55 protein-coding genes and 1 tRNA gene (1 of these 56 only partly in view) are annotated in these 57279 nt (G+C 60.5%); 40 read left to right on the plus strand and 16 right to left on the minus strand.

Annotated elements, in window-relative coordinates:
* Nucleotides 1-223: 223 nt before the first annotated feature.
* A tRNA-Ala gene (locus AR689_RS09070) sits at nucleotides 224-296 on the plus strand.
* A 64-nt stretch (nucleotides 297-360) separates the two neighbouring features.
* Here AR689_RS09070 and AR689_RS09075 read toward each other — a convergent pair.
* Nucleotides 361-738: a cupin domain-containing protein gene (locus AR689_RS09075; protein ID WP_062069311.1), complete on the minus strand. Its 378-nt coding sequence runs from the start codon at nucleotides 736-738 to the stop codon at nucleotides 361-363.
* A 208-nt stretch (nucleotides 739-946) separates the two neighbouring features.
* On the opposite strand from AR689_RS09075, the gene AR689_RS09080 reads away from it, so the two are divergent.
* From AR689_RS09080 to AR689_RS09100, 5 genes are all read left to right on the plus strand, one after another.
* Nucleotides 947-2068: a class I SAM-dependent methyltransferase gene (locus tag AR689_RS09080; protein ID WP_197412851.1), complete on the plus strand. Its 1122-nt coding sequence runs from the start codon at nucleotides 947-949 to the stop codon at nucleotides 2066-2068.
* Nucleotides 2069-2237: 169 nt separating this feature from the next.
* Complete coding sequence (locus AR689_RS09085; RefSeq protein WP_082697862.1) at nucleotides 2238-3488, plus strand: ROK family transcriptional regulator; 1251 nt, start codon at nucleotides 2238-2240, stop codon at nucleotides 3486-3488.
* Nucleotides 3489-3589: 101 nt separating this feature from the next.
* Nucleotides 3590-4978 (plus strand): extracellular solute-binding protein, encoded by a 1389-nt coding sequence (locus AR689_RS09090; RefSeq protein WP_062069314.1) that lies wholly within the window; start codon nucleotides 3590-3592, stop codon nucleotides 4976-4978.
* The gene (locus AR689_RS09095; RefSeq protein ID WP_062069317.1) at nucleotides 4975-5844 is read left to right on the plus strand and encodes a carbohydrate ABC transporter permease; all 870 of its coding nucleotides are present in this window, start codon (nucleotides 4975-4977) and stop codon (nucleotides 5842-5844) included. Before AR689_RS09090 ends, AR689_RS09095 begins: the two co-directional genes overlap by 4 nt.
* Nucleotides 5841-6659, plus strand: a complete 819-nt coding sequence (locus tag AR689_RS09100; protein ID WP_062069320.1) for a carbohydrate ABC transporter permease — start codon at nucleotides 5841-5843, stop codon at nucleotides 6657-6659. Before AR689_RS09095 ends, AR689_RS09100 begins: the two co-directional genes overlap by 4 nt.
* Before the next feature lie 7 nt (nucleotides 6660-6666).
* Here AR689_RS09100 and AR689_RS09105 read toward each other — a convergent pair whose 3' ends face one another.
* The gene (locus AR689_RS09105; protein WP_062069323.1) at nucleotides 6667-6900 is read right to left on the minus strand and encodes a hypothetical protein; all 234 of its coding nucleotides are present in this window, start codon (nucleotides 6898-6900) and stop codon (nucleotides 6667-6669) included.
* Nucleotides 6901-6986: 86 nt separating this feature from the next.
* Between AR689_RS09105 and AR689_RS09110 the strand changes: the two genes are divergently transcribed.
* The 6 genes from AR689_RS09110 to AR689_RS09135 are packed head-to-tail and all read left to right on the plus strand — an operon-like array spanning nucleotide 6987 to nucleotide 12063.
* Nucleotides 6987-7994, plus strand: a complete 1008-nt coding sequence (locus tag AR689_RS09110; RefSeq protein ID WP_062069326.1) for an AAA family ATPase — start codon at nucleotides 6987-6989, stop codon at nucleotides 7992-7994.
* Between the two features lie 12 nt (nucleotides 7995-8006).
* On the plus strand, nucleotides 8007-8936 hold the full coding sequence (locus AR689_RS09115) for a DUF58 domain-containing protein (RefSeq protein WP_062069329.1): 930 nt from the start codon (nucleotides 8007-8009) through the stop codon (nucleotides 8934-8936).
* On the plus strand, nucleotides 8926-9396 hold the full coding sequence (locus AR689_RS09120) for a hypothetical protein (protein WP_062069332.1): 471 nt from the start codon (nucleotides 8926-8928) through the stop codon (nucleotides 9394-9396). The genes AR689_RS09115 and AR689_RS09120 overlap by 11 nt, the downstream gene beginning before the upstream one ends.
* On the plus strand, nucleotides 9387-10358 hold the full coding sequence (locus AR689_RS09125) for a vWA domain-containing protein (protein WP_062069335.1): 972 nt from the start codon (nucleotides 9387-9389) through the stop codon (nucleotides 10356-10358). Before AR689_RS09120 ends, AR689_RS09125 begins: the two co-directional genes overlap by 10 nt.
* On the plus strand, nucleotides 10340-11356 hold the full coding sequence (locus tag AR689_RS09130) for a vWA domain-containing protein (RefSeq protein WP_062069337.1): 1017 nt from the start codon (nucleotides 10340-10342) through the stop codon (nucleotides 11354-11356). The genes AR689_RS09125 and AR689_RS09130 overlap by 19 nt, the downstream gene beginning before the upstream one ends.
* The gene (locus tag AR689_RS09135; protein WP_062069340.1) at nucleotides 11353-12063 is read left to right on the plus strand and encodes a hypothetical protein; all 711 of its coding nucleotides are present in this window, start codon (nucleotides 11353-11355) and stop codon (nucleotides 12061-12063) included. The genes AR689_RS09130 and AR689_RS09135 overlap by 4 nt, the downstream gene beginning before the upstream one ends.
* Before the next feature lie 17 nt (nucleotides 12064-12080).
* Here AR689_RS09135 and AR689_RS09140 read toward each other — a convergent pair whose 3' ends face one another.
* Complete coding sequence (locus AR689_RS09140; RefSeq protein ID WP_062069343.1) at nucleotides 12081-12587, minus strand: DUF2004 domain-containing protein; 507 nt, start codon at nucleotides 12585-12587, stop codon at nucleotides 12081-12083.
* A 50-nt stretch (nucleotides 12588-12637) separates the two neighbouring features.
* Nucleotides 12638-13603, minus strand: a complete 966-nt coding sequence (locus AR689_RS09145; RefSeq protein ID WP_062069345.1) for a LysR family transcriptional regulator — start codon at nucleotides 13601-13603, stop codon at nucleotides 12638-12640.
* Nucleotides 13604-13999: 396 nt separating this feature from the next.
* Here AR689_RS09145 and nrdH point away from each other — a divergent pair, with 396 nt between their 5' ends.
* The 4 genes from nrdH (at nucleotide 14000) to nrdF (ending at nucleotide 18520) form a co-directional block, all read left to right on the plus strand.
* Entirely contained in the window at nucleotides 14000-14242 is a 243-nt protein-coding gene (gene nrdH / locus AR689_RS09150) for a glutaredoxin-like protein NrdH (RefSeq protein WP_011775022.1), read from the plus strand.
* Between the two features lie 62 nt (nucleotides 14243-14304).
* On the plus strand, nucleotides 14305-14775 hold the full coding sequence (gene nrdI / locus AR689_RS09155; protein ID WP_062069348.1) for a class Ib ribonucleoside-diphosphate reductase assembly flavoprotein NrdI: 471 nt from the start codon (nucleotides 14305-14307) through the stop codon (nucleotides 14773-14775).
* A gap of 11 nt (nucleotides 14776-14786) precedes the next feature.
* Nucleotides 14787-16928, plus strand: coding sequence for a class 1b ribonucleoside-diphosphate reductase subunit alpha (gene nrdE / locus AR689_RS09160; protein WP_286158877.1), 2142 nt, complete (start codon nucleotides 14787-14789; stop codon nucleotides 16926-16928).
* 617 nt (nucleotides 16929-17545) lie between these two features.
* Entirely contained in the window at nucleotides 17546-18520 is a 975-nt protein-coding gene (gene nrdF / locus AR689_RS09165) for a class 1b ribonucleoside-diphosphate reductase subunit beta (RefSeq protein WP_062069351.1), read from the plus strand.
* 160 nt (nucleotides 18521-18680) lie between these two features.
* Here the strand turns inward: nrdF and AR689_RS09170 are convergent, their stop codons facing one another.
* Nucleotides 18681-20465 (minus strand): AIPR family protein, encoded by a 1785-nt coding sequence (locus tag AR689_RS09170; protein WP_062069354.1) that lies wholly within the window; start codon nucleotides 20463-20465, stop codon nucleotides 18681-18683.
* A gap of 587 nt (nucleotides 20466-21052) precedes the next feature.
* A complete protein-coding gene (locus tag AR689_RS09175) occupies nucleotides 21053-22585 on the minus strand; it encodes an HNH endonuclease (RefSeq protein ID WP_082697864.1) in 1533 nt (510 codons plus the stop codon).
* A 145-nt stretch (nucleotides 22586-22730) separates the two neighbouring features.
* Here AR689_RS09175 and AR689_RS09180 point away from each other — a divergent pair, with 145 nt between their 5' ends.
* A complete protein-coding gene (locus tag AR689_RS09180; protein WP_062069357.1) occupies nucleotides 22731-23723 on the plus strand; it encodes a dienelactone hydrolase family protein in 993 nt (330 codons plus the stop codon).
* Between the two features lies 1 nt (nucleotide 23724).
* On the opposite strand, the gene AR689_RS09185 is transcribed toward AR689_RS09180, so the two are convergent.
* On the minus strand, nucleotides 23725-24813 hold the full coding sequence (locus AR689_RS09185) for a PDDEXK nuclease domain-containing protein (protein WP_062069360.1): 1089 nt from the start codon (nucleotides 24811-24813) through the stop codon (nucleotides 23725-23727).
* Nucleotides 24814-24887: 74 nt separating this feature from the next.
* On the opposite strand from AR689_RS09185, the gene AR689_RS09190 reads away from it, so the two are divergent.
* Both AR689_RS09190 and AR689_RS09195 read left to right on the plus strand, forming a co-directional pair.
* On the plus strand, nucleotides 24888-25370 hold the full coding sequence (locus tag AR689_RS09190; protein ID WP_062069363.1) for a DNA alkylation repair protein: 483 nt from the start codon (nucleotides 24888-24890) through the stop codon (nucleotides 25368-25370).
* A 75-nt stretch (nucleotides 25371-25445) separates the two neighbouring features.
* Entirely contained in the window at nucleotides 25446-26951 is a 1506-nt protein-coding gene (locus tag AR689_RS09195; protein ID WP_062069366.1) for an FAD-dependent oxidoreductase, read from the plus strand.
* On the opposite strand, the gene AR689_RS09200 is transcribed toward AR689_RS09195, so the two are convergent.
* Entirely contained in the window at nucleotides 26948-27910 is a 963-nt protein-coding gene (locus AR689_RS09200) for a hypothetical protein (RefSeq protein WP_062069368.1), read from the minus strand. The genes AR689_RS09195 and AR689_RS09200 overlap by 4 nt on opposite strands.
* An 80-nt stretch (nucleotides 27911-27990) precedes the next feature.
* On the opposite strand from AR689_RS09200, the gene AR689_RS09205 reads away from it, so the two are divergent.
* Genes AR689_RS09205 through AR689_RS09215 form a run of 3 tightly spaced genes read left to right on the plus strand, consistent with a single transcriptional unit; the run spans nucleotide 27991 to nucleotide 30063 of the window.
* Nucleotides 27991-28479: a DedA family protein gene (locus AR689_RS09205; protein WP_062069371.1), complete on the plus strand. Its 489-nt coding sequence runs from the start codon at nucleotides 27991-27993 to the stop codon at nucleotides 28477-28479.
* Nucleotides 28480-28510: 31 nt separating this feature from the next.
* On the plus strand, nucleotides 28511-29314 hold the full coding sequence (locus AR689_RS09210; RefSeq protein ID WP_062069374.1) for a thioesterase family protein: 804 nt from the start codon (nucleotides 28511-28513) through the stop codon (nucleotides 29312-29314).
* A complete protein-coding gene (locus AR689_RS09215; protein WP_062069377.1) occupies nucleotides 29314-30063 on the plus strand; it encodes a lipoate--protein ligase family protein in 750 nt (249 codons plus the stop codon). Before AR689_RS09210 ends, AR689_RS09215 begins: the two co-directional genes overlap by 1 nt.
* A gap of 40 nt (nucleotides 30064-30103) precedes the next feature.
* On the opposite strand, the gene AR689_RS09220 is transcribed toward AR689_RS09215, so the two are convergent.
* The 3 genes from AR689_RS09220 to AR689_RS09230 form a co-directional block, all read right to left on the minus strand.
* Nucleotides 30104-30742: an MBL fold metallo-hydrolase gene (locus AR689_RS09220; RefSeq protein WP_062069380.1), complete on the minus strand. Its 639-nt coding sequence runs from the start codon at nucleotides 30740-30742 to the stop codon at nucleotides 30104-30106.
* Nucleotides 30739-31824: an S-(hydroxymethyl)mycothiol dehydrogenase gene (locus AR689_RS09225; RefSeq protein ID WP_062069383.1), complete on the minus strand. Its 1086-nt coding sequence runs from the start codon at nucleotides 31822-31824 to the stop codon at nucleotides 30739-30741. The genes AR689_RS09220 and AR689_RS09225 overlap by 4 nt, the downstream gene beginning before the upstream one ends.
* A gap of 143 nt (nucleotides 31825-31967) precedes the next feature.
* Complete coding sequence (locus AR689_RS09230) at nucleotides 31968-32225, minus strand: mycoredoxin (RefSeq protein WP_018777778.1); 258 nt, start codon at nucleotides 32223-32225, stop codon at nucleotides 31968-31970.
* A 170-nt stretch (nucleotides 32226-32395) separates the two neighbouring features.
* Between AR689_RS09230 and AR689_RS09235 the strand changes: the two genes are divergently transcribed.
* Nucleotides 32396-33142: an SOS response-associated peptidase gene (locus AR689_RS09235; protein WP_062069386.1), complete on the plus strand. Its 747-nt coding sequence runs from the start codon at nucleotides 32396-32398 to the stop codon at nucleotides 33140-33142.
* A gap of 17 nt (nucleotides 33143-33159) precedes the next feature.
* Here AR689_RS09235 and AR689_RS09240 read toward each other — a convergent pair whose 3' ends face one another.
* Together AR689_RS09240 and AR689_RS09245 are read right to left on the minus strand one after the other, a co-directional pair.
* A complete protein-coding gene (locus AR689_RS09240; RefSeq protein ID WP_024816866.1) occupies nucleotides 33160-33549 on the minus strand; it encodes a hypothetical protein in 390 nt (129 codons plus the stop codon).
* A 46-nt stretch (nucleotides 33550-33595) separates the two neighbouring features.
* Entirely contained in the window at nucleotides 33596-34132 is a 537-nt protein-coding gene (locus AR689_RS09245; protein ID WP_062069389.1) for a TetR/AcrR family transcriptional regulator, read from the minus strand.
* A 52-nt stretch (nucleotides 34133-34184) separates the two neighbouring features.
* On the opposite strand from AR689_RS09245, the gene AR689_RS09250 reads away from it, so the two are divergent.
* From AR689_RS09250 to pdxS, 7 genes are all read left to right on the plus strand, one after another.
* Nucleotides 34185-35240: an FAD-dependent monooxygenase gene (locus AR689_RS09250; protein WP_062069392.1), complete on the plus strand. Its 1056-nt coding sequence runs from the start codon at nucleotides 34185-34187 to the stop codon at nucleotides 35238-35240.
* Between the two features lie 116 nt (nucleotides 35241-35356).
* A complete protein-coding gene (locus AR689_RS09255; RefSeq protein ID WP_062069394.1) occupies nucleotides 35357-35701 on the plus strand; it encodes a DUF6504 family protein in 345 nt (114 codons plus the stop codon).
* Nucleotides 35702-35705: 4 nt separating this feature from the next.
* Nucleotides 35706-39206, plus strand: coding sequence for a DNA polymerase III subunit alpha (locus tag AR689_RS09260; protein WP_062069396.1), 3501 nt, complete (start codon nucleotides 35706-35708; stop codon nucleotides 39204-39206).
* Nucleotides 39207-39326: 120 nt separating this feature from the next.
* On the plus strand, nucleotides 39327-41336 hold the full coding sequence (gene thrS, locus AR689_RS09265) for a threonine--tRNA ligase (RefSeq protein ID WP_062069399.1): 2010 nt from the start codon (nucleotides 39327-39329) through the stop codon (nucleotides 41334-41336).
* Between the two features lie 19 nt (nucleotides 41337-41355).
* A complete protein-coding gene (locus AR689_RS09270) occupies nucleotides 41356-41949 on the plus strand; it encodes an HIT family protein (protein ID WP_062069668.1) in 594 nt (197 codons plus the stop codon).
* A complete protein-coding gene (pgsA, locus tag AR689_RS09275; RefSeq protein ID WP_062069402.1) occupies nucleotides 41939-42568 on the plus strand; it encodes a phosphatidylinositol phosphate synthase in 630 nt (209 codons plus the stop codon). Before AR689_RS09270 ends, pgsA begins: the two co-directional genes overlap by 11 nt.
* Before the next feature lie 254 nt (nucleotides 42569-42822).
* A complete protein-coding gene (gene pdxS, locus AR689_RS09280) occupies nucleotides 42823-43749 on the plus strand; it encodes a pyridoxal 5'-phosphate synthase lyase subunit PdxS (protein WP_017197521.1) in 927 nt (308 codons plus the stop codon).
* A gap of 61 nt (nucleotides 43750-43810) precedes the next feature.
* Here pdxS and AR689_RS09285 read toward each other — a convergent pair whose 3' ends face one another.
* Complete coding sequence (locus tag AR689_RS09285; RefSeq protein WP_062069405.1) at nucleotides 43811-45820, minus strand: M3 family metallopeptidase; 2010 nt, start codon at nucleotides 45818-45820, stop codon at nucleotides 43811-43813.
* Nucleotides 45821-45893: 73 nt separating this feature from the next.
* Here AR689_RS09285 and AR689_RS09290 point away from each other — a divergent pair, with 73 nt between their 5' ends.
* Nucleotides 45894-47159 (plus strand): CapA family protein, encoded by a 1266-nt coding sequence (locus tag AR689_RS09290; protein WP_062069408.1) that lies wholly within the window; start codon nucleotides 45894-45896, stop codon nucleotides 47157-47159.
* Nucleotides 47160-47162: 3 nt separating this feature from the next.
* Here AR689_RS09290 and AR689_RS09295 read toward each other — a convergent pair whose 3' ends face one another.
* Both AR689_RS09295 and AR689_RS09300 read right to left on the minus strand, forming a co-directional pair.
* Nucleotides 47163-47939: a type 1 glutamine amidotransferase gene (locus AR689_RS09295; RefSeq protein WP_062069411.1), complete on the minus strand. Its 777-nt coding sequence runs from the start codon at nucleotides 47937-47939 to the stop codon at nucleotides 47163-47165.
* The gene (locus tag AR689_RS09300; RefSeq protein ID WP_062069414.1) at nucleotides 47936-49264 is read right to left on the minus strand and encodes a Mur ligase family protein; all 1329 of its coding nucleotides are present in this window, start codon (nucleotides 49262-49264) and stop codon (nucleotides 47936-47938) included. Before AR689_RS09300 ends, AR689_RS09295 begins: the two co-directional genes overlap by 4 nt.
* Nucleotides 49265-49366: 102 nt before the next feature.
* Here AR689_RS09300 and pdxT point away from each other — a divergent pair, with 102 nt between their 5' ends.
* The 9 genes from pdxT to AR689_RS09345 all read left to right on the plus strand — a co-directional run.
* The gene (pdxT, locus tag AR689_RS09305) at nucleotides 49367-50068 is read left to right on the plus strand and encodes a pyridoxal 5'-phosphate synthase glutaminase subunit PdxT (protein ID WP_062069417.1); all 702 of its coding nucleotides are present in this window, start codon (nucleotides 49367-49369) and stop codon (nucleotides 50066-50068) included.
* A 3-nt stretch (nucleotides 50069-50071) separates the two neighbouring features.
* Complete coding sequence (locus AR689_RS09310; protein WP_062069420.1) at nucleotides 50072-50827, plus strand: YebC/PmpR family DNA-binding transcriptional regulator; 756 nt, start codon at nucleotides 50072-50074, stop codon at nucleotides 50825-50827.
* Between the two features lie 65 nt (nucleotides 50828-50892).
* Nucleotides 50893-51471: a crossover junction endodeoxyribonuclease RuvC gene (gene ruvC / locus AR689_RS09315; RefSeq protein ID WP_062069423.1), complete on the plus strand. Its 579-nt coding sequence runs from the start codon at nucleotides 50893-50895 to the stop codon at nucleotides 51469-51471.
* Between the two features lie 114 nt (nucleotides 51472-51585).
* Nucleotides 51586-52230 carry a Holliday junction branch migration protein RuvA gene (gene ruvA / locus AR689_RS09320; RefSeq protein WP_062069427.1) on the plus strand — a complete coding sequence of 215 codons (645 nt, stop codon included), beginning with the start codon at nucleotides 51586-51588 and terminating at the stop codon, nucleotides 52228-52230.
* Nucleotides 52223-53299: a Holliday junction branch migration DNA helicase RuvB gene (gene ruvB, locus AR689_RS09325; protein WP_024816851.1), complete on the plus strand. Its 1077-nt coding sequence runs from the start codon at nucleotides 52223-52225 to the stop codon at nucleotides 53297-53299. Before ruvA ends, ruvB begins: the two co-directional genes overlap by 8 nt.
* 143 nt (nucleotides 53300-53442) lie before the next feature.
* A complete protein-coding gene (gene yajC, locus AR689_RS09330) occupies nucleotides 53443-53826 on the plus strand; it encodes a preprotein translocase subunit YajC (RefSeq protein WP_197412852.1) in 384 nt (127 codons plus the stop codon).
* A gap of 114 nt (nucleotides 53827-53940) precedes the next feature.
* Nucleotides 53941-55692: a protein translocase subunit SecD gene (gene secD, locus AR689_RS09335; protein WP_062069432.1), complete on the plus strand. Its 1752-nt coding sequence runs from the start codon at nucleotides 53941-53943 to the stop codon at nucleotides 55690-55692.
* The gene (gene secF / locus AR689_RS09340) at nucleotides 55692-56687 is read left to right on the plus strand and encodes a protein translocase subunit SecF (RefSeq protein ID WP_062069436.1); all 996 of its coding nucleotides are present in this window, start codon (nucleotides 55692-55694) and stop codon (nucleotides 56685-56687) included. Before secD ends, secF begins: the two co-directional genes overlap by 1 nt.
* A 165-nt stretch (nucleotides 56688-56852) precedes the next feature.
* A protein-coding gene (locus tag AR689_RS09345) for a RelA/SpoT family protein (protein WP_062069439.1) crosses the window boundary here: on the plus strand, nucleotides 56853-57279 show its start. It continues 1967 nt past the right edge of the window; 427 of the gene's 2394 nt are visible here — the first part of the coding sequence; it begins with the start codon at nucleotides 56853-56855; the stop codon falls past the right edge of the window.

The following is a 57279-nucleotide window of genomic DNA, read 5'->3' on the forward strand; positions in this document are numbered from 1 at the left end:
GTCCGATATTGGCGGCTCTGGCGCAGCTGGTTTGGGGGGAGGTGCGGTGGAGTAATCCGTCGCACCCCGGCTGCGGCCGTTGTCGCCAGGGCGGCCGCGTGGAGTGATGCAGCTCACGTTCCGACGATTTCGCTTCTCACATGATTGTGGTTAGTATTGACGAGTTGCTTCGACGGGAAGAGAAATCGAACCGCGTGAAGGCAATGGATTTCCAGTAACATTCGGGGCTGTGGCGCAGCTGGTAGCGCACCTGCATGGCATGCAGGGGGTCAGGGGTTCGAGTCCCCTCAGCTCCACTTCAGTTGAAAGACCCCGCTCATTGAGCGGGGTCTTTTTCATGTCGTTCTTGAGGAACCGGGGCTACTCGGTGGGCCGCGCGAATTCGGCGCCGCTGACAAACTCGACGCCTTGGAACGGTTGGTCGCCCACCACGCGGGCGTTGTGACCCGGCGGAATGCTGTAAGAATCACCGGCTGAAATGTTGATCTTGCCGCCGTCGTTGGTTTCTACTTCCAGGTTTCCGGAAACGCAGAATCCGACGTGGCTCAACTCGCAGGAGTCGGTGCCAACTACAGGTTTGATGCAGCCGGCCCAGGTCCAGCCTGGTTCGAAGGTCATTCGGCCGATTGTGTATTCTCCCACCGTCACGAGGTCCAGCACCGTTTTATCGGGGCGTCTCGTTTCATCGGGAGAGTTGTGGGACTTTACTTCAAGGTTCGTGACAACATTGACACTCATGGCTTCTCACAGGGGGAGGGGAGCCTAAAACAGGTGGATCCCGGTGCCTGGCTCCAAGGGTCGCCGTGAAATATGCCTGCCCCCCGTGGGGGCAGTCGTCCACCAAGGGCATGACAGGTGTTTGTGTCTTGCAAGCACTAGGTTCCTCCCAAGCCAGCCTAAAGTCGAGACAGTTAAGCATGAAAGCGAGAACCGCACCGTGAAGGCAATGGATGGTGAAGCGCTGTTGAAGGGGTTGAGCAGGCTTCCTGACATCGAGGCTGACAATCTGCAGGCCTTTGATGCCACAGACAGTCTTCTGCTGGAGACCGCTGCTGATTTCTTGGGCCCTGATTCCAAGGTGGTAGTCCTTGGAGACCGGTACGGCGCCCTGACCTTGGGCGCCTTGGCTGGGCTCGGCGTCGGGCATGTACGCGTCAACCAGGACCTTTTCACGGGAAGGCTTGCGCTGAACCGCAATGCTGTAGCAGCCGGTTTGGAAGGCCGCTTCACCGAGCACGAACTGGACCGGGACTTGCTGCACGATGCCAGCGTGGTGCTTTTGCAGTTGCCTAAGTCGCTGGCTGAGCTGGAGGAAATCGCCGACGCCGTTGCCAGCTTTGCGGCCCCGCATACGGTCCTGCTCGCCGGTGGCCGCGTCAAGCACATGTCCTTGGGCATGAATGCGGTCTTGGAACGGTACTTCTCATCTGTTCAACCGCAACTTGCCCGGCGTAAGTCCCGGGTCCTGGTGGCACGGGATCCCAAAGCAACCGCGGGTGTGCGCCCCTTTCCGGTGGCGGAGGCCCTGCCGGAACTGGGGATTACAGTGTGTGCGCATGGCGCTGCTTTTTCCGGCGCCCGCCTGGACATCGGTACCCGGTATTTACTGACGTTCATGGACCGCATGCCTGCCGCCCGGAAAGCTGTGGATCTGGGGTGCGGAACCGGCATTCTCGCCACGATGTACGCACTCCGCCACCCGGACGCCCGAGTGCTCGCCACCGACCAATCCGCGGCGGCAGTTGCTTCTGCCAAGGCCACGGCAGTGGCAAACGGGCTGGGTGAGCGATTGGTAGTGGTCCACGATGACGCCATGTCCACCCTGGAATCCGGCAGCGTCGACCTCATCCTGCTGAACCCGCCGTTCCACCTGGGCGCCAGCGTTCACGCCGGCGCTGCCCTGAAGATGTTTCAGGCTGCCGCCCGGGTTTTGGCCCCCGGTGGAGAGCTGTGGACTGTCTACAACAGCCACTTGCAGTACCGGGCCGCCCTGGAACGGGACATCGGGCCGACGGTGGAGGAAGGCCGCAATCCGAAATTTACAGTAACCCGCAGCCGGAAGTCCTGATTCCCGCCAACAGGAGCCCGCACATGGCCGTCCCCTGCAATTCAGTGGCATCGTTACCAACCCCTGATGCCGGTGTCAGCGTGTGCTCATATCCGTAACGGCAGCGGTATCGTACGATTCAAACAACGACCAACTTCGACGAACTTCATCCCAATGACGAGGGGCATCAGTGACTGAGATCCGGCAGCCGACACCGAGGCGCGGAACCAACCTTCCCCGCATGGGGGACTTCAATTTGACTGTCATTCTGGAGGCGATCCGCCGCTCATCCGGTGGACTCAGTCGCGTGGAGTTGGCTCAGATCGTGGGACTTTCCCCGCAGACGATTTCCAATATTTCCAGGCGTCTCCTGGACCAGGAGTTGATCGTGGAGGCCGGCAAGGAGGGTTCAGGGCCCGGCAAGCCCAGGACTATCCTGCGGCTGAACCCGGCAGGCATGTACGCTGTGGGCGTTCATCTGGACCCCGCTGTTATCACTTTTGTGGTTCTGGACTTGCTGGGTGACGTCGTCAAACATTCCCGAATGGCTACGCCCGGCGGTGACCCGGCCGGCGTCATCACCAGCATCGCTCAACAGATCAATGTCCTCATCGAGGAATCAGGCATCGATGCCTCCAAGATCTCCGGACTGGGCGTTGCCGTCCCTGGCCCGATTGACCTCGACGAAGGCTCTGTGGTGGAGCCGCCGCTCCTGACACGCTGGAACCGTGTGCGCATCCGCGAGGCTTTGGCCGAGGCCACTGGTATGGAAACGCTGGTGGACAAGGACGTCACGAGCGCCGCAGTGGCGGAAACGTGGGCTGGCGGTGCCAGCGGTGCCGGCAGCTTCGTGTTCATGTACATGGGAACCGGCATCGGTTGTGGCATTGTCCTCAATGACGAAGTAGTGCGCGGGACGTCGGGTAACGCCGGCGAAATCGGCCACATTGTGGTGGACCCTAACGGTCCGCAGTGTGATTGTGGATTGCGTGGCTGCGTGAAGTCTTCCTGTATCCCGCAGGTACTGGTGGCCGAGGCCGAGGCCGCCGGGGTGCTCGAAGGGCACCGGGCCGGGGCGGACGGCCCCGAAGTCCAGGAAAGGTATGCCCAGCTGTGTGACGCAGCAGATGCTGGTGACGCCAAGGCCATTGCCATCCTGGACAAGTCCGCCACCTTGGTGGCGCGTGCTGTTTCCATAGTGACCAACACCCTGGACGTGGAGCGCGTCGTCTTTGGGGGGCCGTTCTGGGGTCGCATGTCACCGTACTTCATGGATCGCGTTCCTCAACTGTTGGACAAAAACAACGCCGCCCGGATGATCCACGATCTTGAAGTTGTGGGTTCCGGTGTAGGTGAAGACGTTGGAGCCATTGGGGCCGCGTGCTTGGTTTTGGAGCACATGCTGGCACCTAGGGCGCAAAGGCTGCTGCTGGAAGGCTAGATCGAAGCAGGACAACTAAATATCCAGAAGGCTCGGCCACGTTTCAGGCGTGTCGCGGTGAATCATGGGGGCTGAAGCCACGTTCGACTGAATGGAGCACCATGCGCCGCCCTGTGATTAAAGTGCCAGTGATGCACATGCCGGTGAAGTTTGCCGTCACGCTCGTTTCGGTCGCTGCCGTCCTTGCGGCAGCGACCTCCTGTTCGCCGACGCCTGAGGCCGCGGAGAGCAAGAGCCTTAAAATCGTGTATCAGAAGACCGATTCGTTCACGGCTTTGGACGCGGTCATGCAGGACGCCAAGAAGGAGTTCGAGGCGTCCAACACCGGCGTGACAGTGGACCTTCAACCCATCCAGGCCAACGACGACGACTACGGGACCAAGCTGGCGCTGGCTCAGAGGTCAGGTGACACGGCACCGGACGTCTTCTATGAGGACAGCTTCAAGGTTCGTTCCGACGTCGACGCCGGTTATCTGCTCAAATTGGACGGTTACCTCGAGAAATGGGATGACTGGGCGGCGTTCAACGAAGCGGCCAAGGAAGCCGGCCGGGCGGACGACGGCGGAATTTACGCGGTACCGCTGGGCACCGATACCCGGGCCATCTGGTACAACAAGACCGTCCTGCAGAAAGCTGGAATTCCTGTCCCGTGGCAGCCGAAATCCTGGGACGAGATCCTCACGGCTGCCCGCGCCATGAAGGCCTCGAATCCCGACGTCATCCCCTTCACCATGTATGCCGGTAAGGGGACCGGCGAGGGCACAGCCATGCAGAGCTTTTATGAATTGCTTTACGGCACCGACAGCAGCTTGTATGACGTGGACGCAAAGAAGTGGGTGGTGGGTTCCCAGGGGTTCACCGACTCTTTGTCGTTCCTGAAAACCCTTTATGACGAGAAGCTGGCCGTGAGCCCGGCCGAAGCCTTGGACGCCAACGTCTGGAAGAAGGTTTTTGGCGAGTGGTTCCCGCAAGGCAAACTTGGGGCAACCGTGGAGGGTTCCTACACGCCGTCGTTCTGGCAGAAAGGCGGCGCTTACGAGTGGGCCGGCTATGAGCAGGAGATGGGCGTTGCGATGTTCCCCACGCAGAGGGGACAGGATCCCGGCGGTGTGAGCATGTCCGGCGGTTGGACCTTGGCTGTGGGGGCGAAGAGCAAGAACCCTGAGCTGGCTTTCCAGTTCCTCACTACTGCACTGAACAAAAAGAATGCGTTGGCCTACGACATCAACAATTCCCAGATCGCCGTACGGACGGATGTGGCCTCGGAGCCTGAGTACTTGGCGGCCAACCCGTTCGTGAAGGACGTTTCAGACTTGGTGAAGGTGACGCACTACCGCCCCGCGACGGCCGATTACCCCAGAATTTCCACGGCCGTGCAGGTAGCTACGGAGTCTGTCATCACCGGTAAGCAAAGTCCCGAGGACGCAGCGGCTGAATACGATGCCACCGTTCGGAAGCTGGTAGGTGAGGACAAGGTCCTGGAGAAATGAGAATTCGCCGCTTCCTGCGGCTGCTCCCGGTAGTTCCATCCGTCCTATTGCTGCTGGTGTTCCTCCTGGCTCCTGTGGCGTGGTCCTTTTACGCGTCGTTCACGGACGCCGCGTTGTCGGGGAAGGCGGCCAGGGATCCGCAGTGGGTGGGCGCGGACAATTATGTCCGGATGTTCAGCGATGATTCCTTTCCTTTGGCCGCGTGGCTCACGGTGGTGTTCGTCGCTGCGTCCGCCGTCCTGGGCCAGAATGTGCTGGGCTTGCTCATTGCCCTGCTGATGACGCGTTCGCGCCGGGTGGTGGCATCGTGGGTAGGGACCGCGGTGGTGGCGGCCTGGGTGCTGCCGGAGATCGTGGCGGCATTTGCCGCCTACGCCTATTTCAACCGGGACGGGACGCTCAATCAGGTACTGGGATCAATGGGTAGCGAGGGGCCGGATTGGTTGTACTCCTTCCCTTTGGTGGCAATCATCCTGGCGAACACGTGGCGCGGAACCGCGTTCTCCATGTTGGTCTACAGGGCGGCGCTGGCTGATGTTCCCCGGGATGTTACAGAGGCGGCACTCATGGATGGGGCGCGCGGTTGGCAAAGGCTGGCCTTCATCACGATTCCGCTGATCCGAAGCAGCATAGCCACCAACCTGATGCTGATTACTCTTCAGACGCTGGCAGTGTTCACCCTGATCTGGGTGATGACGGCGGGCGGTCCCGCTAACGCCAGCACCACGTTGCCCGTGCTGGCGTATCAGGAGGCCTTCAAGTTCGGTGACATTGGCTATGGCACCGCGGTGGCGTCGGTACTGATCCTGCTGGGAATGATTTTCGGTGCTGTGTACGTCCGGCTGTTACGGGAGCAAAAGACATGACTGCCAGGGCGAAGCTGGGTGCGGACATTGCCTTGGCCGTGATCGGGGTGTGTTTTGTTGCGCCGCTGCTGTGGTTGCTGTTGGCCTCCGTCGATCCCCAGGCCGGTTACCAGACCAAAGTTCCGGTGGCGCCGTCCATTGAGAACTTCAGTGCAGTGATGACGCCTGAGTTGTTGTTCCAGCCCGTGGCCAACAGTTTCCTCTTATCGGCGGGCACTGCCGTGGTCAATGTGCTTGCTGCCGTGCTCGCCGCGTACCCGTTGTCCAGGTATCAGTCCCGGTTCAACAAGCCCTTCATGTATACGGTCCTTTTTGGGACATCGTTGCCCGTGACGGCCATCATGGTGCCTGTCTATGGCTTGTTTGTTCAGCTGCAGTTTTTGGATTCCATGGTGGCAACAATCTTCTTCATGGCCACAACCACTTTGCCGATGGCGATTTGGATGACCAAGAATTTCATGGATTCAGTCCCTCTGGAGTTGGAGGAAGCGGCCTGGGTGGACGGGGCATCGACGGTGGCGACGCTCCGGAGCATCGTCTTACCGCTGATGAGGCAGGGGCTGGGAGTGGTGTTCATCTTCGTCTTCATCCAGGCATGGGGGAACTTCTTCGTCCCTTTCATCCTGTTGCTGTCCACCGGCAAGCAGCCGGCCGCGGTGTCCATCTTCAGCTTCTTCGGCCAGCACGGCGCGATTGCCTACGGTCAACTGGCCGCGTTCTCCATTCTGTATTCGGTCCCCGTCTTGGTCCTTTATGCACTGGTATCCCGCGGCATGGGAAATTCATTCGCCCTCTCCGGCGCCATGAAGGGCTAGCTGTGCGTCAGTCGATGTCCTCGATGATCTCGCCGTAGGGTACGGTCTCGTCCAGGTGGGCCTGGTGTCCGGTAGGGCCCCTGTTGAAAGTGATGCGTACGCCGTGCCGTTGGTCTGCTGCAGACTGGAGCAGGACCGGCCGTACGGCGTCGATGACGTGCTGGTCTTGGGAGGCTAGGTACTTCTGATAGGCGGCTGGTAGCTCATGCATGGCAAAAGGATAGACCTCTGAAGTCCACATGGGGAGGGGTACCCATTGCGGTGCCTCATCAAGCAAGGCTTGGATAGAGTGGCCGTTTCACATCAATGCCATCGAGGGGACCACGAGTGCAACAGATCACAGCCATGGCGGGAATTGATGCACCGGACATGGCCCGTGCCCAGCAACTCGTCGGCAGCATCGTCCGCAGCTTCGAAAACAAAGTGGTGGGTCAGGCCCGGCTGCGTGAGACGTTGGTCATCGGTCTGCTGACCGGCGGGCATGTCCTGCTGGAAAGTGTTCCCGGCCTGGCCAAGACCACAGCGGCCCAAGCGATCGCGGAGTCGGTGAGCGCAGAATTCCGCCGGATACAGTGCACACCGGACCTGCTGCCCAGCGACATCGCCGGAACACAGATTTTCGACGCCGCCAAGGGCACGTTCGTCACGCAGCTGGGACCCGTTCACGCCAACATTGTGCTGTTGGATGAGATCAACCGATCCAGTGCCAAGACGCAGAGTGCCATGCTCGAAGCGATGCAGGAGCGGCAGACGTCCATAGGGGGCGAGTCCTATCCTTTGCCGCAGCCCTTCTTGGTGCTTGCTACCCAAAACCCCATCGAGCAGGAAGGGACGTATCGTCTCCCCGAAGCCCAGATGGACCGGTTCATGCTCAAGGACGTCCTGGACTATCCGAGCCCTGCGGAGGAAGCGGAGGTTATCCGGCGGATTGACGCCGGCGTTTTCAGTACAGAGCCGAAGCCTCCGGCCGCGGCGTCCCTTGACGCTGTGGTTCAAGTCCAGGAATTGGTGCGGCGGGTCTATATTGATCCGGCAATCGTGCGGTACATCGTGGGGCTCGCCTACGTGACCCGTAACGCTTCACAGTATTTGGAGCCACGGCTGGCCAACGTTGTGGAGTTTGGGGCCAGCCCGCGGGCCAGCATCGCCTTCAGCCAGGCGGCCCGCGCCATGGCAGTGCTCAAGGGACGTGACCACGTCATTCCTGAGGACGTCAAGAACCTTGCACAGAGGATCCTGCGTCACCGGATCATTCTTGGATTCGATGCCGTAGTTGAGGGGATTTCCGTGGAGACCGTCATCGATGCCGTGTTGGCATCCGTGCAGACGCCGTAGCGGGGCAGGCGCGTGCCCAGCCTCCTCCGACGCGTCAAGTCGAAGATGTTCATCTTCGCCCACCGCAGGACACTGACCCTTCTCGACGGCGAGTATGGTTCGGTGTTCAAAGGCCGCAGCTTGGACTTCGATGAACTCCGGGCGTACGTCCCTGGCGACGAGGTCCGTGATATCGATTGGAAAGCCACCGCACGGCACGGATCGCCCCTGGTTAAGCGTTATGTGGCGGTTCGTCGACACACAGTCCTTCTCCTCGTGGACACCGGCAGGAACATGGCCGCACAAGCATTGTCCGGGGAACCCAAGAGAGACATCGCCGTGCAAGCTGCCGGCGTACTGGGTTATCTGGCGTCCCGGCATGGTGACGACGTAGGTCTCCTCCACGGGAACGCCACTGAGTCCACCTATGTCCCGCCCCGCAGTGGCGAAGAGCATCTGGAACGGCTGCTCCGAGCAGTGGATGCGAGCGCTTCCTTGGACGGTCCAGCCAGTGGCATTGCCGAGCAGCTGGACTATGTGTTGCGGTATCTGAAAGGGCGTCTACTCATCGTTGCCGTGGCGGATGAATTCCTGCCGGACGCCCGGACCGAGACACTCATGCGAAAGCTGCGCGGCCGGCACGAGGTGTTGTGGCTGACAGTCCGCGACGCGGAACTGGCTGCCGTGGCAGGGAACCGGATGCAGGAAAGCACTGATGTGGGCACAGGGCAAGGAATTCCCCTGTCCCTGGCTGTGGACGCCAAGGTGCGTTCCGCCTACGCTGCGGCAACCCTGGAACGCGAACAGCAGCGGCGGGACGTGTTCCACCGCCTGGGAATTGCCGAGGAGCAAACAACCGGCAGCGAAGAGGTCCTGACTTCAGTGTTCGCTCTGCTGGAAAAACACCGCTCCCGGGCCTTCACTGCCAGGACCTCTCCCAAGGGCGGCAACCGTGCAGGATGAAGCGGGCTTCTATTCGCCCCTGCACTATCAACCGCAATGGTTATGGCTCGGAATCTTGCTCGTGCTCCTCATCGGGTCCTGGTACGCCTGGATCCTCCTGTCCACCCGCAAGAAGGCTCCCGTCCGCCAAGACGCGCCGGTCCGCCACGTACCTAACCTGGACACGCTACGAGCCGCATGCCTGACGGCAATCGACGCCACAGCAGCCGACGCCGACGCCGGCCGCTTGCCACAGCGCGACGCCCACCAGAGACTCAGTTTCCTCGTGCGGGAGTTCGCCGGAGCGGCCACGGGCCTGCCCTTGACTTCCATGACCCTGGAAGACCTCCACCGCCACGACCTTAAACAACTGGCCACGGGAATAGCCGGCATCTACCCCAACGAATTCGCGCCCCAACCGGTCGATTCCGTCAGGCAGTCCGCAGAAGCCGCACGTCAGGTGGTGCGGGCATGGAACTGAGCTACTGGTGGATCCTTCCCTTGGCCGCAGCAGCGGTGACAGTCACCGCCTGGCTGTACCGCCGTCGTCGTACCCCAGAGACCCGACCCATTGCCCACGGTGAGCGGCTCACCAACCTCCCTGAATACCAGCACGCCCTCCGCCGGCACCGCACACGCTTGGCGCTCGCCGTGATGCTGGGCGCCGTGTTCCTCGCCGCCACCGCCACGGCAGCTGCAAGACCCATCCACCGGTCAACGGAGCAACCGGAAATCAGGAACAGGGACATTGTGCTCTGCCTGGACGTGTCCGGGTCCATGACCAGCACAGACGCCGCCATCGCAGCAGTATTCGAAGACCTGGCCAAGGAATTCGATGGCGAGAGAATCGGCATGGTCATCTTTGACAGCAGCAGCGTTCAACTCTTCCCGCTCACCGACGACTACCAGTACGCCGCCGAGCAACTCACCCAAGCCAAAGAAGCCTTGGACAGCGGCGCAGGGTCCTTCTTTGACGGCACGTGGTACGGGGAAGGGTCCTCTCTCATTGGCGACGGGCTGGCGACGTGCGTACAGAGCTTCCCCGGCACTGACGCAGGGGAGCGCTCGCGATCCGTGGTGCTGGCCACGGACAACTTCCTTTCCGGGGAACCCATCTTCACCCTCGAAGAAGCCTCGGCCCTGGCCGCCGAGAAGAAGGTGAAAGTGCACGCGCTCAACCCCGGCGACATGGACTACGGCGGGCAACCCAATCAGCCAGGGGCCCAGCTCAAGGCAGCAGCCCAACGAACCGGCGGCACCTACTTCACGCTTGATAGCCCGGACGCCGTTCAGGGCATCGTCCAGAAAGTGCAGGAGACCGAAGCCACCAGTTACCTTGCAGCGCCCCGGGTAGTGCTCGACGATGCTCCTGCATGGCCCCTGGGAATTGCTGTGCTGGCCGGTACGGGGATGATCCTGCTCGGATGGCGGTTGGAACCATGACCTTCGCACCCCTTGTTCCATGGCCTTTCCTGGCCATGGCCTGCGTGGCTTTGTTGGGCTTCACGACCTGGACCCTGGTGCGTCGCAAACGAAGCCGGCGGCAACAACCCTGGAAACCTGCAGCCCTGCGCAGTGCCGCCGTGCTCGTTCTGCTCCTTGCAGCACTGCGTCCCGGTTGGACCGGAGGCCAAGCCCAAACCGGCACCGCAGACCTGGACGTTTTCTTCGTGGTGGACACCAGCACCAGCATGGCCGCAGAAGACTACAAGGGCAGCAGCACCCGGCTTTCAGGAGTTCAACAGGACGTCATGGCCATCGCCAAGGAACTCGCCGGAGCCAAGTTCTCGCTCATCACCTTCGACAACAAAGCCACCGTACGCGTACCCCTCACACAGGACGCAACAGCGCTGCAAACAGCCATGGCCACCCTGCAACCCCAAAACAGCAGGTACGCCAAAGGAAGCAGCGTGACCGGCGCGGCGCAACTCCTGAAAGAAAGGCTCCAGACAGCCAAGCAGCAACACCCAGGACGCCCCGCACTGGTCTTTTACGCCGGCGACGGTGAGAACACCAGCACAGAAGCACCGTCGCCCATGGACGCCGGCAACGTGGCCGGGGGAGCGGTGCTCGGGTACGGAACCGGGCAGGGCGGCCGGATGAAGGAAACCTCCAACGCCGACGCCGGATACGTCAGGGACAGAACCTCCGACACCCCGCAGGACGCCCTCTCACGGATCGATGAAGATCAGTTGCGGACCATCGCAGACCAGCTCCACGTCCCCTACACCCACAGGTCAGGAACCGAGCCAACCTCGGACATGTTGAGCCAAGCCCGCCCCGGAGCCATCACCGCGATCACCCACAACGGCCCGGGCCGAGTGGAACTCTACTGGCTGCTCGCCATGGCCGCTTTCCTTCTGGCGATCAACGAACCTTTACGGCACTTGACCGCCCTCCAATCGCTTCGGCCTGCAGTGCGGAAGGAGCCCACCCCATGAACGACGACAACGCACGACGACGACGCCGACGACGGCTGGCGCTCTACTCAGCACCACCTGCGCTGCTGGCGCTCGCAGTTGCCGCGAAGCTCCTGAGCGTTGGTGTGCTGGGCGCCTCCGCCGCAGAGTCCTTTGACGCTGGAGAGCAGGAAGCAGTGGCCACTGCGGCGTCGTGGTTGCAGGTGGCGAACATGCTGGAGCCCCACAAGGGACTTCTCGCCTCCGGGGATGCCCATGTCCTGGCGGGCGACTTTGCCGCTGCGCGAAAACACTTTGAGTCTGCGTTGGAGGTGGGGGCCGGCATTGACGAGTGCAAAGTGCGTGTCAATCTTGTGTTGAGCATCGAGAAGCTGGGGGATGCGGCCGGGGATCCGGACGCTGCGGCCCGCTTGTTCACGGAAGCCAAAGCCGCAGCTGAGAAAGCACCGCCGCAATGCCATGCGGAGGGACCGGCAAATGCAGCGGGAGAGGGAGAGAGTCTCGACGCGGCCCAGGAACGTCTCAACGGCAAAATTTCCGCGGGTGAATCGCCAAGCAAGGATCCCTCCACGTCCGGGCAGGCCACGCAGCCGCCCCCGAACCAGGAGCAACTCCAGCAGCTTGAAGAAAGCGGGCGGCAAGCACAGCTTGAGCGTTCTGAGGGTCAGGAGCGGGGCGAGTACCTGCGGGGGCCGGACAAAGCCCCGGGGGTGGACCGTCCGTGGTGAGCTGTTAAACGAAGTAGTTAGGACTCCCAGAGAATCTCGTCGTCCACCACGCCGTCCTCGTCAGCTGCAGCCACCAACAGTTCGTCCGTGAAGTGTGAGCCGAGGGTGAAGTCCAGTACGAAGTACCGTTCCGGCTGGCCGGGATAGATGGCCACGTGGCCGAGTTTGAGTGCTTTGAGGAAGACGTCGTTGGTGAGCTGGCCTTTGTCGGTGACACCGAAGACGGATTCGAGCTGCTCTTCCTTGAGCTGCGAACAGTGAAAATGGAGGAATTGTTGGGGGTTGGTGCCGTCCTGATCCAGTTCGTCGGCGATCATTTCCCTGACTTGGTCCACGAGTTCAGGCAGGAAGCGCAACCTGTAGTCCACCTTGCGCATGGCCGCCTCATCGAAGTGGTCGTGCGCAGTGACATTGAGGTCCAACTCAAGCTGGTTGCCGCCAAGTTCGTGTCTCGCGACGAAGCAATGTTCACGCCCGTGGTTGAGCTCGATCTCCCCAAAATGTTTGCTCGCTACCTTGCCCATGTGATCAATCTAACCCCATCAACGGGCGGGTTCCAGCACTTCGCGCCAATTCACCTCGGGAGGTTGCGGCCCTTGACAGGAGCGGATTTCAGGGGGTGAAGGCCGCTCTTTCCCGACGTATCCCTGAGGGTGTCTGCAAGCAGCTGTGTGAACAACTGCACTTGGGCCGTCCGTTTTTCGTTGATCAGCAGGGCGAACACGTTCCGCGCCAGCCGGATGTCCGGGACGTCGAGAACCACGACGCCGGGTGGCCGGTTCCGCAGCGCCAATTCCGGTACCAGCGAGGCACCGAGACCGGCGGCGGTCATCTCCAAACTCGCATGGAAGTCGTCGCTGTAAGCCACAACTCGGGGGTGAAGGTTGCAGCTGGCGAAGAGGCGTTCTATCACCAGGGCATCGCTGGTGCCGGGGTGGTGGATGATCCACGGCATGTCGGACAGATGGGCGGCCTCGATCTCGGCGTCCTCCCGGATTTTCCAGGACGCAGGCAGCACCACCCGGAAGTCGTCGTCGCCAATCCACTGGCGTTCCAACGAATGCGGCCACGCCAGGCCGGACTGGCCAACCTGATAGACCAGCGCCACATCCAGTTCGCCGCCGCTTCGCAGGCCCTGAATGGTTTGGGCGGGTTCGGCTACGGACACTTTCAGCTCAATACCCAGGCCATTCCATCGTTCATTCCGGATAATGTCCGGCAGCACGTAGGTGGCCAGGCTGGGGAAAATACCCAGCCTCAGCTCCTGGGCGGGGGAGTCGTTGGTCCTTGAGGCTGCTGCCATGAGAGCCTCGACGTCGGTCAGCACCTTGGACGCGTGCCGGGTCATGGTCACCGCGGCCTCCGTTGGCACAACGCTGCGGGCTGACCGCTGGAAGAGCTCGACGCCGGTATCGCGTTCCAGCGCGGCCATCTGTTGGGAGACTGCCGAAGCTGTGTAGCCGAGTTGGGCGGCAGCGGCTGCGAAGGAACCCAGCCGGGTGACCTCCATCAAGGTGCGGAGATGGAGAAGGTTGACCATCAGCCGATTTTAGCTGTTCGCCACGCCACATTTTCAAAGTGTCACGACACGCCGTATCCCGGCGACACGCTGAAGATTAAATGTGGCTAAGTAGTCCACAGGGTGTGGATGACATCTCTCAATTTGCCGGAATCACGGACATTTTGAGGACCCTTGCCTGTGGACGAGCAGTGGATTGAATGACATACTTGTAATACATCATCTTGGGGTTCCAGTTCGGCGCTTGCACTACATGTAGTATCGATTTACGGATTGAGCGGGAAACCAGCGCAAGACAAAATCAGAGCGTGTTGGCTGTCACGGCAGCCCGCGGGCCGGTATCGGATTCAGTAATTAGTTCCGGTTGAGCCCGCCAGATACGAAGAGAATCAGACTTCAACTTAGGGGACAGGGATCATGACCGTAACGGTTTACACGAAGCCGGCCTGTGTTCAGTGCAACGCAACCTACCGCGCACTCGACAAGAAGGGCATTGCCTACCAGAGTGTGGACATCTCCCAGGACGCCGAGGCCCTTGAGCGCCTCAAGGCACTGGGCTACATGCAGGCACCGGTTGTCGTCACCGAGCAGGACCACTGGTCTGGTTTCCGCCCGGACAAAATCGAGGAACTGGCCCAGGCCGTTTCCTCCGTGGCCTAAGTTTCATTCAGACTTCGCCACCACAGCACTCTAAGAATTCCTATGTAGTAGAGGTGACTCCCATGGCACCGCTGGCAGCGGCACCCGTACGCGATGCTGCGGAAGCTGTGACCACGAGGAGTCACCTCATCTACTTTTCCTCGACCTCCGAGAACACCAAACGATTCGTCCAGAAGTTGGGCACGGATGCAGCACGCATCCCGCTCTATGCCCAGGATGCCCCGCTTCGAGCACTCGAACCCTTCGTCCTTGTACTGCCCACTTATGGCGGAACGAACGGCGAAGGTTCCGTGCCGAAGCAGGTCATCAGATTTCTCAACGATCCCAGGAACAGGGAACTGATCCGCGGTGTTATTGGAGCAGGAAACACTAATTTCGCGGACAACTACTGCGCGGCAGGGGACATCATCTCCGTCAAGTGCAACGTGCCGCATCTTTACAAATTTGAACTCATGGGAACGCCGGAAGACGTTCAGCGGGTCAACGAAGGGCTGGAAAAGTTTTGGACACAACTGTCGCAGAAACAGAAGTAACCGGGGGCGCTGTGGACACGGTTAAGAAGCCGCTGCCTGAGGCTTTCAAGGGGTTGGGTTATCACGAGCTCAACGCCATGCTGAACCTGTATGGCCCTAACGGCGAGATCCAGTTCGAAGCTGACCGTGAAGCTGCGCACCAGTACTTCCTGCAGCACGTGAACAACAACACGGTGTTCTTCCACGACCTGGAAGAGAAGCTCGATTACCTGGTGAAGAACCAGTACTACGAGCGCGAAACCCTTGACCAGTACACGATGAACTTCATCCGTGACCTCTTCAACCGCGCGTACAAGAAGAAATTCCGCTTCGAGACCTTCCTCGGCGCCTTCAAGTTCTATACGTCCTACACGCTGAAGACTTTTGACGGCAAGCGTTTCCTGGAGCGCTACGAAGACCGCGTCTGCATGGTTGCATTGCACCTGGCACGCGGCGACGAAGACCTGGCCAACCGCCTCGTTGACGAGATCATTGACGGCCGTTTCCAGCCGGCTACTCCCACGTTCCTCAACGCCGGCAAGGCACAGCGCGGCGAGCTCGTCTCCTGCTTCCTGCTCCGCATCGAAGACAACATGGAGTCGATCGCCCGCGCCATCAACTCCGCGCTCCAGCTCTCCAAGCGTGGCGGCGGTGTAGCGCTTTCACTCACCAACATCCGCGAGCACGGCGCACCGATCAAGCAGATCGAAAACCAGTCCTCCGGCGTCATCCCCGTGATGAAGCTCCTCGAAGACAGCTTCTCCTACGCCAACCAGCTCGGTGCCCGCCAGGGTGCAGGTGCGGTGTACCTGCACGCCCACCACCCGGACATCCACCGCTTCCTGGACACCAAGCGCGAGAACGCCGACGAGAAGATCCGCATCAAGACGCTCTCCTTGGGCGTTGTGGTTCCGGACATCACGTTCGAGCTCGCCAAGAAGAACGAGGACATGTACCTCTTCTCCCCGTATGACGTGGAGAAGGTCTACGGTGTTCCGTTCTCCGATATTTCGGTGACCGAGAAGTACTACGAGATGGTTGACGATTCCCGGATCAAGAAGACCAAGATCAGCGCCCGCGAGTTCTTCCAGACCCTCGCGGAGATCCAGTTCGAGTCCGGCTACCCGTACATCATGTTCGAGGACACCGTGAACCGGGCCAACCCGATTGACGGCAAGATCACCATGAGCAACCTGTGCTCGGAGATCCTGCAGGTTTCCTCACCGTCCATTTACGCCGAGGACCTCAGCTACGAGACCGTGGGTAAGGACATTTCCTGCAACCTCGGTTCCATGAACATCGCCAAGACCATGGACTCGCCGGACTTTGGCCGCTCCATCGAGACGTCCATCCGCGCCCTCAGCGCTGTGTCCGATATGTCGTACATCAACTCGGTGCCGTCCATCGCCCAGGGCAACGCCCAGAGCCACGCAATCGGCCTTGGCCAGATGAACCTCCACGGCTACCTTGCCCGCGAGCACGTCCACTACGGTTCCGAAGAGGGCCTGGACTTCACCAACATTTACTTCTACACGGTGCTGTTCCACGCTCTGCGCGCTTCCAACCGTCTTGCCATTGAGACCGGCCAGAAGTTCGGCGGCTTCGAGAAGTCCACCTACGCGTCCGGTGAATTCTTCGACAAGTACACCGAGCAGGAATGGGTTCCGGCTACGGAGCGCGTCAGCGAGCTCTTCGCCGGCCACCACATCCCTACCCAGGATGACTGGCGTGAGCTGAAGGCTTCCGTCATGGAGCACGGTATCTACAACCAGAACCTCCAGGCTGTACCGCCTACGGGTTCCATCAGCTACATCAACAACTCCACGTCCTCCATCCACCCGGTGGCCGCCAAAATCGAAATCCGCAAGGAAGGCAAGATCGGCCGCGTCTACTACCCGGCGCCGTACCTGACCAACGACAACCTGGAGTATTACCAGGATGCCTACGAAATCGGCTACGAGAAGATCATCGACACCTACGCCGCTGCCACGCAGCACGTGGACCAGGGCCTGTCCCTGACGCTGTTCTTCAAGGACACCGCCACCACGCGCGATATCAACAAGGCGCAGATCTACGCATGGCGCAAGGGCATCAAGACCCTCTACTACATCCGTCTCCGCCAGATGGCCCTTGAAGGGACCGAGGTTGAGGGCTGTGTTTCATGTGCGCTATGACGGTGGTGTTCCACTGCTGCGGAAGCTGCGTTAAGTAGGAGTTAAAAGTTTGAGGGGCTGTGCTCGAACACAGCCCCTCAAGAAAGTCCCGGATTCGAGACCGTTCCAATACCTAACTTGGACTGTCGAGTCTACAGGAGTTGTAGGTCGTCTGTCGACGGCCCTCCTTCCGGGCATAGCTTCGGAAGGAGGAGATGGTAATGGCTACAGTGCGACGCACGATTCGCCGGACCATCCGCATCACGGTTCGCCCGCTCTAGGGTCAACCATTCAATTCACGACTCGACAGGGAGGAGGTAATACAAATGGCTAAAGGTTCATACCGCAGCGCCAAAACTGGTCGCTATGTGACGCCGAAGTACGGCAAGTCACACCCGTCAACCACCGTCAAGGAATCAAAGTAGTCCACGCGGTTCCGTGGCGCCAAAAGCTATGAGTGGGTCCGCCTATGCGGCCCACTCATAGTTGTGTTTGTGCAGGTTTCTCCGTGAAACCCAGCCGTGTGAACACGCACACTTCTAAGAACTTTAAAACTACATACGAGGTCTGATGCGACTAGGATTGAGAGCTAGAAGCCGCTCTGCTCTGGCGCGCAAACCATCGGTGAAGGGAATCACATGACCGAGAAGGTCAAGCTGCTGACACATGTCGAGGCCATCAACTGGAACAAAATCCAGGACGATAAGGACGTGGAAGTCTGGAACCGACTGGTCAATAACTTCTGGCTTCCTGAGAAGGTGCCGCTATCCAACGACGTCCAGTCCTGGCACACCCTGACGCCGGCCGAGCAGCAACTCACGATGCGCGTGTTCACTGGACTCACACTCTTGGACACGATCCAGGGCACGGTCGGCGCCGTCTCGCTGATTCCCGATGCGATCACCCCGCACGAAGAAGCCGTGTACACCAACATCGCCTTCATGGAGTCTGTGCACGCCAAGTCCTACTCGTCCATCTTCTCTACCTTGTGCTCCACCAAAGAGATTGACGACGCCTTCCGCTGGTCGCTCGAAAACGAGAACCTGCAGAAGAAGGCGCAGATCGTCATGGATTACTACCAGGGCGACGATCCCCTGAAGCGCAAGGTTGCCTCCACCCTGCTGGAGAGCTTCCTGTTCTACTCGGGCTTCTACCTGCCGATGTACTGGTCCTCACGTGCCAAGCTCACGAACACGGCAGACCTCATCCGCCTCATTATCCGCGACGAGGCCGTCCACGGTTACTACATCGGCTACAAGTTCCAGAAGGGCTTGGAGAAGGTTTCCGAGGCCCGCAAGCAGGAAATCAAGGACTACACCTTCGAGCTACTCTTCGAGTTGTACGAAAACGAAGTCCAGTACACGCACGACCTCTATGACGGAGTAGGCCTGGCCGAGGACGTCAAGAAGTTCCTGCACTACAACGCCAACAAGGCCCTCATGAACCTGGGCTACGAGGCCATGTTCCCGGCATCCGTCACCGACGTGAACCCGGCCATCTTGTCGGCTCTGTCCCCGAACGCTGACGAGAACCACGACTTCTTCTCCGGCTCGGGCTCCTCCTACGTGATTGGCAAAGCTGTCAACACGGAGGATGAGGACTGGGAGTTCTAGACAACACGCGACATTCTCGGCGAAATGACAACGCTTATTGTTCCTTGGCCGAACGACCTGTCAGATATTCGGCCCCGCACCGTTGCGCGCGGGGCCGAATTAGATCGCGTCTTGTTCTTCTGAGTTCCCTATCTTTATGCGGACTTGAGTGAGTTATGCTCTATAAGCCGGTGATTGCGACGGCAGCAGTTGATGGCACTGCAGCCAGGCTTGATGCGTTCAGATGAGCAATGAAATCTCGCCCTTTAGCCACGGCTTCTCCTCGAAGACCGCTAGTGCCAATGTAATCAGTGAAGGCATCCAGAGCAGTCACCACTGCCAATTTCACATCCTCGTCTGTGGGCAGGTTGTCACGTTTGGCGATGGACTTTAGGGAGCTCACAGAACTGACGGTCCTCCCGGCCATCAAGATCGTCAGCGCAGTTAGTGTGTGGAAGCGAAGGTTGTTGCGGGTCGCTCTGTCTTGAATCTTAGACGCCAGTTCGCGGTCTACGGCGGCTTGGCTCTCAACTACCCAGAGATAAACTTCAAGAGGAACCCCAGGATCAAAAATGCTTCGGTAGACGTCGTCTTTTTTGATTACACTTCCGGGCCGAGCCCTTGCGTCATCAGGTCGGTTGAGGCCAGCGGCCATAAGCGATTGTGCTAGCGAGAGAATGCCAACGATACGACTGACTTTCTTACCAGCATTTTTATAAAAATTCTTGCGTCGATCGTAGTACCACTCAGCGCTTAGAAGGAACTGTTCGATATCTCGCTGGATAGTTTCCGTGGCATACAATGAGGCGTCTGTGACAGCCGTCTGGCGATTTGTTGCCCGAATTACCTGGTCTCTGCGGTCCTCGTCGTCTGTCATCAGAATCCGGATCAAGATCTTATGGTCAAAGGCAGGATGACCTTTAGGCAAATCCTTCAGAGTCTCAAAAATAGTGTTGGATGTCTGGAGGCCATTAACAACTTGGGGGTCTACTACTGAGACTGTTTTATCTACTAAATTCACTCTAGTTGCGACTATGGTGACCCCATTATTCTTCCACCAAAAGGGCGCGCTCTCCTGGTCCACTAGTGACTCACGTATTTCCTTATTAACGGCAACTTCCCCCTGGTAGTCCCGGACATTCCACTCGAAAATCCGGCTGAGGAGTTTCGGTTCTGCATCCGTTCCGTCACTTCCAGTTGGCTCTTCAGATTCTGTGAGGAAGTCGAAGTAGTCCCGCAATGATGCCAAAACGACGAGGCCATTGCCGCTCTTCGAAGCCTCATCTACCTTCAATTCGAACGCAGTTTTTGGTCGCTCCCGGTATAGTTCCAGCACTTCGGTCGCTCCTAAGAGGGACACTTTTCCTGTGGCCCCAGATACGACTGAGGCAAAGTCATTTTCGAGGATCCTCGCCTTATTTGAAATTTGGGCGTAAACGTTGTCCGTAGAACCAAGGGTTGTAAACTTGAACTCAATGCCTACGCTTGGAATCTGAGCGGCAAGGTTACGGAGCAAGCGGCGGAAAATGTCGATTTGTTCAACGACGTCATCATTGAAGTGCTGCGCCAAGTCATCTGCTGACTTTGAAAGGTCTAGAAACGCTCTACATGACGAGACAACCTTATCAATAGCAACTTCTTCAAATCCCTTTTTTTGTTTGGCTTGGATGAGCACCAGTGTGATTTTTGGTTGATCAAAGCTCCGCGCATTCTTCCTGTCCAGCGCGCGATGGTCGATTCCAACAAGTTCCTTATCTAAGAACGTGTAAACAGCATCAAGTCCTCCGTCATTTCCACCACCTATTATTCCCTGAATAACATCATGGATACTTAGGTCCCAATGCTTCATAACAAGTTCGGAGCAGAAGATTTCAAATGCCTCACCCTTGCCCTCGTCTGGGTAATTATCCTCGTGCCAAGCAGCAAAAATATCTCCAACTAAGACTAAATCGTTCGCGTATGCCAAGAATTTCCCCTTTTGATTATTTGAACTGCAAGATCGAAGTGAGTTGATTGCAATGAATGCATCCACCACGGACGATTGTGAACAATTTGACGGCATTGCCACAATTGGAGTCAACGCATGCCTGCTGCGCTGTTCTGTCCACAGCAAGTTCATTCGCCGCGGTTGTAAAGTGCTTTACGCAGGAAGTCCTCCTCCGTGATCGCCTATGAACAGACTACTGGCACTAACTGTTCATGCTTCGCAAGACACCTAAATCTGCGGTTTGCTGACTACTTTGAGTTCGTAAATTGGGGACTTAAAGCAAGTTGTTCGTGTAACCGAGTACGCCAATCTCGAAGCGAATGCAACGCTGATCAGGCGAAGGCAATGAGGGAACGCTCTCTAGGGGATTGCCATGGGGGCTCCGCGTTGGCGTGGTCAGAGCAAGCACGAAACGAAAAAAGGGGCTGTGTACGCGGCGGCATAGCTTGTACCTCATCCAAGCGGATTTATTCAAGGAATTGCGCTGCTAGAGTCCCGGTTCCGTGTGGCAGAAGCTGAGTAGGCAGCCGCCATCCCAGTTTTTGACCGAGTGAGCAGGAGCGCAGTTACAGCGACGCATCCGATAGTGACGGGTCCGATGTTAGGGCCGACTCCGATAAATGTGGTTGTTCGTGTCCGGGTAGGGGTGGGGCTTTGGCTTGGTAGGTGTGGCCTGTGGGGGTGGTGATTTCCAGGGTGTGCACGCCATGCGTACCCCCATGCAGGGATGCCGTGGTCCAGCCGGGGTGTTCTTTGGTGTGGTTGCAGGCTTCGCATAGTCCTGCGCCGTTGGTGAGGTTCGTTTTTCCGCCGGACTGCCAGGAAACCACATGGTCGATGTGCCGGATGGGCGCGTCGCAGTACGGGGTGCGACAGGTGTCGTCACGGGTTTCGATCAATCGCCTGAGCCGGCCGGTAAAGAGCCGGGCCTTGGAGTCCGTGGCAAGGAGTTCACCAGTGCCCGGCGCTGTATAGAGCCGACGAAGCCACACGGCGAGCCCCGGATCCGGGGCTTCCTGCACTTCCTGTCCTGCCTTGCTCGGCTCCTGTGCTGTCTGTACGTGACTGGGCTTAGCTGGCCCTGAGCGGGAAGTTGCCCGTCCGGTGTTTGCCTGTTCGGAGTTCGCTGGCGGCCTTGAGTTTGCGGCTTGCCCCAACCCCAGGAGCTTCCTTCCCCATTCGGCCGGGACGATTCCGTAGCCCTTCAGCCGTGCCGGTTCGCTGTCTCCCTGAAACAGGGTCCGGTCGGTCATCACAAGGTCCAGGTTGATCCCCGAAAACCCGCCTGGGGTCCCGGTGATGCGTTCGACGAGGGTGTCGGCCATGACCTGACCGCGCGTCGGGACAGCACCCGGACCGGAAACATCACCTGAACCGGAAGCACCACCCGAACCGGTGCCGCCGATGGAACGGGCCACATCAGCGGCCCGGGTCAACGCCGCATAAACAGCCACACCCTGAGCCACCGGCAACAACGCCGTCAAATACGTCATGGTGTCCGGCGCCGGACGCAGACTCACCGTCCGCTCAGAAGCCGCACGGGCCGCACGACCGGCCACCGAGCGCGGATCCCGACGATACGCAGCAGCCTTCACCGCAGCAACAATCGCCCTATCGCCCTTCCCCTCAAACGTCCCGGCATCAGCAGCCAACTCCTCATCCACCGCAGCTCGATCCTCCACGGACAAGCAGGCGGTTTCCTTCACCAACAACGTGGCACGACATTCATTCAAGAGCCCGGACTGCAACGCAGCCAACGTGTGAGGCATCTCCACAACAAGCGCCTTCGCCAAGCCAAGCAACCTGGACCCACGATTCGGGGACTCCCGCCGAGCCAACGCCACCTGAGCCCCCACCCCCTGACCACGCTCGGACACAGGAACACCAGCCTCAGCCTGCTCAGCGCGCTGGGCAAGATCAAAAGCCACAGCAACCCGCGCCTGCAAAGCCGTGATAGCCGACTTCATCTCCTCCAACACCCGCAACTGCTCCATCAGATCCGCGCTAACGCTGCCGGACTGAGACAAGCCTCGGGAGATGGCAGGAAGATGCGCAGCGGACACCGCTGCCTTCGCTTGCCTTTCCCGGATCTGCTTCATGTCATAACTCTGGCAGGGGGCACTGACATTATTAGAGACTTCGCTCTCTCCCGGGGAGGTACGGCAGATCTCCTTCTGAACCATCCCGCCCTTGTCCGCGTCTTTGCATCAGGGGAGGATATTCCACATCGTCGGGAGGTTCGCCATGGTGCAGCTTGAGAAGTTTGAAAAGTACTTGATCGAGGAGTTCTATGATGACTACCGGTCGGGGGAGATGTCGCACAAGACCTTCACCAGGCGGGTGGCGTTCATGATGGGCAGCATGACGGCGGCTGCGGCGGCCATGACGTTGGTGGGCTGTACGCCGCAAGAGGTTCCCCGAACCACGGACCCGATGCCCACGCCGTCGCCCACGTCGTCCGCGGCCACGCAGGGAACTGCGGCGTCACCTGGGAACGCCACAACTGCAGTTCCCAATGCGAAGAGCCCGTTGTCTGTTCCGGAGGGTGCTGCCGGACTGGTAACTGCTACGGCGACGTTCACATCGGGCGGGACTGAGATCAGCGGCTACCTTGCCCGGCCGGAGGGAACTCAGAAGGGACCCGCGGTCCTGATCTGCCATGAGAACAGAGGCCTCACACCACACATCCAGGACGTTGCCCGGCGCTTCGCCAAGGAAGGCTACGCGGCGTTGGCACTGGACCTCCTCAGCAGGGAGGGCGGCACGTCGAACATGGACCCTGATTCCGTCCCAGGTGCACTTACTCAGGCAGGCGCACAGCGACACGTCAACGACTTCAAAGCTGCTTTCGAGTTCCTCAACGGTCAGGACTTCGTCGAAGAGGGCCGCATCGCCATGGTTGGCTTCTGCTTCGGAGGCGGCATCACGTGGCAGGCATCCACTGACATCCCCGCCCTCAAAGCGACGTCGGCTTTCTATGGTCCCGCGCCGGATCTGGCCAAGGTGCCCACCATCAAGCCGGCCGTGTTCGGTGTCTATGCCGAGAAGGACGCGCGCATCACCGGAGTGATGCCCCAACTCCAGCAGGCCTTGGACGGGACACCGGTCAAGCATGAGCTCAAGGTCTACCCGGGCGTGGACCACGCCTTCCACAATGACACCGGCGAACGCTACGTCGAGGCGCAGGCCACAGCAGCATGGAATGACACCCTGGCATGGTTCAAGGACAACGTCTGACTTACCCCTGCAGCCGCGCAGCTTCGGATGCCAACTCCGCTTCCAAAGTCTGGATACTCGGAAGGCTGGCCACCAGTTCATCCGGCAGGGAATCCGCGAGGGAGGTTCGCCACTCAGCGATGCCCACGGGAGCGTTGAATCCACGCAGGGCATATTCGGCCACCACGCTGTTCTTCTCTTTGCACAGCAGCAAACCGATGGTTGGCTTGTCCTCCGGATGCGCCATGAGGTCATCCACGGCCGCCATGTACATACCCAGCTGACCAAGGAATCCAGGTTCGAACTTCACGGCCTTGAGTTCGATCACCATGTAGCAGCGCAGTTTCAGGTGGTAGAACAGCAGGTCTGCGAAGAACTCGTCGCCAGCAATCTCCAACCGGACCTGCTCGCCAACAAACGCAAAACCCTGCCCCAACTCCAGTAAGAACTTCTCCACATGTTTCACCAATTGCAGCTCCAGGTCCCGTTCGGTGTGGCGCTCACTCATGGCCAGGAAATCAAAGACGTAGGGATCTTTGGTGGCTTGCTGAGCCATGTCCGAGTCCGCAAGCATCATGGTGGACTTGAAGTTGGTGATCGCCTGTCCTGAGCGCTCGTGCAAGCGGGTTGCGATTTGGTGTGTGAGCACGTTGCGGGACCATCCGTGCTGGCCGGCCGCCGCCGCGTACCAAAGCCGCGTGGCGGCGTCGTCGAGCTTCTCCAGCAAGGCGATCTGGTGGTACCAGGGCAATGTTGCAAGCGGTGCTTGCAACATTGGAAAGTCCGGCCATGCCTGCGCGAAGCTCTTCATATACCGCAGGTTTCTGGGGGAGAAGCCCTTCGCTTCGGGGAAACGGGACCGGATGTCCGCAGACAACCGTGTGACCACTTTGGCGCCCCAGCCTTGTTCGGATTCGCGCTCGGCAAGTTGCCGACCAATGCTCCAGTACGAATTCAAAAGCTCAGCGTTGGCGGCTGCCTGCGCTCGTGTCCTGCCTCCACGGATTTCCTGCGCAACAGTATGGAGCAGGGCGGGGTACCAGTCGGGCATGGATGAAGCAGCCGGGACCCCCGGAAACGAGGCGTCGGTCGCGAGCTCTTGGGACGGCATGTGTCTCCTGTCGATTGCTGTTGGCATCAAACTGTTGGCAACAAACTATGGGGAGGCACTGACAAAATAGTGGGGTGAGTGATGCCGGTGAATTCGTGGACTACACGCTGCAGATGGAGTCCACGTGGGAGAGAGCTGAAGAGCTCAGTGAGCGTCTGGGTGGCCGCCTGAAGGTCTACGGCGCGTCCGTGGGTGCCATAAGGGGAACCGTGAGGGATACGCTCAAGCGGTATAAGAACCTCAGCCACGACGACATCACGGCACTGAGTTCGGAACTGTGGGAAGAGCCGGTCTTTGAGCGTCGCCTCGCAGCTGTGGTTCTGTTGCAGACCAAGGTGCGCATCCTGGTCAACACGGACCTGACCCGCATCGAGGGGTTCATCAGGAGCGCCGGCACCAGGGAATTGGTGGACCCGCTGGCCAAGGATGTGGTGGGACCCCTGCTGGCCCGGCTTGAGGGTTTGGCGAGGGAAAGGGCCGAGCGGGTTTTGGAGCGTTGGGCGAGTGATCCGGACCCTGAACTGCAACACGCCGCGGCCCTCGCCGTGGCACCCTAAGCCCTTGATAAGCACCAGCGAGGCGCCTAGCGTTTCCCTCAACACATGCCAGTGGATTGGGAGGCGGGTTGTTTGATGAAATCGCTGTGGTTGGACCGCGAATCCCCGTTCACCTCTGATGCGCTTCCCGACGAAAAGCACTATGACACGATTGTGGTTGGCGCGGGCATCACAGGAATGGTGACAGCGCTGCTGTTGTCCCGGTCCGGCCAGCGTGTGGTGGTTTTCGAAGCCCGCACGGTGGGGGCTGTGAGTACCGGTAACACCACAGGCAAGCTCAGCCTCCTGCAGGGAGGTGTGCTCTCCGCGCTGCGCAGCCAGTACTCCTTGAAGGTGGTCAAGGCGTATGTTGAGGCGAACAAGAGCGGGCAGGCGTGGCTCATGCAATATCTGGAGCAGCAAGGCGTTCCGTTCCAGCGCCGGACTGCGGTCACCTTCGCAACCTCCGACGACGGCGGGCAGCGGCTCCGCAAAGAAGCTGCGGTTTCGCGGGACGCCGGTCTCGACGTCCATTTCAGCCGTGACGCGGGGTTGCCGTTCCGCGTGGTGGAGGCGTTGGAATTGGAGGGCCAAGCGCAGATCCATCCGATGGAAGTGCTGGACACTCTCGCCAGGGACATCCGGGCGCATGGCGGGATCATTGTTGAGGGTGTCCACGTGCAGAATGTGGGCTCGGAACACCCCATGGAAGTCTCCACGTCCACGGGCGCCTTCACCGCGGATACCGTGGTGCTGGCCACCGGATCACCCATTCTGGACCGCGGGCTGTACTTCACCAAGCTCGAGCCTCACCGCTCCTACGCAGCAGCTCTCCGCCCGCGCGTCGGTTCGGACGTCCCGCAGAGCATGTACCTTTCCATCGATTCCCCCACACGCTCCCAGCGGACCCACCCCACTGCGGAGGGAGACTTGCTCCTGGTGGGTGGCTACGGGCACACCGCTGGCCGGGCGGCGTCACCGAAACACCATCTGGACGAACTGCTCGGGTGGGCCAAACAGCACTATCCCGGAGCAGAGGTCACCCACACCTGGTCTGCCCAGGACTACCAAGCCACCAACTTGATGCCCTTCTTTGGCAAGTTGCCCAGGGGACATGGCAGGATCCTGTTCGGTACTGGCTATAACAAGTGGGGGATGAGCAACGGTGTCGCGGTCGCGCTGTCCATTACATCGGACATCCTGGGCGGCCAGTCAGACTGGGCAACCACCATCCATCACAGGGTCACCTCACCGCAAGGCGCCCTCCAAGCTATCCGGCTCAACGCCGGCACGGCCAAACGAATGATTGAGGACAGGGCAAAAGTCAGGAGCAACCCTGAAATCACGGAGGACACCCATCCCGCGGAGGGGACCGGCGTCGTCGGGCTTTACAAGGGTGAACCGGCGGCGGTGTCCACCGTGGAAGGCAAGGTCTGTATGGTTTCCGCCAGTTGCTCCCACTTGGGCGGCCTGCTGAGCTGGAACGATGCCGAGAAATCCTGGGACTGCCCCCTGCATGGTTCGCGCTTCACTCCAGAGGGCAAGTATCTTGAAGGCCCGGCGACGCATCACCTGCAGATACCGGGACGTGGGAAGGACTAACTCAGCCGATCCACGCGCCGTTGGGCCTGCTGAGCGGTGCGTCGTTGCTGTGCGGCGGCACGTACTGCGAGCTTCTTTCCGGATTCGGCAGCATCGGCATCCCGGGTGAGGCCAATCAGCTCCGCCTCCAGCGTTGCCAACCGGTTCCGGGCCTCATCAATAGCGGACTTCAGGGTTGTTCGACGATCAGCCAACTCGTTGACGAGGTCCCACGCTTCGGACGCTGCTTCCTCGGCACTTTGAGCGAGTTTATCGGCCGCCTCAAAGTCGCTGCGGGCCTCCTCCAATGCCGCCTGCTGCTTGGCGGCCCGGCGCTCGGCCAGGGATGTTGCCTCCTCTTTCGGTTCCTTCTTCTGAGTACCGGATGCTTCTTTGGCAGGCGGCGATGCCTTCCTTGGCGGTTTGATCCCACTCTGTCCGGGAGCCTTCTCTTCAGAGTCGGCGATGTCATCCGGCCCGGATGCTGCTACGGCATCCGTAAGGTCAACGGACTCAAACCCGCTGCCACTCAACCCACGTACCAACCGGCCGGTCACCACTGCTGCTGCGGCACCGGCGTCAGCCATCGCCGCCCTCATGGTCTGTTCGACATCCGCTACTGCGGCCGCACTCATTGGTGCGCCCAGCCCGCTTGCCAAGTCCTTGGCGGCGGCAACGGCCGATGTCAGTTGCCCCTGGCGCTGCTGCCCGAGTTCGCGAAAGGCCGCGGCGTCGGCTTCCTCCTGGGCGGTTCGCAGAGAATTGCCAAAACGCACGACGCCGTCAATCACCTCGGGCTTGTGGACGGCCAGCATGTTGATGGCCCAGGCGCCGGCGGTTGGCTTGGGGAAACGGCCAATCTCCCGTGCCAGGTCCTTATCGCCGCGGTCCTTGGCCTGACGTGCCAATGCGGTGCGCTCAGCCGTGAAGTCCCGGGGCATCACGGCGTAGAGCTCTTGGGCGGCATCGCGGAGATCCATGGATTCATCCTAGGGTTTTACCGGGCCGGCATCGGGGACCGAGTCCTTATTCTCCGAATCCTTAGGGTAGCCTAAGTCGAGTGGATCAGATCATGAGTTTGCCCTTCGGTGTCGCTCTTGTGGCGCTCTTCGCCATTGTCATGATCCGCGTTAACGCCACCTACTGGATTGGGCGGGGCGCCGTAGCCGGTTTTTCGCACACCCGCTTCGGCAATTCCCTCCAGGGACCCAAAGCAGCCCGCGCCCAAGCCCTGATTCAGCGATGGGGCCCGTACGCCGTCGTACTTTCTTTTCTAACTATTGGCCTCCAGACTGCCATCAACCTCGCAGCCGGCGCTGCCCGCATGCCGCTCCGACGCTATCTTCCCGCCGCTGTAGCAGGTTCTGTCATCTGGGCACTGCTGTACGCGACGATTGGTCTTGCTGCTTTGGAAGCGTGGTTGGCGGTAGCGGCAGCGTCACCTGTTGGAGCTGCGGTGGGTGTGGCGGCCTTGGCGGCAGGCGTCGTCTGGGTTGTCGTGTTTCGTCGGCGTCGGGCGAGCGTCAAATCAGCGGATACAGTGGTCTGAGTTCTACAGTTGGATCGGCGAAAGGCCTGGGTTGACTACTGCATTACCGGAACTGGCGGACGGCGACTTCTACTACGAATCTCTGGGCGAGGGCCGCTACCGGTCCACCATTCACGCCCAGGGTGCGTGGAATCCTCACGAGCAACACATGGCTCCCGCCTCGGGCATCATCGCCGATGCCTTGCTCCGTCATGAACCACGCGAAGACGTCCGCCTGGCGCGGATCAGTTACGAGATTCTCGGGCTTATTCCTGGTGGTGAATTCCACGTCACCAGTTCCACCCTGAGGCCGGGGAGGACCATTGAGCTTATCCAGGCAGAGCTTTCGGCAGGAGGCCGAGTGGCCATCCGTGCCACCGCCTGGCGAATGATCACCAGTGACACCAGCGCCGTGGCCGCGGTTGAAGACGATTCGATGCCGGCCCCCGATGAATGTAAGCCGTGGGATGGGGCAAGCGTCTGGCCCGGGGGTTACATCCGGTCCTTGGAGATGCGCATTGGCGAGGGACACCGTCCGGGATCGGGCAAGGTGTGGATCCGGACGTCCCATCCGCTCACAGATCAAAATGACAGTACTGAGCTGGCCCGTTTGATGGGTTTGGTTGACACGGCCAATGGGATCGCGGCCCGTGTTCCGCCTGGAGAAAACAGCTATATCTTCCCGAACGTGGACCTGCAGATCCATATGTACAGGGCGCCGGCTGGTGAATGGTTGGGCTTGGACAACAAAGTGTCCTTTGGTGCCGATGGCATCGGCCTGACCTCCACCGTTCTCCATGACCTCAACGGACCCTTTGGTCGCGCCGAGCAGATCCTGACCTTGAGGAAAAGCTAATGGGCGTCCCGGAACCAGGTTCCCGCCAGCTAACGGCCTACCGCCAAAACGAATCCATGGGCGCGGCGGCAGACCTCGATTTTGCCTTGGAGCTGCTTCAGCGTGCCCGTCACGGCAAGCTTGGCCCGTCTCTTCGCCTGTACCGGCCGCAGCCTACCGTCGCTTTCGGTCAGCGCGATGCGAACCTGCCTGGTTTTCAGGCTGCGGAGGAGGCTTGCCGGAAGCTCGGCTTCGAGCCCCTCATTCGGAAAGCCGGGGGCCGCGCTGCTGCATACCATCAAGGGACCTTGGTGATCGACCACATCGAACCTCATCCTGATGCGATCGTTCGTGCCAAGGCCCGCTTTTCGGAGTTTGGTGAGCTGCTGGCCGGTGCGCTCCGCAGTGTGGGTGTTCATGCCGCCGTCGGTGAGATTCCTGGGGAGTATTGTCCTGGGGAGTTCAGCGTTCATGGCGAGGACCCTGATTTCCCTGCGCACCGCATCAAGCTCATTGGCACTGCCCAGCGGGTCGTTTCCGGAGGCTGGCTTTTCAGTTCCGTGATTGTGGTGGAAGATTCCAAACCCATCCGCGAGGTCCTGGCAGCGAGTTACTCGGCGCTCGGCTTGGACTGGGATCCTGCCACGGCCGGGGCAGCCAATGACCTGCTACCGCATCTGGATGTTCAGACTGTTGAGGACGCCGTGATTGAGGCTTACCGCGGGTACGCGGACGTCGTCGACGGCGACTTCCGCAGTCTGGTGGGGTAAGGGGCAAACCCCACCAGACTGCAGAGGTACCTCGGGTGCGTCAGTGCCCGCGGGCGATCCATTCATCCAGGTGCGGCTTTTCAGCGCCGATGGTGGTGGAATCACCGTGCCCTGTGAGGACCACGGTTTCCTCCGGCAAGGCGAGCAGCTTGGTCCGGATGGACTCGATGATGGTGGGGAAATCGCTGTAGGAGCGTCCCGTCGCGCCGGGTCCGCCTTGGAAAAGCGTGTCTCCGCTGAAGAGTGTTTCATTGCCGGCCAGGTGGAATGACACGGACCCGGGCGAGTGGCCGGGAGTGTGGATCGCTTTCAACGTTGCGCCGGCAACAGTGAACTCGTCGCCGTCCACGATCGCCACATCCGGTTCGACGTCGGGGAACACTGCCTTCCACAACATCCAGTCTTCCTGGTGCAGGTGGATGGGCGCTGTGACGAGGTCCCGGAACGCGCCCGCGGAACTGATGTGGTCATCATGGCCGTGCGTCAGCAAGATGGCTTTGACGGTTCGGCCACCCACGGCCTGGCGAATTGCTTCGGGGTTGTGGGCGGGGTCGATGACGATGCATTCTGAGTCGTCGCCGATGATCCAGACGTTGTTGTCCACGTCCCAGGTTCCGCCGTCGAGGGAGAACGTCCCGGAGGTGACGACGCGATCTATGGTGACGTTGCCGGCGCTCACAGCTCAACCACCGATCGGAGGACAGCGCCATCGTGCATCTTGTCGAACGCTTCTTCCACCTGGTTGATGGTGATGCGCTCGGTGACAAAGGCGTCCAGGTCCAGCTTGCCCTGTTTGTACAGGTCCACCAGCATGGGGAAGTCCCGGGAGGGCAGGCAGTCGCCGTACCAGGATGACTTGAGTGATCCGCCGCGGCCGAAAACATCCAGCAGCGGCAGTTCCAAGGTCATCTCCGGCGTGGGGACACCAACCAGGACAACGGTGCCTGCGAGGTCGCGGGCGTAGAACGCCTGCTTATAGGTTTCGGGACGTCCGACGGCGTCAATCACCACGTCTGCGCCGAAGCCACCTGTCAGAGCCCTGATTTCTTCAATGGGGTCGTTTGCGGATGAATCCACGGTGTGTGTTGCGCCGAGTTCCTTGGCGCGCTCGAGCTTCTTGGCGTCGATGTCCACGGCGATGATGGTGGTGGCGCCTGCGAGCGCGGCGCCGGCGATGGCTGCTACGCCCACTCCGCCGCAGCCGATCACGGCTACGGAGTCGCCTCGCTTGACGTTGCCGGTGTTGAGCGCTGCGCCCAGCCCTGCCATGACGCCGCAGCCGAGGAGCCCCACCGCGGCGGCATCGGCGTCGGGGTCTACCTTGGTGCATTGCCCGGCGGCGACCAGGGTCTTTTCGATGAAGGCGCCGATGCCGAGGGCCGGTGAGAGTTCCGTGCCGTCTTCGAGTGTCATCTTTTGGGTGGCGTTGTGGGTGTTGAAGCAGTACTGGGCCTGGCCGCGGTTGCAGGCCCGGCAGTTGCCGCAGACTGCGCGCCAGTTGAGGACCACGCGGTCGCCCGGGGCTACGTCGGTGACATCTGGGCCGACTGCGCTGACGACCCCGGTGGCTTCATGGCCAAGCAGGAAGGGGAAATCGTCGCTGATGCCGCCGAGTTTGTAGTGGAGGTCGGTGTGGCAGACGCCGCTGGTGAGAATGTCCACCAAGGCTTCGCCGGGGCCGGGTTCGGGAACCAGAATGGTTTCTAGTGTTGCGGGCGCGCCTTTGGAGCGGACGACGACACCTTTGACTGCGTGGACCATGGAGATGTTCCCTTCGGGCTAACGGGGGAGCGGGTCCTGCTTTAAAGCAAAAGGGGCCCGCTACGGATTCCCATTCTGTCTATCACAGGTGGCAGACAGAGTGGGATTATTCCGTGCGGGCCCAACAGCATGGCCGAGGCAGTTTACGCGGCGAGGCGGCTCTCAACCTCGGAAGCGGACGGGTTGGTGGCCGCGGTTCCGTCAGGGAAAAGCACGGTGGGGACGGTGCGGTTGCCTCCGTTGAGCTGCTCGACGAGTTCGGCAGTGCCATCTACTTCTTCGATGTTGATCTCGGTGTAGCCGATGCCCTTGGCGTCCAGCTGCTTCTTGAGGCGGTTGCAGTAACCGCACCAGGTGGTTGAGAACATGGTGATGGTGCCGGAGTCGGGAGTGAAGTCCACAGAGCTCTCCTCGGTTGTGGTTCGTTGTGCACTGGATCTTTCGTTGGTATCAACGGTAACCCGCGTCCGAATAATTCCCGTTCAGACGCGAAGCAGGGTTACGTCACATGCCTGTGCTGGTGCGTTCTGCGAGGAAAGGGCAGACTGTTGCCATGTGTGGACGTTATGTGATGGCCCGTGCGGTGGGGGATCTGCTCGCCGATTTTGACGCCGAACTCGAGAAGGACATTGCCCTGGAGAAATCCTGGAATGTGGCTCCGACTGATGCCGTTCCCATCGTGTTGGAGAGGCTGATTGACGAGGACGTGAAACGGCAGCTCCATGTGGCGAAGTGGGGGCTGGTGCCCTCGTGGGCGAAGGATTCCAAGGGCGGTGCCCGGCTGATCAACGCTCGAAGCGAGACACTGTTGGAGAAGCCTTCCTTCAAGAAGGCCGCGGTGGCCAGGCGCTGCGCGGTTCCTGCTGATGGCTATTACGAATGGAAGAAGGGCGAGGGCAAGAACAAGCAGCCGTATTACGTGCACCCGGGAGATGGCCAAGGCTTGGTCTTCGCAGGCTTGTACGAGTGGTGGCGTGACCAGTCAGCTTCTGATGATGACCCTGCCCGTTGGTTGTTGTCCATGTCCATCCTGACCGCGGACACCCCTACGGCCGAGTCGGCCAGGTCCCGGCGCAGCGCTTCAGTTTTTGATGAACTGACCGCCCTCCATGACCGTGTTCCTTTGCCTATGAGCAGAGAGACAATGGAAGCCTGGTTGGATCCGCGCGAGAAGGACGCCGAAGGGCTGGTGGAGCTGGTCCGCTCCAGGGCACACGATGCCGCAGCTGCGTGGACACTGGACCCGGTGGGTGCCGCGGTGGGAAATGTCCGGAACAATTCACCGGAACTCATTGAGCCGGTGGAAGGCCTTTTCTAGAGGTTAGAGCTTAGAACTTAGAGCGCCTCGGTGACCGGTACTCCGGACTGGAACTCCCGTCCGTCCGCTTCGCTGAAGCCCGTCATGACGTGACCCTTGCTCAGCCCATGGATGGCCGACATGGGAAAGTTGCCCGTGATGACGTTGCCCGAGTGCTCCACGCCCTTGATGTCATAGTTTTCCTCGGCACTGAGGGAGTGGTTGAAGGAGTAGAACGAGATCGCCTCGCCGTTCATGAATTCGATGCCGAGCCTGCGTTGTGAGGAATAGTCCTCGCTGGCAGCAACAAGGCCCACGACGTAAGCGCCGGAGCCTGGTATGTTGCCGTCGATTTCGAACCTTGCCACAAGGTTGTCTTCTTCGGCGGAGATGTTGACCTGCTTCAGGAGTGCGTCATTGGTGCTCATTCCACAATCCTGCTCTGTGGACAGGCTGCCGTCCACCCCTTGACTTTCAGCCCTCCAGGAGGCGCAGGATGCTGCGTGCCACTGCGGCGGTGTCAATGTCCTGCCCTTTCCTGGCTGTCAGCAGGTGGAGGGCCAGGCCGTCACTGTAGTCGGAGATTGCTTCCGCCCGGCTGCGTGCTTCAGCTATGCCCATTGACTCGAGCAGTTGCGCCAGGGCCTGTACCAGCCGCTCGTGTCCGGCAGCGACCACTTCGGGTTGGTCGAGGGCGAAAACGAACCGGGCCCGGGTGAGTTCGGCGTTTTCCCGCGCGAGTCCCATGACCGCTCCGGCGATCTGCTCCGCCAACGTGGCTACCGACGTCGGGATGTTCGTTCCGCCTTGCTGCAGCAGGAGGCGGTCACGTTCTTCAACGCGGTCGACGGCGGCGCCCATCAGCGCGGCACGGTTGCGGAAATAGTTCGAGGTAGTTCCGACGGCGACGCCGGCTTGGGCGTCGACGGCCCGGTGGGTCAGTCCCTTGAGGCCCTTGGCGGAGACGACGGCGAGCGCGGCATCGGCAAGTTGAGTTCGTCGGTCTGGCATGGCGAAAGTCTAGCTTCACCCCCTATCACCACTACAAATGTAGTAGTACAGTGTGCTCATGGAAAGAGTGGACATCATTGGTGGAGGAATTGCCGGTCTGGCGCTCGCTGGGAGGCTGGACCCGGGCAGGTTTGACGTCACCGTGTATGAGCAACGCCCTGAACTCCCGGCAGTCGGGACAACTCTGGCTATGTGGCCGGCTGCCCAAAGGGCCTTGGCCGAGCTGGGGATCCTGGGGGCCGTGAGGAGTCGTGGGTCCATCATCAAGGCCGGAGCCCTCCGCAGCCCCTCCGGGGATCCCATGCTCTCCATGGAGGGAGAGGGGTTGGTGGGAGTGTCCCGGCCCGAACTACTGAGGCTGCTTGACTCTGCAGTTCCGGACACGGTGTCCAGGGTGACCGGGCGTGTGGACCGCCTACCGTCCGGCGCCTGGCTGACTGTGGGTGCGGATGGGGTCAAGAGCATTGTCCGACGCGACTTTTGGGGCCAGCGCAGTGCTGCCAGGCCTACCCCATTCCTTGCTGTCCGCGGAGTCATTCCCGGAACCCCCTCCGCTGAAGACATTGGCGAGTACTGGGGGAGGGGCGAGATTTTTGGCTTGGCACCCGCGGGTGATGGAACCAACTGGTATGCCTCCTTCAGATCTGCCCTTGGTCCGGACAGGGTTGATGTCGCAGAAGCACTCGAGGTCACACGGACCCGGTATGCGGAATACTCACCAGCTGTTCTGAGTGTTCTTTCCACGGCAGCTCCGGGCAATTCACTGGCCCAGCGGATCTGGACTGCACCTCCCCTCAGGCGCTATGCGCAGGGCAAGGTGGTGTTACTCGGGGACGCCGCACACGCCATGACCCCCAATCTTGGCCGGGGTGCCTGCGAAGCTCTGATCGATGCTGTGAACCTGGGCAAGCTGCTGAACGAGCAGCCCTTGAAGGAAGCGCTCGCAGCCTATAACCGGGAACGGGTGGTGCGCACCCAACTACTGCGAGTGGCTTCTTCGCTCATGGGTGGCGTAGCCCTTGCCCAGGGTGCGCAACCTTGGCGCGATGCTCTGGTGAAGCAGGTGGGCAAGCGTTCCAAGTGGACCGGCGCTCGGAGCGGTACGTAGGGGCCCGTGGGCTGGCGACGACCTGATCCATGGATAGGTTTTGCCCAGATCGCGGCGTAAACTGAATTATTCGAACATACTTTCGAATAAGTTTTCAGGCGCGAAGAGGTGAAAATATGGGGCTGTTCAGTGAACCAATCAGCGTGAGCTGCACAGACGCAGGCCAGCCGCAGGAAGTCCAATGGAAAGGCACCCAGTACACAGTCGCCAACGAACCTGTGCGCTGGTACGAACGACGTCAATGGTGGCTTGAAGAAAGCCGCGCACCCTTGGGAAGCGGAGCCGGCCTGGTTGATCACGAGATCTGGCGGGTACAACTGCTGCCCTCCTCCGCTGAACCGGAAACCAGCCACTCCATCACCCTCGATCTGGTCCGGCACCTGGGCAGCGGACGGTGGAGACTCCTGCGCATCCACGACGCCGCACCAGCACGTGCAGTAGAACCCGACGAAGCAGCGTGAAACCTTGAGCTTCACCCACCTGCACGTCTCCACAGCCTTCAGCGCACACTACGGCGTCTCCTGGCCCGCAGAACTCGCCCAAGCCGCCGCAGCGGACGGCGCCACGGCGCTCGCCTGCACAGACCGTGACGGCCTGTACGGCACCATCAAACACCTCAAAGCCTGCATGGAAGCAAACATCGACCCCATCGTCGGTGTTGACCTGGCAGTCTTCGACGACGACGGCGACCACCGCACCCAAGTCGCGGGCCGCGTCGTCGTCCTCGCCCACGGCAACAACAACGGTGCTGGCTACAAGGCGCTCTGCCGCCTGGTCTCCGACGCGCACGCAAGGACCTCAGGAAAAGCCGGGGGAGTGGTCCCCGTGGCAGTAACCAGGGGAGAGCTGGCATCAAGAACCCTTGATCCCACAACTCTCAAGCCAGTGCTGACAGTCCTGATCGGACCCGACTCTGATGTTGGCCAAGCCATGGGTGGACGTAAATACCTCCGGCCCAGGACCCTTTTCAAGCAATGGATCGACGCCATGCCACCGGGAACCATCGTGGCCGAAGCAGTTTCCCACCTCAGTGCACCCGGAGAACCGCTGAGTACCGCCCATGCAGTACGAATGCTCAAGCTTGCGCTGGAACATAACATCCCCGCCATCCTCAGCAACGCCGTCCGCTACTGCGCCCAAGACGGAGCTGCAACCGCCGACGTCCTCGACTCCGCACGCACCCTCAAATCCCTTCCCGAACTCTCAGCCGCACCCATGCTCCAACCGACAGGGCAGGGCTGGCTGAAAAACGCACACCACATGGTCCAACTCGGCAAAGAAATCATGAACGCGGCAGGCCAAGGCAAAGCCGACCTCAACAAACTGCTCGCCAACACCGAGGCGCTCGCCGACAAATGCCGCATCGATCCCATCCTGGACATGGGATGGAAGAAACCAGTAGTCCCGGAAGCCTCCATCATCGGCATCGACCGCGATCCCATGGTGGAACTTACTCAGCGCTGCGAAGCCGGAATCACCAAACGGTTCCCCGGCATCAACGGGGAAACGGAGAAGCGGGTGCGCTCGCGGCTGGTGCATGAGCTCGGGATCATAGCCAAACTGGGTTTTGCTTCCTACTTCCTCACGGTGGCTGAGGTGTCCAGGATGATCCTCGATATGGGTGTCAGGGTTGCTGCCAGGGGGTCCGGCGCTTCCAGCCTGGTCAATTACCTGATCGATATCAGCCAGGTTGATCCCATCCGCCACGACCTCATTTTTGAACGGTTCCTATCGGGACGCCGGTCAACCCTTCCTGACATTGATATCGACGTTGAAAGTGCCGAAAGGCACAACGTCTACCGCAGGATCTTTGATCGATTCGGCGCCGAGCGGGTCACCCTCATGAGCATGCAAAACGGTTACCGGGCAAGGGGCGCAGTCCGTGACGCAGGGATGGCCCTGGGGATGCCGGACGAAGAAATCGGTGAAATTGCCAAGCAACTGTGGAGATTCTCTGCCCGCAAGTTCCGGGAAGCGCTGGTGGAGAAACCTGAGCTTCGGAATTTTGCCGGGCGGGTGGAGCAAGGTGCGGTGGAGGAAAACCAGCAGTTGGACTTGTTGGTGGATCTTACCGAACGGCTGGATCGCCTGCCCCGGCATATCTCCATGCATCCTTGCGGCGTGATTTTGGGAGATGCCACGCTCCTGGATCGAACTCCCGTCCAGCCCAGCGGGTTGGGTCTGCCCATGAGCCAATTCGATAAACATGACATGGACCCCATGGGGATGCTCAAACTCGATGTCCTGGGGGTGCGGATGCAAAGCGCCATGGCCTTTGCTGTGCGTGAGGTCATTCGCTTGCATCCCTCAAAGGCAGAAGTTGTGGCGGCGGGCAGGCATCAGGTGGAGCCTGGTGGCTCCGGACCGGACTTCATTGCCGACGACGGGAGGATCGACCTCAACGCTGTGCCGTTCGACGACGAGCCAACCTATGAGTTGATCCGGAGCACCCACACACTTGGTTGTTTCCAGATCGAATCACCCGGCCAACGGGAGCTCATTGGGAAGATGGCGCCCAGGGAATTCAACGACCTCATCATCGACATCTCGCTGTTCCGTCCTGGACCCATGAAATCTGATATGGTCCGTCCTTTCCTGGAACACCGGCATGGGTTCGCCCCGGAGGTCTACCCCCATCCGGACCTGAAGCCTGTGCTGCAGGAGACTCATGGGGTCACTGTCTTCCATGAGCAGATCCTGAAGACCTTTCATGTCATGACCGGCTGTGGCTTGGATAGGGCGGACGAGTTCCGTCGTGCCTTGGGTGATGAAGTGCACGAGCCTGAAGTGGAGAGGCAATTCCGCCGCGACGCGATCAAGAAATACTCTCCAGAGGTTGTGGACAAGGTCTGGGGCACCTTGAAAGCATTTGGCAGCTTTGGGTTTTGCAAAGCCCATGGAGCCGCCTTTGCCGTGCCCACCTATCAATCGGCCTGGCTGAAAACCCACCATCCGGAAGCCTTTCTTGCCGGGCTCTGGGAACACGATCCCGGGATGTATCCCAAGCGACTGTTGGTGGCTGAAGCCCGAAGGCTCGGAATCCCCATCCTGCCCTTGGACATCAACCGGAGCCATGCCGAATACCGGGTTGAAAAGATCCAGGGCGGGCCTGATCGAGGCAAGCTTGGCATCCGGCTGAGCCTCACTGGGATCTATGGGCTTTCGGGGGCAGAACTCAAGAGAATCGTGGCAGGGCAGCCCTTCGATTCCTTGGCTGACCTCCGGGCGCGGGCGAAAGTCAGCAAACCGAACATCAAAAGGCTTGCTCAACTGGGCGCCTTTGATTCCCTGCACAAAGATTCCGGGGGAAAAGCGAACCGGGCAGACCTCGTGCAACACCTTCAGGCGCTCCAAAGCAGCCCCGCAAGGAAGCCCACGGATGTCATCGAAGGACAGTTGGCGTTCGCCCTGGGCGACGTGGAGCTACGGAATCTGGCTCCTGAACTTCCCGAACCAACCATGGTGGAGAACGTCAGGGCCGAGCTTGACCTCATGGCCGTGGATGTCAGCCAACACCTCATGGACAGCCACCGGGCACTCCTGGACAAGCTGGGGGTCACCACAGCTGACAAACTCCTGGGCCTACGCAACGGGACCGAAGTCCTGGTGGCCGGAGTTCGGATCGCCACCCAAACCCCGCCCATGCGTGGGGGAAGACGTGTGGTCTTCATCAGCATCGACGACGGCACCGGCTGCGTGGACTCTGTGTTTTTCCACGAGGCCCAGGAAGAATCCGGACCCTTGCTGTTTGGTACCCGGATGCTGCTGATCCGTGGAACCACCAGGAGGACGGGCCCCAAGGGAATCAGCCTCAGTGCCAACAAAGCATGGGACCTTAGCCGTCCGGAAACGCTGCCCTCTGCAGAACTCTTTCCGGCCGGAGGTGTCCTTCCTGATGAATTTACTCATCAAGGCCCCCTTCACGGCATCTCCAGGAACCTCGCGATCACCGGTTTGGGCAGCTGAATCCAGCGTCGGCGCGCTGCTTTGGCCGCCTTCGCTGAAGCAGATACGATTGACGGTGGCTGGCTGTGGTCCCCGTACGCCACAAGCTATGAAGCCTTTAACTATGAATAGGAGACACCCGTGTCAGATGCCCAACAGATCACCCTCATCGTCGATGGCGAAGAGACCAAGGTGACGGAAGGGACTACCGGCGCGGAACTCTTCTTCGAGCGCCGCGACGTCGTAGTAGCCCGTGTCAATGGTGTGCTGAAAGACCTCGATCAAGTCTTGCCGGCCGACGCCGAGATCGAAGGCGTCACCATCGAATCTCCTGATGGCCTCAACGTGCTCCGTCACTCCACAGCCCACGTCATGGCCCAGGCCGTGCAGCAGTTGCGCCCCGATGCCAAACTCGGCATCGGCCCGTACATCACGGACGGTTTCTACTTCGACTTTGACGTTGCTGAGCCGTTCACCCCGGAAGACCTGCGCCAGCTGGAAAAGATGATGCAAAAGATCATCAACCAGAACCAGAAGTTCGTACGCCGCGTGGTCACCGAAGAAGAAGCCCGCGAAGCCATGGCCAACGAGCCCTACAAGCTGGAACTGCTGGGCAAGAAGAACGATGCAAGCGATGCCGTTGAGGGCGTCAACGTTGAGGTCGGCGCTGGCGACATCACCATCTACGACAACGTGGAGAGGAAAAGCGGCGAGAGTGTCTGGTGCGATCTCTGCCGCGGCCCGCACTTGCCCAACACCAAGATCATTGCCAACGCTTTCGCATTGACCCGCTCATCAGCTGCGTACTGGTTGGGTAACCAGAACAACCAGCAGCTGCAGCGCATTTACGGAACAGCCTGGCCCACCAAGGAAGCACTCAAGGCTTATCAGGAACGCATCGCTGAGGCCGAGCGCCGCGACCACCGCAAGCTCGGCGTCGAGCTGGACCTGTTCTCGTTCCCGGACGAGCTCGGCTCCGGCCTGCCCGTGTTCCATCCCAAGGGCGGCATCATCCGCAAGGCCATGGAGGACTACTCCCGCCAGCGCCACGTGGACGCCGGTTACGAGTTCGTCTACACGCCCCACATCACCAAGGGACACCTCTACGAGGTTTCCGGGCACCTTGACTGGTACAAAGACGGCATGTTCCCTGCAATGCAGGTGGACGCCGAATTCAACGAAGACGGCACGGTTCGCAAGCCGGCACAGGACTACTACCTGAAGCCGATGAACTGCCCCATGCACAACCTCATCTTCCGGTCGCGTGGCCGTTCCTACCGTGAACTGCCGCTGCGCCTGTTCGAATTCGGCTCGGTGTACCGCTACGAGAAGTCCGGTGTTGTTCATGGACTGACCCGCGTACGTGGCATGACACAGGACGACGCCCACATCTACTGCACGCGTGAACAGATGAAGGACGAACTCACCACCACGTTGAACTTCGTCCTGGGCCTCCTCAAGGATTACGGCCTGGATGATTTCTACCTGGAACTCTCCACAAAGAACGAAGAAAAGTTTGTGGGCGACGACGCCGCCTGGGAAGAGGCCACGCGCACTCTTTCCGAGGTTGCGGCAGCCTCGGGCCTGGAACTGGTTCCGGACCCGGGTGGAGCAGCATTCTACGGCCCCAAGATCTCTGTTCAGGCGAAGGACGCACTGGGACGGACCTGGCAGATGTCCACCATCCAGCTGGACTTCAACCTGCCTGAGCGCTTCGAACTGGAGTACCAGGCTGCCGACGGCACCCGCCAGCGGCCCGTCATGATCCACCGCGCACTCTTCGGTTCCGTGGAGCGTTTCATGGGTGTTCTCACCGAGCACTACGCAGGCGCCTTCCCGGCATGGCTTTCGCCCGTCCAGGTTGTTGGCATTCCAGTGGCCGAGACCTTCAACGACTACATGTTCGACGTCGTGGACCAGCTGAAGGCCGCTGGAATCCGGGCTGAGGTTGATGTCTCATCAGATCGCTTCCCCAAGAAAATCCGTACGGCCAGCAAGGACAAGATCCCCTTCGTCCTGATTGCCGGAGGTGAGGACGCCGAGGCGGGAGCCGTGTCGTTCCGTTTCCGGGATGGCAGCCAGGACAACGGCGTGCCGGTGGCAGAGGCGGTCCGCAGGATCGTGGATGCCGTCAAGAACCGCGAGAGCTGACGGAACGGACACAGAGACGGTGCAGGAGAACACAGGCGCGGCCCCCGGCATTCCCGGCGATGCCGACGTAACCGATGACTTCGGACTCGCGGGCGTTCCGGACGCTTTCCAGCGCCTGTGGACTCCGCACCGCATGGCCTACATCAAGGGCGGGCAGGATCAATTCAAGAACAAGGATGACTGCCCGTTCTGTGTAGGGCCCACACGCACTGACGAGGAATCCCTCATCGTCCACCGGGGACGGACCTGCTATGTGGTCCTCAACCTGTTCCCGTACAACCCAGGGCACCTGTTGATCTGCCCTTACCGCCACGTGCCCGACTACACGGACATCACCGTGGAGGAGACGGCGGAGTTTGCAGACCTCACGCAAACAGCCATGCGGGTGTTGCGGAAGGTATCCAACCCCAGCGGCTTCAACCTTGGCATGAACCAAGGCGTGACCGGGGGCGCGGGAATCGCCGCGCATCTCCATCAGCACGTTGTTCCGCGCTGGGGTGGGGACGGAAACTTCTTCCCCATCATCGCCCAGACCAAGGCCATTACGCAGACGCTCGATGAGGTCCGCAAACTCGTGGCCGAAGCCTGGCCGGGGGAGTCGAATGCTCAATAGGCATGCGCGCGGCTTCTTCACTTCACTGTTTACCCCTTTAGCGCGTTGGCTCCTCAGGATCGGTGTGTCTCCGGACGCCGTGACCATTGCAGGGACCGCAGGGGTGATATTGGGCGGACTCGTCCTCTACCCCTTGGGCTTCCTCTGGTGGGGCTCGGTGGTGATCGCGTTCTTCGCGTTCTCGGACGTGGTGGACGGAATCATGGCGAGGCTGCAGGGCCGCAGCGGTGGCTGGGGTAACTTCCTGGATTCCACGCTGGACAGGCTCGCGGATGGTGCCATTTTCGCGGGCCTCACCATTTGGTTTTTCACCGGAGGTGAAGATCCTGCCATTGCTGCTGCTGCCGTTATCTGTCTGGTTCTTGGAATGGTTGTTTCCTACGCCCGGGCCAAGGCGGAGTCCTTGGGCTACCAGGCGAGCGTGGGAATCGCTGAGCGAGCAGAACGCCTGGCATCCGTGCTGCTCATCGCCGGGCTTACGGGATTGGGCCTCCCGCCGGTTGCGTTGTTCGTAACCCTGATCCTGCTTGCTCTGGCGAGCATCATCACCATCGTTCAGCGGATGTCCACCGTCAGGCGGCAAGCCATGGCCGAAGCTGACGGAACTGCTGCAGCCTAACGCCTAGGAAGTATCGCTGTGCGGGGGAACTGGCAACCGACCAAAGTCGCTCTGCCCTGGTTGTGCACCTGACCTACCAAAGGCCGCTTTGTTGCCCTCCAAGGCAGTAACGAATGTACTGTCCGCAGGCAAGGTGCGACTACTATTACTAGTACTTGGTCACCTTGACCTGAAACCCGGTGTGCGCTGATTGCGGTCGTGTGGCTGCGCGCGCCTCCGGCATGAAGGTCGTTTATCTACCCATAGGGGTTTTTGTGTCTACACCAGATGTAAGCAACGAAGCCGGTTCGTCCGCGAACAGCGTCACGGGCAGCAGCCGTGTTAAGCGGGGCATGGCGGAGATGCTCAAGGGCGGCGTCATCATGGACGTCGTTAACGTCGAGCAGGCCCGCATCGCTGAGGATGCCGGTGCCGTCGCTGTCATGGCGCTCGAGCGTGTCCCGGCCGATATCCGCGCCCAGGGTGGCGTGTCCCGCATGTCGGATCCGGACATGATCGATGCGATCATCGCTGCCGTGTCCATCCCGGTGATGGCCAAGGCCCGGATCGGCCACTTTGTCGAAGCCCAGGTCCTGCAGTCCCTCGGTGTTGACTACATCGACGAGTCCGAGGTCCTGACCCCGGCGGACTACATCAACCACATCGATAAGTGGAACTTCACCGTGCCGTTCGTGTGTGGTGCCACTAACCTTGGTGAGGCGCTGCGCCGTATCAATGAGGGCGCGGCGATGATCCGTTCCAAGGGCGAGGCCGGTACCGGCGATGTTTCCAACGCCACCGGCCACATGCGCAAGATCCGTTCGGAGATCGCCAAGCTGGCTGCCCTTCCCGAGGACGAGCTGTATGTTGCGGCCAAGGAGTTGCAGGCCCCGTACGAGCTGGTCAAGGAAGTTGCCGCCACGGGTAAGCTCCCGGTGGTGTTGTTCACCGCCGGCGGTATTGCTACCCCGGCTGATGCTGCGATGATGATGCAGCTCGGCGCGGACGGCGTGTTCGTCGGTTCCGGGATCTTCAAGTCCGGCAACCCGGCAGAGCGCGCTGCCGCCGTGGTGAAGGCCACCACGTTCCATGACGATCCCGATGTGATCGCCAAGGTCTCCCGTGGCCTCGGCGAAGCAATGGTCGGTATCAACGTTGACGACATCCCCCAGCCCCACCGCCTCGCAGAGCGCGGCTGGTAAAAGCAAAAAGCAGTACGACGCCGGGCCGGTCACCTTCCAAGGTGACCGGCCCGGCGTCGTACTAACGCAGTCCCCGCCGCTTGAGGAGGGGCTCCAGCACGGCGTCGCGGCCCCGGAAGGCGCGGAAGGACTCCAGCGGGTCGCGGCTGTTACCCCGTGAGAGCAACTCAGACCTGAAGCTGTCCCCATTGGCGCGTGTCAGGCCACCGTTTTCCTTGAACCACTCCACGGTGTCGGCGTCCAGCACCTCGCTCCAAATGTAGGAGTAATATCCTGCGGCATAGCCCGCGCCGGCGAAGATGTGCTGGAAATAGCCCGTCCGGTACCTCGGTGGGATCAGCGGGTGAGCGATTGCTGCGTCCGCCAGGGCTTTGGCCTCGAAGGCGATAACATCGTCCGGCACGTCCGACTCGGAGATCACGTGCCATGCGAGGTCAAGGAGCGCTGCACCCAGATATTCGGTGGTTGCGAATCCTTCTCCCCACAGCACGGACTCGTTGAGTTTGTCCACGGTGTCCTGCGGGAGGACTTCCCCGGAAGAGTAGTGGCGTGCGTAGTTGGCCAATACCTCAGGCCACATGATCCACATCTCGTTGACCTGGGACGGGTATTCCACAAAGTCACGCGGCACGGACGTTCCGGAGAACCGTGGATACGTGACGTTGGAAAACAGGCCGTGCAGGGCATGGCCGAACTCATGGAAGACAGTGCGAACCTCGTCCAACGACAACAGTGTTGGCTCGCCGGGCGCCGGTTTGGTGATGTTGAGGTTGTTGATCACCACGGAATTGGTGCCCAGCAGTCTGGACTGCTCCACGAGGGAATTCATCCAGGCACCCCCGCGCTTTGACTCCCGGGTGTAGTAATCGCCAAGGAAGAGGCCGAGCCCGGTGCCGTCTTCATTCCGTACCTCCCAGACGCGGACGTCGGGGTGGTAGCCTTCCACATCGTCCCGCTCATGGAATGTCACCCCGTACAGCTGCGTTGCCGCATGGAAGACCCCGTGGGTGAGTACAGTTTCAAGGCTGAAATAGGGGCGGATTGCCTGCTCATCCACCTGGAATTTATCCTTGCGAACCCGGGCAGAGTAGTACGCCCAATCCCAGGGCTCAAGGTCGTGGCCGGCCGCTGCCGCCAAGGCATCTGCCTCCGATTGGGCATTCCGCACAGCGGCGGGGGCCATGTGACCCAGCATCGCTTGGACCTCACTGAACCCGGGCGCTGTCTGCTGGTCAACCACCAGCTCAGCGAAATTGGCGAAACCCAAGAGAGCGGCCTTCTCCGCCCTCAACCGGACAGTAGCCTTCACCATGTCACGGACGTCCAAGGGGCCAGCAGCCCCTCGCGCCAAGGACGCCTCGTAAAGGCGACGGCGGATGCTCCGGTTCTCCAAAAACGCCAGGGCGGGTTGATTGCTGGGTTGGATCAAGGTGAGTAAATACTTGCCTTCGTGTCCGGCAGACTTTGCAGCTTCCGCGGCGCCGGCGATCAATTCCGGTTGCAGACCGGCCAGCTCGTCGGCGTCGTCAAGAAGCAGTGCAGCGGACTTCATGGCGTCCTTGACGCGCTGTCCAAATTCGGTGCCAAGGCGTGACAACCCGGCGTTGACTTCGCGCAGGCGGTGTTGCCCGGCATCCTCAAGCTGAATTCCAGCTTGCCGGAACTCTTTAAGATACTCCTGCACCAACCGGGCCGACTCCGCATCCAGAACGGTGGTGTCGATCGCTGCGAACCGTTCGTAGAGCCCACGGTTCATATACACGGCGTCCTGATGTGCTGAGAGCTTGGGTGAAAGCTCGATCTCCAACGCCTTGATGGCGTCGGAAGCATCAGCGGAAACCAGTGTGAAGAACGCTGCCGCAGCCCGGTTGAGGAGCAGTCCGGACCGCTCCATGGCCACTGCGGTGTTTTCAAAGGTGGCTGGTTCCGGGTTGTCCACGATTCTGGCGATTTCACTCAGATGCGTGGTCAAACCTGCCTCCACGGCCTCGGCATAGTGCTCCGTTGAAATGCCGGCGAAGGGCGGAAGCCCATAGGGCAAGGGGCTGGGGCTCAAGAGTGGATTGGTCATGAAGTGACTCTTTCACGTAAGAATCGTGTCCTCAAGAGCGGCACGCCCGGTTCCGAAGTGCTTCCGCCATAGGATGAAAGTCATGGGCAAAATCACATTCTCCGTGGGGCGGTTCCGTACTCACAAGGCCGCAATCGTGCTGAGCGGCGTGGCTTTGGCTGTGTCCTTGGGTTCCTGCGGTGTGATCGCAGAAAACGATGACGCGAACCGCAGCAGCGCACCGTCTGCTCCCTCAGCCGAGACACCCAGCCCAACGCGCACCCCCGCACCGAACCCCACCCCCGGCACAGGTCCGGCTTGTCCGGAGCTACGCTGCACTTCCATCACGGTGACAGGCGACATGCTGGTTCACACCCAACTCTGGCAACAAGCCAGAGCTGACGCAGCGGCGGCGGGTCAGTCCGGCTACACTTTCGTGCCGCTTCTCGAAGGCCAGCGCCGTTACATCCGCAACAGCGACCTCGCCATCTGCCATCAGGAAACCCCGGTTGCAACCCCGGAAGGGCCGTTCTCCGCCTACCCGTCATTCAACGTGCCGCCGCAAATCATCGCTGCCTCCAAGGACGTCGGTTACAAAGCCTGCACGACGGCCAGCAACCACACCATTGACCGTGGGACCGAAGGCTTGCTGAGGACGCTGGATGCCTTGGACTCGGCCGGCCTGAAACACACGGGTTCCTACCGGACGGAGGCGGCGTCCAAGGAGATACTCATGCTCCAGACGGACGCAGCCAAAGTGGCCGTCATCATTGGAACGTACGGCCACAACGGTCAGATTCCGCAGTATCCATGGCTGGTTGACGAACTGGATCCAGCGGCCATGATCGCGAAAGCAAAACAGGCCAAGGCGCTTGGAGCTGACATCGTCCTGGGTGTCATGCACGCCGGTGACGAATATGCCAGTGAAGCCAACGCCCAGCAGCAGGAGGTTGCGCACGCATTGGTGGACAGTGGCCAGTTCACCATGATCTACGGGCACCACACTCACTCCGTTTTGCCCATCGAGAAGTACAAGGGCACGTGGATTGTCTACGGGCTCGGCAACGGTGTCACTGAATTGTCACCGTGGTATGTCCTGAATAACGAGGGCCTGCTGGTGAGGGCGCAGTTCAGCCAAAACACGGCCGGCGTTTGGACAGCCACGGACCTCGCTTGGGCGCCGTCAGTGATCGTTCGGGATCCCTACCGCTGGTGCTCCGTGGCCAGCGATGCACCTCAGGGAGTCTGCGCCACCCCAGCGGCCGATGCCGAGACTCATCAGCGAACCAAAGCAGTGGTTGAATCCATGGGCGCCGCAACTGCAGGAGCGCATGAACTGCTGATTACCAAGGAAAAGTAGCGCCTAGCGCGGCCGGCGGGCGGCGTGTTCTCGGGCAAGGCTGGCATAACCGTCGTCGGGCGTTCCAGGCACGAAGCTGCCGAACTTGCGTTCGGCCGCCGTCCGGATCAGGAAATCCGCGATGGCCGGGTTTTTCGGCAGCAAAGAACCATGCAGGTAGCTCGCCACAACGTTGTTGTAGCGCGCGCCCTCGTGTCCGTCTTTACTGTTGTTTCCCGCGCCCTTGGTCACAGTACCCAGCGGCTCGACGCCGGGACCCAACGTGGTCTGACCACTGTGGTTCTCATAACCCAGGATGTCGCCGAACTCGGCGGACTTCATGGTCACGTTGCCGATGAGTCGTTCGTCCGTTCCGTGGGTTTCGACGTCAAGGATGCCGATGCCGGGAATGACCGGGCCGGTGCTGGTCTTGAAGAACTTGCCGAAGAGCTGGTACAGCCCGCAAATGACCAGCATGGGGGCGCCCCCGTCCGCCAGCTGCTTTAACGTGGCAGCGCGTGCTTGGAGGTCGTTTTGAATGACCAGCTGTCCGCTGTCCTGCCCGCCTCCACCCACAATGATGTCCACGTCGTCCGGGAATTCGTCGCCCACGTTGTACTCGAGCAACTCCGGAGTGTAGCCGTGCCACTTGATCCGTTGCTTGAGGACCAGGGCGTTGCCCCAGTCACCGTAGATGTTCATTTCGCGCGGGTAGAGCTGGAGAACGCGGAGTGTTCCCTTGCTGGGCTGTGCTGCCGGGCTGGGCTGTGATGTCGGCGTGGGCTGTGCTTCCGAGGTCATGAGACCACCTCAACTATGGTGATTTTGGCCAGCTCGCGGCGAATGGCGAGCATGGAAGTGTACGTGCAGAAGACCCGCTTGGGTTTGCCCCGCGAGCCGTCAATGAAAGTTCGCAGTGCCGCGGTGATGTCCGGTTCCACCACGCCGAAGTGCACGTCGTCGTATTGGAGACGCAGCGCCATGTCGTAGGCGCGCACACCGGTAAGGACTTCCACGCCGCCTTCGCGCAGGGAATCGAACTCTACGTCCCACAGCCACGACATGTCCCGGCCGTCGGCATAGTTGTCGTTGATGGCGATCATGGTGGCGTATCCGCCGGCGGGGAACGACTTCAGTCCGAGCCGGAAGCCGCTGGGGTTCTTCACCAGCACGAGTTCCAGGGGCTGTCCGTCCACTGTGAGGCTTTCACCGCGGCCGAAGGCGGGTGCAACTTCTCCCAAAGCCTTCACAAGCTTGGGCGTATCAACGGGCCCGGTTCCCAAAACGGACCGCGCCAGGGACAAAGCCGCCGCCGCGTTGAAGATGTTGTAGACGCCGCGCAATTTCATGGATGTGGTGACCGTTTCGCCGTCGAACTCAAAGTCAGCGTCTTGGGCACCTACCCGGCGGAGCACGACGTCGGCAGCCGGCAGGTCTACATCGTCACCGGTCCCGGCGGCAACGGAGGTGCCGGACGGGGACGGGCCACTGCCCGTCCGCATCTCGTCATCGTTGGGAAAGGTGCTGCGCAACGATTCGTCGAGGCCGAAGTACCGGACTTCGGGGTGGTGGACGGCGTCGAGGGTATTGAGGGCGTTGGCGATCCGGGCGACACGGGGGTCCTCCCGGTTGAGGACAACGGTGCCGGTGGTCTTGGAGGCGATGTGCTCCAGCAGCCGGGCGGTCTTGTCGATTTCACCGAAGCGGTCCAATTGGTCGCGCAGGACGTTCAGCAGGAGGCTGTAACGGGGCTCCACTTTGTTGACGAAATGCACGGCGTGGGCTTCGTCAAGTTCCAGGATGGCAATGTCTGCGTCGAGCCGTCCACGCCAGTCCACGTCGCCCAAGAGGGAAGCGGCGACACCTCGTGTGAAGTTGCTGCCACTGCGGTTGGTGAAGACTTTCAGGCCTTGGCTTTCAAGGAGTTCCACCACCATCTTGGTGGTGGTGGTCTTGCCGTTGGTGCCGCTGACCACGGCTACACCCAGGGGAAGCGAAGCCAGCGTTCGCTGCATGAAGCCGGGATCGATTTTCTCGACCACCAAGCCAGGAAAAGCTGAGCCTCCGCCCCGGAGCCGGGACAGTGTGCGGACCAGCTTGCCGAGGGGAACGCTGAAGGAAAGCATGCTCTGTAATATATCCCAGTCAAGGCATGGAACCCCGACTGGCGGACGCTTCGGATAACTGCGGGCGGCATCACCGAGGTTCATGGCCACTATGATGGTCGAATGACCAACCCCCTTTCCGACGCTTCGTCACGCGTGGGTTCAGGACTCCGGATCGGCGTGCTGGCCCTCCAAGGCGACTTCCGCGAGCATATCCACGCAGTTGAGGCGGCCGGCGCCACCGGCGTGGGTATTCGCCGTCCTGTAGAGCTTGACGACATTGACGGCCTGATCATCCCCGGCGGCGAATCCACCACCATTGACAAGCTCTCCCGCATCTTCGAAGTCCGTGACCCCCTTCAAAAGCGCATCGCGGAAGGCCTCCCGGTCTACGGCTCCTGTGCCGGCATGATCCTGTTGGCCAATGAAATTGCCGACCCGGCAAAGGACCTGGACGGAAATCCCCAGCAGACTTTTGGTGGGCTGGATATTACGGTCCGCAGAAATGCATTTGGACGGCAACGCGAGTCCTTTGAAACCGACCTCGATTTCAAAGGCCTTGATTTCAGCGCAGGGGAGTCCGGCGTGGATCCTGTCCACGCGGTATTTATCCGTGGCCCCTGGGTGGAGCGTGTGGGGCCGGGTGTGGAAGTCCTTGCCCAGGTTGACCCCGACCACGCCAGCCACACGGCCACTTTGCATGGAGTGGCTAGAATTGTTGCAGTGCGTTCCGGCCAGTTGTTGGCTACCTCCTTCCATCCGGAAGTGACGGGAGAGAAACGCGTGCATGAACTCTTTATTCGAATGATCAGAGGAGAAGCGTAAAGCATGTCAGGCCACTCCAAATGGGCGACCACCAAGCACAAGAAAGCCATCATTGACGGCAGGCGTGCAAAGTCGTTCGCGAAACTGATCAAGAACATCGAAGTTGCTGCCCGCATGGGTGGCCCGGACCTCGCCGGCAACCCTGGCCTCGAACTTGCTGTCACGAAGGCCAAGAAGACTTCGGTTCCCAATGACAACATCGACCGCGCCATCAAGCGTGGGGCCGGGCTCACCGGTGAAGTGGTGGACTACACCGAGATTATGTATGAGGCCCGCGGTCCGCAGGGTTCGGCGTTGTTGATTGAATGTCTGACCGACAACAAGAACCGCGCTGCTTCCGAGGTGCGCCTTGCAATCTCACGCAACGGCGGCACCATCGCCGATCCCGGTTCCGTGAGCTACCTGTTCGCCCGCAAGGGTGTTGTTGTCCTGCCCAAGAACGGCCTCAGCGAAGACGACATCCTGATGGCGGTCCTGGAAGCCGGAGCCGAGGAAGTCAAGGACAGTGGTGAGAACTGGGAAATCCACTCCGAGCCCTCTGACCTTCAGGCCATCCGCGACGCCTTGAAAGAAGCGGGCATCGATTACGACACCGATGAAGCCGAGTTCGTTCCTTCCATGCAAGTGGACCTGGATGTTGACGGTGCCAAGAAGTTCATGAAGCTCGTGGACGCCCTGGAAGAACTGGACGATGTCCAGAACGTCTACAGCAATGCGGACCTCAGCGAGGAAGTTCAGGCAGCTCTCGACGCCGAATAGCCGGCCAGGACGCAGCGCGCAATTCTTTCACTCAGCAGGTTGACAGCCACCAGGAAGGCCCGGACTTGACTCTTCGCGTATTGGGAGTCGATCCGGGCCTCACCCGTTGCGGCATAGGTGTAGTGGACATTGAGCGGAACCGCAGGGCCACCATGGTGGCAGTCGGAGTGGTGGGTACCTCTGCTGAGCTGACGCTGGATCAGCGGCTTCTGGTCATAGCCCAAGCCATTGATGAGTGGCTGGACCTGCACAAGCCGGACGTGGTCGCCGTCGAACGTGTTTTTTCGCAGATGAATGTCAGCACGGTGATGGGTGTCGCCCAAGCCTCAGGTGTGGTTATCGTGGCGGCCGCGCGTCGGGGGATCCCCGTTGCGATGCACACGCCTTCGGAAGTCAAGGCGGCAGTTACCGGCAGTGGCACTGCCAACAAGGATGCCGTGACCAAGTTGGTGACCAAGATTTTGCGCCTGGATGCTCCGCCGAAGCCGGCTGATGCTGCAGATGCCCTGGCGCTGGCCCTCACCCATGCATGGCGCGCTGGCAGTGGGATGGCCCCGGCCAGCGGCGGGAACGGCAAGGGTGGTCTCACTCCCGCCCAGAAAGCCTGGGCTGACGCAGAAGCAAAAGCGCGCCGCAAACGGTGATTGTCAGCTCTCCTTGCTAGGGTATTCGTAGATATGTTCGGATAGTCCGCTTCGGCCGCAATACTGACAGCAGTATGACGGCAACCAAGCAGGCAGTATTTCAGGAGCCGGGTCTTGATCAGTTTTCTCCGTGGAACCGTAGCCCACGTTGGTTTGTCCACCGCTGTAATCGACCTCAACGGTGCGGGAATGAGTGTCTTCGCCACACCGCAGACCTTGAGCCACCTCAAAACTGGGACTGAAGCCAAGCTCTTCACTTCCATGATCGTTCGCGAAGATTCCCTCACGCTGTTCGGTTTCGCCGACGACGACGAACGCGAAGTTTTCGACGTCCTGCTCAGCGTCAGCGGGGTTGGGCCGCGTTTGGCCTTGGCCGTCCTGGCCGTCCATGAACCGGAGACCATCCGGGTGGCGGCTCACACCGGTGACAGCAAAACGTTCACCAAGGTGCCGGGTATCGGCCCCAAGGTGGCAGGCCGGATTGTCCTTGAGCTGGCCGGCAAGTTGGTTCCCCACGGAACCGGAACCGGTGCTGCTCCGGCCGCAGCCCCCAACGCCGAATGGAAGCCTCAGGTAGTCGCGGCCATGACCAGTCTGGGATGGTCGGAGAAGGACGCCAACGGCAGCATCGACAAAGCCATGGCTGACTCTCCGGAACTCGTTGACGCTGGAAATGTGGCCCAGATTCTCCGGGCTACTCTGCGCTGGCTCGGCCAGGACGGGGCACGCGCAGGCAATCGTGTAGGCAGCCGTGGCTGAGCAGTCACTCGTCAGCGGGGGAGAGGAACCGGAAGAGCGGGTCATTGAAGCCGCGCTCCGTCCCAAGAACCTGCACGATTTCGTCGGACAGCATCGGGTCCGTAAGCAACTTGCCTTGGTACTGGAGGCCTCCAAAATGCGTGGTCGCAGTGCCGATCACGTGCTGATGTCCGGACCTCCAGGACTAGGCAAGACCACCCTTGCCATGATCATCGCTGCGGAGATGAACGCGCCGCTTCGTATCAGCAGCGGGCCCGCCATCCAGCACGCGGGGGATCTCGCCGCCATCCTTTCCTCTCTCTCAGAGGGTGAGGTTCTGTTCCTTGACGAAATTCACCGCATGTCCAGGCCGGCCGAAGAAATGCTGTACATGGCCATGGAGGACTTCCGCGTAGACATCGTGGTGGGCAAGGGCGCAGGTGCAACTGCCATTCCATTGGAGCTGCCGCCTTTCACACTGGTGGGTGCCACAACACGGGCAGGTCTTCTCCCGGGTCCGTTGAGGGACAGGTTTGGTTTCACCGGGCACCTTGAGTTCTATTCAGTCGCAGAGCTCGAACTCGTCCTCAGGCGCTCTGCGGGACTGCTGGACCTGAAGGTGAACTCCGCGGGCTTCACAGAGATAGCCGGCCGGTCCAGGGGAACGCCGCGTATTGCCAACAGACTCCTGCGTCGGGTCCGTGACTGGGCGCTGGTTCATGGCATTGAGCAGATCGACGCCCGATCCGCTTCAGCGGCCCTGGATATGTATGAAGTGGACGAGCGCGGCTTGGACCGGCTTGACCGCTCGGTTCTTGAAGCCCTGATCACCAAGTTCAACGGTGGCCCCGTGGGTTTGTCCACATTGGCTATTGCCGTAGGCGAGGAACCCGAAACGGTGGAGACCGTTGCTGAGCCGTTCCTGGTCCGCGAAGGGCTGTTGGGACGAACGCCGCGTGGCCGGATCGCGATGGCATCGGCGTGGACCCACCTTGGTTATGCTGTCCCGGCCGGGGTCTTTGGCCAGGAGACCCTGGCGCTGTTCGGTGAGGATGAAAACCACGCCGAAAGCGTGGATACGGTCGGTTAGCACCCTCTGTTCACCTTTTCCCTCTAGACTGGTATGACGCTCGGCACGTTCGAGTCCTCGGTCGATGCCCGCTTTGCGGATCTGCCAGGGACGTTGCCGTGAACCAAAACGTAAGTACAGAACGGAACTTCCCTGTGGATCCAATGACCATATTGCTGTTCGTCATGCTTGGACTCTTTGTCTTCATGATGTTCCGCCGCAACAAGAAGACCCAGCAGCAGCAGGCTGAAATGCAGTCAAAGTTCGCGCCGGGCGTCGACGTCATGACCAGCTTCGGTCTCTTTGGCCGCATCGTGTCCATCGACGAAGCCGAGAACAAAGTCGTGATCGAACTCTCCCCGGGTAACCAGGCCACGGTTCACCGTCAGGCTGTCACCAAGGTAGTGGAGACCACCCCCGAGGAGGCACCGGTTGTTCCTGATGACGCGTCTTCTTTGACTGCCGCGCAGACCGAAGCGCCTACCGCCGTCGAAACACCGGAAGAAACCATCGCGCGCCTCAATAAAGAGGACAAGAAGGACAACTAGCACCGTCAGTCGCGGCGACACCGCGCAAGGCAACTTCTAAGGCAGCGGAGAGCCGCCGGCAGACGCTTACCAGCGTCGGCCGGCGGCTGTCCGGCGATAACAGGAAGATCGATAATGGCAAGGACCGGCCCCAAAAACTCAGCCCGCAGGGTGCTGACCTGGCTTGGAGCAATTTTCGTTGTATTAACCGCTGTCCTGGCTGGCGGAGTAGTGACTGGCAATGCCAGTTGGGCTCCCAAGCTTGCTCTGGACCTCGAAGGCGGAACCCAGATGATCCTGGCCCCCAGGGTAGAGGGTTCCAGCGAGATCAATGAGGAGCAACTCAATCAGGCAGTTGCCATCATCCGGCAGCGTGTGGATGGCTCCGGTGTTGCAGAAGCCGAAATCAGCACGCAATCGGGCCGGAACGTTGTGGTCAGTCTTCCGGGAACGCCTTCCAAGGAGACGCGCGACCTCATTCAGGCCTCGGCCGACATGAACTTCCGCCCGGTCATCACTTATGGCGACCCGGGAGCTGTTCCCGCCGAGCAGCGCACCCCCGAGGACCAGCTTCCCAAGCCCACCGCGGAGCCAGCCAACGCCAGCGACATCAACTGGGTCACTGCGGACATCGTCAAGGAATTTGAAGCCCTCGACTGTGTAAATCCGTCACCGGAGAAGCGCGATCGTTCGGATCCGGCCAAGCCGCTGGTAACCTGCGAGGCTGCCACGGACAAGACTCCGGCCATCAAGTACATCCTGGGGCCCGTTGAGGTCAAGGGCCAGGACATCAGCGATTCCACCTTTACCCAGGTCCAGGGTGCCCAAGGCTCCGTGACCAACACGTGGGGCGTGAACATTGTCTTCAACGCAGATGCAACTGCGAAGTTCAAAGCAGTAACCGAACGGCTCAACCAGTTCTATGCCGCGGCACAGGCCCAGGGAACTGAAGATCCCAAGTCACAGTTCGCGATTGTCCTGGACGACAAAGTGCTGTCCGCCCCTCGCGCCTTGGCTGTTATCACCGATGGCAAACCCCAGATCACGGGTAACTTCACGCAAGCGTCCGCGAAGGCCCTCTCTGATCAGCTTCGCTACGGCGCGCTGCCCATCAGCTTTGAGATCCAATCACAAGAGCAGATTTCCGCCACGCTCGGTGGCGACCAACTTCGCCTGGGGCTGCTGGCAGGCATGATCGGCCTGTTGCTCGTTGTGGTCTACTCCCTCTTCCAATACCGTGCCCTGGGCTTGGTGACCATCGCCTCCCTCGTGGTCGCGGGTGTGCTGACCTATTTGGCGATCGCCATCCTTGGGTGGACGGAAAACTACCGTCTCTCCTTGGCCGGTGTGGCCGGTCTCATCGTGGCCATTGGCCAAACTGCGGACTCGTTCATCGTCTACTTCGAACGCATCAGGGATGAGCTGCGAGAGGGACGCGGATTGGTCTCCGCCGTGGAGAACGGCTGGAAGCGGGCAAAGCGCACCGTGCTGGCCTCCAAGGCCGTCAATCTCCTGGCGGCATTGGTCCTCTACTTTGTTGCTGTCGGTAACGTCCGCGGTTTCGCCTTCACTCTTGGCCTGACCGCCCTGGCGGACCTCCTGGTGGTGTTCATGTTTACGCACCCCATGCTCCAGGTTTTGGCGCGCACCAAGTTCTTCGGCGAAGGACACCGTTTCTCAGGGCTTTCTCCTGACCGCCTTGGCGCAGTTCCGCTCTACCGCGGGGCCGGCCGGCTTCGGACGCCTGCCGAAAAGCCGGCGGTAGTCCGCGCACGCAACACCGGTGCGGCTGCTGAAGCGGAACGTCGCATGACCATCGCCGAGAGGCGCCTTGCCGGGAAGGGCCAACTCACTGGTTCTTCAAACGGCACCAAGGAGGAGAAGTAATGACCACGAGCTTCGCAACCTTCGGCCATGAGCTCTACACGGGCAAACGCTCGTACAACTTCGTCAAGTCGAAAAAGATTTGGTTCATCATTGCCGCGGTCGCCGTGGCGCTCTCCATTCTGGTTCCTGTCGCCAAGGGCGGTTTCAACCTTGGAATCGAGTTCCGCGGCGGTTCGGAATTCACGGTTTCAAACGTGAGCACCACCGATGCTGCCCTCGGCGAAAAGGCCGTCCATGATGTGGTGCCGGGTGCCATTCCGCGTGTTGCCAACGTGGCAGGCAACACCATGCGCATTCAAACGGACCAGTTGACCGATGACGAGACGAACCGGATCAAGGATGGCCTCACCAGCGCCTACGGGGTGACGGAGAACGAGGTGACGTCCAACTTCGTGGGACCCACCTGGGGCCAGGATGTCACGCGACAAGCCCTCATCGGCCTGGTGGTCTTCGTTGCCTTGGCAGCTGTCCTGATGGCGCTGTACTTCCGAACCTGGAAGATGTCGTTGTCGGCACTTGTTGGCATGCTCGTCACCATGTTCACCACGGCGGGTGTCTACGCCCTCAGCGACTTTGAAGTCACGCCGTCGGCAATCATCGGCTTCCTGACCGTCCTCAGTTACTCGTTGTATGACACGGTGGTGGTCTTCGACAAGATCCGTGAAAACACCTCGGACATCACCACGTCCACGCGCCGCACGTTCGGCGAAGAGGTCAACCTCGCTGTCAACCAAACCCTGGTCCGCTCCATCAACACCATGATGGTGGCCATCCTCCCGGTTGCAGCAATCCTCTTCATCGGTGCCGGGCTCCTGGGCGCCGGTACGCTGCGCGATCTTTCCCTGGCACTGTTCGTGGGCATCCTCATCGGAACCGCTGCAACGATTTTCATCGCAGCACCGCTGTACGCATGGCTGCGTCAGAGCGAGCCTGAGCTGGTGAAGCAAGCCAAGAAGGTTGCTCACCGCAGGACTGAAGCCACAGTCCAGGGCTGAACAGCCTCCTAAAAGCCCCTTGGGTTGCCTTGAGCCGGCCTCCGCACCAGTGCGGGGGCCGGCTTTTTGACTTGCCCGTGTCATCGTCATGTGCTGCCCGGTTGCAGAAGCATTCACCTGCGGGAATAGACTGGGAGAATTAAATCGGTTGTGAGGGGTACTTCTGTGGAAGAACGTGCGACGTCGGCACCACCGGCGGGCGGGGATGACAGCCGTGAGGCTGTGGCAGTTCCGGCAACGAGTGTGCCCGGACGGACCGCAGCGGCGGTTCCGATCGATGCTCCCGGCGTGCGTCCCACCTTCCCCGGGCGGAGGGAACGCACCCGTTCCAGGCTTGCCCGCCTGACGGGCCGGGGCATTGCCCCTTACTCGCCCATTTTGGAACCACTGCTGCGTACGGTCCGGGCAAATAATCCCAAAGAGGATTTCGATCTGATCCAACGCGCCTTCGCGGTGGCAGAGCAGAGCCACCAAGGACAAAAGCGCAAGAGCGGTGATCCCTACATCACCCATCCGGTGGCAGTGGCCACCATCCTGGCCGAACTCGGTATGACAGGGACAACCCTGGCGGCTGCGTTGCTGCACGACACCG

Origin of the sequence: Arthrobacter sp. EpRS71, from assembly GCF_001512285.1 — a bacterium.
Taxonomy (GTDB): domain Bacteria; phylum Actinomycetota; class Actinomycetes; order Actinomycetales; family Micrococcaceae; genus Arthrobacter.

What these genes read in the sequence shown, in the direction of transcription:
- AR689_RS09075 (WP_062069311.1), bottom strand. Translation starts at nt 738, where the DNA reads ATGAGTGTCAATGTTGTCACGAACCTTGAAGTAAAGTCCCACAACTCT.
- AR689_RS09080 (WP_197412851.1), top strand. Translation starts at nt 947, where the DNA reads ATGGATGGTGAAGCGCTGTTGAAGGGGTTGAGCAGGCTTCCTGACATC.
- AR689_RS09090 (WP_062069314.1), top strand. Translation starts at nt 3,590, where the DNA reads ATGCGCCGCCCTGTGATTAAAGTGCCAGTGATGCACATGCCGGTGAAG.
- AR689_RS09095 (WP_062069317.1), top strand. Translation starts at nt 4,975, where the DNA reads ATGAGAATTCGCCGCTTCCTGCGGCTGCTCCCGGTAGTTCCATCCGTC.
- AR689_RS09100 (WP_062069320.1), top strand. Translation starts at nt 5,841, where the DNA reads ATGACTGCCAGGGCGAAGCTGGGTGCGGACATTGCCTTGGCCGTGATC.
- AR689_RS09105 (WP_062069323.1), bottom strand. Translation starts at nt 6,900, where the DNA reads ATGTGGACTTCAGAGGTCTATCCTTTTGCCATGCATGAGCTACCAGCC.
- AR689_RS09125 (WP_062069335.1), top strand. Translation starts at nt 9,387, where the DNA reads ATGGAACTGAGCTACTGGTGGATCCTTCCCTTGGCCGCAGCAGCGGTG.
- AR689_RS09130 (WP_062069337.1), top strand. Translation starts at nt 10,340, where the DNA reads ATGGCGGTTGGAACCATGACCTTCGCACCCCTTGTTCCATGGCCTTTC.
- AR689_RS09135 (WP_062069340.1), top strand. Translation starts at nt 11,353, where the DNA reads ATGAACGACGACAACGCACGACGACGACGCCGACGACGGCTGGCGCTC.
- AR689_RS09140 (WP_062069343.1), bottom strand. Translation starts at nt 12,587, where the DNA reads ATGGGCAAGGTAGCGAGCAAACATTTTGGGGAGATCGAGCTCAACCAC.
- AR689_RS09145 (WP_062069345.1), bottom strand. Translation starts at nt 13,603, where the DNA reads ATGGTCAACCTTCTCCATCTCCGCACCTTGATGGAGGTCACCCGGCTG.
- nrdH (WP_011775022.1), top strand. Translation starts at nt 14,000, where the DNA reads ATGACCGTAACGGTTTACACGAAGCCGGCCTGTGTTCAGTGCAACGCA.
- nrdI (WP_062069348.1), top strand. Translation starts at nt 14,305, where the DNA reads ATGGCACCGCTGGCAGCGGCACCCGTACGCGATGCTGCGGAAGCTGTG.
- nrdF (WP_062069351.1), top strand. Translation starts at nt 17,546, where the DNA reads ATGACCGAGAAGGTCAAGCTGCTGACACATGTCGAGGCCATCAACTGG.
- AR689_RS09175 (WP_082697864.1), bottom strand. Translation starts at nt 22,585, where the DNA reads ATGAAGCAGATCCGGGAAAGGCAAGCGAAGGCAGCGGTGTCCGCTGCG.
- AR689_RS09180 (WP_062069357.1), top strand. Translation starts at nt 22,731, where the DNA reads ATGGTGCAGCTTGAGAAGTTTGAAAAGTACTTGATCGAGGAGTTCTAT.
- AR689_RS09185 (WP_062069360.1), bottom strand. Translation starts at nt 24,813, where the DNA reads ATGCCGTCCCAAGAGCTCGCGACCGACGCCTCGTTTCCGGGGGTCCCG.
- AR689_RS09195 (WP_062069366.1), top strand. Translation starts at nt 25,446, where the DNA reads ATGAAATCGCTGTGGTTGGACCGCGAATCCCCGTTCACCTCTGATGCG.
- AR689_RS09200 (WP_062069368.1), bottom strand. Translation starts at nt 27,910, where the DNA reads ATGGATCTCCGCGATGCCGCCCAAGAGCTCTACGCCGTGATGCCCCGG.
- AR689_RS09215 (WP_062069377.1), top strand. Translation starts at nt 29,314, where the DNA reads ATGGGCGTCCCGGAACCAGGTTCCCGCCAGCTAACGGCCTACCGCCAA.
- AR689_RS09225 (WP_062069383.1), bottom strand. Translation starts at nt 31,824, where the DNA reads ATGGTCCACGCAGTCAAAGGTGTCGTCGTCCGCTCCAAAGGCGCGCCC.
- AR689_RS09235 (WP_062069386.1), top strand. Translation starts at nt 32,396, where the DNA reads ATGGCCCGTGCGGTGGGGGATCTGCTCGCCGATTTTGACGCCGAACTC.
- AR689_RS09240 (WP_024816866.1), bottom strand. Translation starts at nt 33,549, where the DNA reads ATGAGCACCAATGACGCACTCCTGAAGCAGGTCAACATCTCCGCCGAA.
- AR689_RS09245 (WP_062069389.1), bottom strand. Translation starts at nt 34,132, where the DNA reads ATGCCAGACCGACGAACTCAACTTGCCGATGCCGCGCTCGCCGTCGTC.
- AR689_RS09255 (WP_062069394.1), top strand. Translation starts at nt 35,357, where the DNA reads ATGGGGCTGTTCAGTGAACCAATCAGCGTGAGCTGCACAGACGCAGGC.
- pgsA (WP_062069402.1), top strand. Translation starts at nt 41,939, where the DNA reads ATGCTCAATAGGCATGCGCGCGGCTTCTTCACTTCACTGTTTACCCCT.
- AR689_RS09285 (WP_062069405.1), bottom strand. Translation starts at nt 45,820, where the DNA reads ATGACCAATCCACTCTTGAGCCCCAGCCCCTTGCCCTATGGGCTTCCG.
- AR689_RS09290 (WP_062069408.1), top strand. Translation starts at nt 45,894, where the DNA reads ATGAAAGTCATGGGCAAAATCACATTCTCCGTGGGGCGGTTCCGTACT.
- AR689_RS09295 (WP_062069411.1), bottom strand. Translation starts at nt 47,939, where the DNA reads ATGACCTCGGAAGCACAGCCCACGCCGACATCACAGCCCAGCCCGGCA.
- AR689_RS09300 (WP_062069414.1), bottom strand. Translation starts at nt 49,264, where the DNA reads ATGCTTTCCTTCAGCGTTCCCCTCGGCAAGCTGGTCCGCACACTGTCC.
- pdxT (WP_062069417.1), top strand. Translation starts at nt 49,367, where the DNA reads ATGACCAACCCCCTTTCCGACGCTTCGTCACGCGTGGGTTCAGGACTC.
- AR689_RS09310 (WP_062069420.1), top strand. Translation starts at nt 50,072, where the DNA reads ATGTCAGGCCACTCCAAATGGGCGACCACCAAGCACAAGAAAGCCATC.
- yajC (WP_197412852.1), top strand. Translation starts at nt 53,443, where the DNA reads ATGACCATATTGCTGTTCGTCATGCTTGGACTCTTTGTCTTCATGATG.
- secD (WP_062069432.1), top strand. Translation starts at nt 53,941, where the DNA reads ATGGCAAGGACCGGCCCCAAAAACTCAGCCCGCAGGGTGCTGACCTGG.
- secF (WP_062069436.1), top strand. Translation starts at nt 55,692, where the DNA reads ATGACCACGAGCTTCGCAACCTTCGGCCATGAGCTCTACACGGGCAAA.